Source organism: Streptomyces sp. NPDC014727 (assembly GCF_043083485.1).
In the GTDB taxonomy this organism is placed as follows: Bacteria; Actinomycetota; Actinomycetes; order Streptomycetales; family Streptomycetaceae; genus Streptomyces.
This window is the reverse complement of record NZ_JBIBYR010000013.1, coordinates 113,651-170,541: the sequence shown is the minus strand read 5'-3', so window position 1 is coordinate 170,541 and position 56,891 is coordinate 113,651. Positions and strand designations below refer to the sequence as shown.

General features: G+C 70.6%; 52 protein-coding genes, 1 tRNA gene, 1 pseudogene and 1 riboswitch (2 of these 55 running past the window's edge). Of the genes and pseudogenes, 17 read left to right on the top strand and 37 right to left on the bottom strand.

All coding sequences use genetic code 11. The features are described from left to right. The 5 genes from ACF1B9_RS21875 to ACF1B9_RS21855 form a co-directional block, all read right to left on the bottom strand. Positions 1-64, bottom strand: partial view of a hypothetical protein gene (locus ACF1B9_RS21875; RefSeq protein WP_391743007.1) — the 5' end (the start) only. The gene continues 1,058 nt to the left of window position 1, outside the view; the window shows 64 of its 1,122 coding nt (coding positions 1-64); its start codon is at positions 62-64; its stop codon lies beyond the left edge, outside the window. Then, the gene (locus ACF1B9_RS21870) at positions 61-1,062 is read right to left on the bottom strand and encodes a hypothetical protein (protein ID WP_391743008.1); all 1,002 of its coding nucleotides are present in this window, start codon (positions 1,060-1,062) and stop codon (positions 61-63) included. Before ACF1B9_RS21870 ends, ACF1B9_RS21875 begins: the two co-directional genes overlap by 4 nt. 90 nt (positions 1,063-1,152) lie before the next feature. After that, positions 1,153-1,824 carry a peptidase gene (locus tag ACF1B9_RS21865; protein WP_391743010.1) on the bottom strand — a complete coding sequence of 224 codons (672 nt, stop codon included), beginning with the start codon at positions 1,822-1,824 and terminating at the stop codon, positions 1,153-1,155. Positions 1,825-2,041: 217 nt separating this feature from the next. Further along, the gene (locus ACF1B9_RS21860) at positions 2,042-2,563 is read right to left on the bottom strand and encodes an ATP-binding protein (protein ID WP_391743011.1); all 522 of its coding nucleotides are present in this window, start codon (positions 2,561-2,563) and stop codon (positions 2,042-2,044) included. A 196-nt stretch (positions 2,564-2,759) separates the two neighbouring features. After that, positions 2,760-3,128, bottom strand: a complete 369-nt coding sequence (locus ACF1B9_RS21855; RefSeq protein WP_391743012.1) for an STAS domain-containing protein — start codon at positions 3,126-3,128, stop codon at positions 2,760-2,762. A gap of 283 nt (positions 3,129-3,411) precedes the next feature. On the opposite strand from ACF1B9_RS21855, the gene ACF1B9_RS21850 reads away from it, so the two are divergent. After that, a complete protein-coding gene (locus tag ACF1B9_RS21850; RefSeq protein ID WP_391743169.1) occupies positions 3,412-4,392 on the top strand; it encodes an RNA polymerase sigma factor SigF in 981 nt (326 codons plus the stop codon). 203 nt (positions 4,393-4,595) lie between these two features. Here the strand turns inward: ACF1B9_RS21850 and hutI are convergent, their stop codons facing one another. From hutI to hutU, 4 genes are all read right to left on the bottom strand, one after another. Next, the gene (hutI, locus tag ACF1B9_RS21845) at positions 4,596-5,768 is read right to left on the bottom strand and encodes an imidazolonepropionase (RefSeq protein ID WP_391743013.1); all 1,173 of its coding nucleotides are present in this window, start codon (positions 5,766-5,768) and stop codon (positions 4,596-4,598) included. A gap of 242 nt (positions 5,769-6,010) precedes the next feature. After that, entirely contained in the window at positions 6,011-7,396 is a 1,386-nt protein-coding gene (locus ACF1B9_RS21840) for a formimidoylglutamate deiminase (RefSeq protein WP_391743014.1), read from the bottom strand. Next, positions 7,387-8,595 carry an allantoate amidohydrolase gene (locus ACF1B9_RS21835; protein ID WP_391743171.1) on the bottom strand — a complete coding sequence of 403 codons (1,209 nt, stop codon included), beginning with the start codon at positions 8,593-8,595 and terminating at the stop codon, positions 7,387-7,389. Before ACF1B9_RS21835 ends, ACF1B9_RS21840 begins: the two co-directional genes overlap by 10 nt. An 89-nt stretch (positions 8,596-8,684) precedes the next feature. Continuing rightward, the gene (gene hutU / locus ACF1B9_RS21830; RefSeq protein WP_365692655.1) at positions 8,685-10,346 is read right to left on the bottom strand and encodes a urocanate hydratase; all 1,662 of its coding nucleotides are present in this window, start codon (positions 10,344-10,346) and stop codon (positions 8,685-8,687) included. A 282-nt stretch (positions 10,347-10,628) separates the two neighbouring features. Here hutU and ACF1B9_RS21825 point away from each other — a divergent pair, with 282 nt between their 5' ends. The 4 genes from ACF1B9_RS21825 (at position 10,629) to ACF1B9_RS21810 (ending at position 12,774) form a co-directional block, all read left to right on the top strand. Next, positions 10,629-11,051, top strand: coding sequence for a hypothetical protein (locus ACF1B9_RS21825; protein WP_391743015.1), 423 nt, complete (start codon positions 10,629-10,631; stop codon positions 11,049-11,051). 38 nt (positions 11,052-11,089) lie between these two features. After that, on the top strand, positions 11,090-11,827 hold the full coding sequence (locus ACF1B9_RS21820; RefSeq protein ID WP_391743172.1) for a transcriptional regulator: 738 nt from the start codon (positions 11,090-11,092) through the stop codon (positions 11,825-11,827). 38 nt (positions 11,828-11,865) lie between these two features. After that, entirely contained in the window at positions 11,866-12,330 is a 465-nt protein-coding gene (locus tag ACF1B9_RS21815; protein WP_391743017.1) for a roadblock/LC7 domain-containing protein, read from the top strand. Between the two features lie 69 nt (positions 12,331-12,399). Beyond that, on the top strand, positions 12,400-12,774 hold the full coding sequence (locus ACF1B9_RS21810) for a hypothetical protein (RefSeq protein ID WP_391743018.1): 375 nt from the start codon (positions 12,400-12,402) through the stop codon (positions 12,772-12,774). Positions 12,775-12,784: 10 nt separating this feature from the next. On the opposite strand, the gene ACF1B9_RS21805 is transcribed toward ACF1B9_RS21810, so the two are convergent. Together ACF1B9_RS21805 and ACF1B9_RS21800 are read right to left on the bottom strand one after the other, a co-directional pair. Next, the gene (locus ACF1B9_RS21805; protein WP_391795932.1) at positions 12,785-13,351 is read right to left on the bottom strand and encodes a hypothetical protein; all 567 of its coding nucleotides are present in this window, start codon (positions 13,349-13,351) and stop codon (positions 12,785-12,787) included. A 140-nt stretch (positions 13,352-13,491) separates the two neighbouring features. Beyond that, positions 13,492-14,343 (bottom strand): MurR/RpiR family transcriptional regulator, encoded by an 852-nt coding sequence (locus tag ACF1B9_RS21800; protein WP_391743021.1) that lies wholly within the window; start codon positions 14,341-14,343, stop codon positions 13,492-13,494. Positions 14,344-14,746: 403 nt separating this feature from the next. Here ACF1B9_RS21800 and ACF1B9_RS21795 point away from each other — a divergent pair, with 403 nt between their 5' ends. Beyond that, positions 14,747-16,192, top strand: a complete 1,446-nt coding sequence (locus ACF1B9_RS21795; RefSeq protein ID WP_391743022.1) for a purine-cytosine permease family protein — start codon at positions 14,747-14,749, stop codon at positions 16,190-16,192. 78 nt (positions 16,193-16,270) lie between these two features. Continuing rightward, positions 16,271-16,690, top strand: a complete 420-nt coding sequence (locus ACF1B9_RS21790; protein WP_391743023.1) for a hypothetical protein — start codon at positions 16,271-16,273, stop codon at positions 16,688-16,690. Here ACF1B9_RS21790 and ACF1B9_RS21785 read toward each other — a convergent pair. Next, positions 16,689-16,845, bottom strand: a pseudogene (locus tag ACF1B9_RS21785) (short-chain dehydrogenase); the annotation flags it as partial. The gene ACF1B9_RS21790 and the pseudogene ACF1B9_RS21785 overlap by 2 nt on opposite strands. 377 nt (positions 16,846-17,222) lie before the next feature. Further along, positions 17,223-18,629, bottom strand: coding sequence for a cystathionine beta-synthase (locus tag ACF1B9_RS21780; protein WP_391743024.1), 1,407 nt, complete (start codon positions 18,627-18,629; stop codon positions 17,223-17,225). 155 nt (positions 18,630-18,784) lie between these two features. On the opposite strand from ACF1B9_RS21780, the gene ACF1B9_RS21775 reads away from it, so the two are divergent. From ACF1B9_RS21775 to ACF1B9_RS21765, 3 genes are all read left to right on the top strand, one after another. Beyond that, on the top strand, positions 18,785-19,951 hold the full coding sequence (locus tag ACF1B9_RS21775) for an SGNH/GDSL hydrolase family protein (protein ID WP_391743173.1): 1,167 nt from the start codon (positions 18,785-18,787) through the stop codon (positions 19,949-19,951). 130 nt (positions 19,952-20,081) lie between these two features. Further along, on the top strand, positions 20,082-21,302 hold the full coding sequence (locus ACF1B9_RS21770; RefSeq protein ID WP_391743026.1) for an acetyl-CoA C-acetyltransferase: 1,221 nt from the start codon (positions 20,082-20,084) through the stop codon (positions 21,300-21,302). Positions 21,303-21,743: 441 nt separating this feature from the next. After that, the gene (locus ACF1B9_RS21765) at positions 21,744-22,574 is read left to right on the top strand and encodes a hypothetical protein (RefSeq protein WP_391743174.1); all 831 of its coding nucleotides are present in this window, start codon (positions 21,744-21,746) and stop codon (positions 22,572-22,574) included. A 67-nt stretch (positions 22,575-22,641) separates the two neighbouring features. Here the strand turns inward: ACF1B9_RS21765 and ACF1B9_RS21760 are convergent, their stop codons facing one another. The 3 genes from ACF1B9_RS21760 to ACF1B9_RS21750 form a co-directional block, all read right to left on the bottom strand. Further along, a complete protein-coding gene (locus ACF1B9_RS21760; protein ID WP_351076734.1) occupies positions 22,642-22,959 on the bottom strand; it encodes a hypothetical protein in 318 nt (105 codons plus the stop codon). Positions 22,960-23,140: 181 nt separating this feature from the next. Further along, a complete protein-coding gene (locus ACF1B9_RS21755; protein ID WP_391743027.1) occupies positions 23,141-24,028 on the bottom strand; it encodes a Bax inhibitor-1/YccA family protein in 888 nt (295 codons plus the stop codon). 235 nt (positions 24,029-24,263) lie between these two features. Next, positions 24,264-24,349 (bottom strand) — tRNA-Leu (locus ACF1B9_RS21750). A gap of 628 nt (positions 24,350-24,977) precedes the next feature. On the opposite strand from ACF1B9_RS21750, the gene ACF1B9_RS21745 reads away from it, so the two are divergent. Both ACF1B9_RS21745 and ACF1B9_RS21740 read left to right on the top strand, forming a co-directional pair. After that, positions 24,978-25,745 (top strand): ABC transporter ATP-binding protein, encoded by a 768-nt coding sequence (locus ACF1B9_RS21745; protein WP_351076728.1) that lies wholly within the window; start codon positions 24,978-24,980, stop codon positions 25,743-25,745. A 58-nt stretch (positions 25,746-25,803) separates the two neighbouring features. After that, on the top strand, positions 25,804-28,332 hold the full coding sequence (locus ACF1B9_RS21740; RefSeq protein WP_391743028.1) for an ABC transporter permease: 2,529 nt from the start codon (positions 25,804-25,806) through the stop codon (positions 28,330-28,332). Between the two features lie 98 nt (positions 28,333-28,430). Here ACF1B9_RS21740 and ACF1B9_RS21735 read toward each other — a convergent pair whose 3' ends face one another. From ACF1B9_RS21735 to ACF1B9_RS21675, 13 genes are all read right to left on the bottom strand, one after another. After that, on the bottom strand, positions 28,431-29,735 hold the full coding sequence (locus ACF1B9_RS21735; RefSeq protein WP_391743029.1) for a class I SAM-dependent methyltransferase: 1,305 nt from the start codon (positions 29,733-29,735) through the stop codon (positions 28,431-28,433). Between the two features lie 377 nt (positions 29,736-30,112). Then, complete coding sequence (locus tag ACF1B9_RS21730; protein ID WP_266361039.1) at positions 30,113-31,498, bottom strand: NAD(P)/FAD-dependent oxidoreductase; 1,386 nt, start codon at positions 31,496-31,498, stop codon at positions 30,113-30,115. 438 nt (positions 31,499-31,936) lie between these two features. Then, complete coding sequence (locus tag ACF1B9_RS21725) at positions 31,937-32,878, bottom strand: exopolyphosphatase (protein ID WP_391743030.1); 942 nt, start codon at positions 32,876-32,878, stop codon at positions 31,937-31,939. Positions 32,879-33,003: 125 nt separating this feature from the next. Further along, positions 33,004-33,537 (bottom strand): DUF501 domain-containing protein, encoded by a 534-nt coding sequence (locus ACF1B9_RS21720; RefSeq protein ID WP_351076718.1) that lies wholly within the window; start codon positions 33,535-33,537, stop codon positions 33,004-33,006. 60 nt (positions 33,538-33,597) lie between these two features. Further along, the gene (locus ACF1B9_RS21715; RefSeq protein WP_391743032.1) at positions 33,598-34,068 is read right to left on the bottom strand and encodes a septum formation initiator family protein; all 471 of its coding nucleotides are present in this window, start codon (positions 34,066-34,068) and stop codon (positions 33,598-33,600) included. Between the two features lie 192 nt (positions 34,069-34,260). Beyond that, positions 34,261-35,547, bottom strand: a complete 1,287-nt coding sequence (gene eno, locus ACF1B9_RS21710) for a phosphopyruvate hydratase (protein ID WP_351076713.1) — start codon at positions 35,545-35,547, stop codon at positions 34,261-34,263. Between the two features lie 406 nt (positions 35,548-35,953). Next, on the bottom strand, positions 35,954-36,715 hold the full coding sequence (locus ACF1B9_RS21705; RefSeq protein WP_391743033.1) for a transglycosylase family protein: 762 nt from the start codon (positions 36,713-36,715) through the stop codon (positions 35,954-35,956). A gap of 3 nt (positions 36,716-36,718) precedes the next feature. Beyond that, positions 36,719-36,889: riboswitch (cyclic di-AMP (ydaO/yuaA leader) on the bottom strand. Positions 36,890-37,187: 298 nt separating this feature from the next. Next, on the bottom strand, positions 37,188-38,147 hold the full coding sequence (locus ACF1B9_RS21700) for a transglycosylase family protein (RefSeq protein ID WP_391743034.1): 960 nt from the start codon (positions 38,145-38,147) through the stop codon (positions 37,188-37,190). A 105-nt stretch (positions 38,148-38,252) separates the two neighbouring features. Further along, positions 38,253-39,629: a cytochrome P450 gene (locus tag ACF1B9_RS21695; protein WP_391743175.1), complete on the bottom strand. Its 1,377-nt coding sequence runs from the start codon at positions 39,627-39,629 to the stop codon at positions 38,253-38,255. 54 nt (positions 39,630-39,683) lie between these two features. After that, positions 39,684-40,658: a nucleoside triphosphate pyrophosphohydrolase gene (locus ACF1B9_RS21690; protein ID WP_391743035.1), complete on the bottom strand. Its 975-nt coding sequence runs from the start codon at positions 40,656-40,658 to the stop codon at positions 39,684-39,686. 36 nt (positions 40,659-40,694) lie between these two features. Beyond that, the gene (locus ACF1B9_RS21685; RefSeq protein ID WP_391743036.1) at positions 40,695-41,351 is read right to left on the bottom strand and encodes a SurA N-terminal domain-containing protein; all 657 of its coding nucleotides are present in this window, start codon (positions 41,349-41,351) and stop codon (positions 40,695-40,697) included. A 161-nt stretch (positions 41,352-41,512) separates the two neighbouring features. Then, positions 41,513-41,914, bottom strand: a complete 402-nt coding sequence (locus ACF1B9_RS21680; protein WP_391743037.1) for a GtrA family protein — start codon at positions 41,912-41,914, stop codon at positions 41,513-41,515. Then, positions 41,911-42,876 carry a glycosyltransferase family 2 protein gene (locus ACF1B9_RS21675; RefSeq protein WP_391743038.1) on the bottom strand — a complete coding sequence of 322 codons (966 nt, stop codon included), beginning with the start codon at positions 42,874-42,876 and terminating at the stop codon, positions 41,911-41,913. Before ACF1B9_RS21675 ends, ACF1B9_RS21680 begins: the two co-directional genes overlap by 4 nt. Before the next feature lie 123 nt (positions 42,877-42,999). Here ACF1B9_RS21675 and ACF1B9_RS21670 point away from each other — a divergent pair, with 123 nt between their 5' ends. Further along, positions 43,000-45,600, top strand: a complete 2,601-nt coding sequence (locus tag ACF1B9_RS21670) for a YfhO family protein (RefSeq protein WP_391743040.1) — start codon at positions 43,000-43,002, stop codon at positions 45,598-45,600. Between the two features lie 6 nt (positions 45,601-45,606). Here ACF1B9_RS21670 and ACF1B9_RS21665 read toward each other — a convergent pair whose 3' ends face one another. Further along, on the bottom strand, positions 45,607-46,248 hold the full coding sequence (locus tag ACF1B9_RS21665; RefSeq protein ID WP_391743041.1) for a GNAT family N-acetyltransferase: 642 nt from the start codon (positions 46,246-46,248) through the stop codon (positions 45,607-45,609). Between the two features lie 211 nt (positions 46,249-46,459). On the opposite strand from ACF1B9_RS21665, the gene ACF1B9_RS21660 reads away from it, so the two are divergent. Further along, complete coding sequence (locus ACF1B9_RS21660) at positions 46,460-46,669, top strand: ATP-binding cassette domain-containing protein (RefSeq protein WP_391743043.1); 210 nt, start codon at positions 46,460-46,462, stop codon at positions 46,667-46,669. Between the two features lie 83 nt (positions 46,670-46,752). Here the strand turns inward: ACF1B9_RS21660 and ACF1B9_RS21655 are convergent, their stop codons facing one another. The 5 genes from ACF1B9_RS21655 to ACF1B9_RS21635 form a co-directional block, all read right to left on the bottom strand. Next, positions 46,753-46,947, bottom strand: a complete 195-nt coding sequence (locus ACF1B9_RS21655) for a hypothetical protein (protein WP_391743044.1) — start codon at positions 46,945-46,947, stop codon at positions 46,753-46,755. Positions 46,948-47,022: 75 nt separating this feature from the next. After that, entirely contained in the window at positions 47,023-47,841 is an 819-nt protein-coding gene (locus ACF1B9_RS21650; protein ID WP_391743046.1) for a glycoside hydrolase domain-containing protein, read from the bottom strand. Between the two features lie 217 nt (positions 47,842-48,058). Beyond that, positions 48,059-49,597 carry a protein kinase gene (locus tag ACF1B9_RS21645; protein WP_391743047.1) on the bottom strand — a complete coding sequence of 513 codons (1,539 nt, stop codon included), beginning with the start codon at positions 49,595-49,597 and terminating at the stop codon, positions 48,059-48,061. Further along, positions 49,594-50,208, bottom strand: coding sequence for a hypothetical protein (locus ACF1B9_RS21640; RefSeq protein ID WP_391743049.1), 615 nt, complete (start codon positions 50,206-50,208; stop codon positions 49,594-49,596). Before ACF1B9_RS21640 ends, ACF1B9_RS21645 begins: the two co-directional genes overlap by 4 nt. A gap of 98 nt (positions 50,209-50,306) precedes the next feature. After that, positions 50,307-52,487, bottom strand: coding sequence for an N-6 DNA methylase (locus ACF1B9_RS21635; RefSeq protein ID WP_391743050.1), 2,181 nt, complete (start codon positions 52,485-52,487; stop codon positions 50,307-50,309). Between the two features lie 208 nt (positions 52,488-52,695). Here ACF1B9_RS21635 and ACF1B9_RS21630 point away from each other — a divergent pair, with 208 nt between their 5' ends. Then, positions 52,696-53,088, top strand: a complete 393-nt coding sequence (locus ACF1B9_RS21630; protein WP_391743051.1) for a hypothetical protein — start codon at positions 52,696-52,698, stop codon at positions 53,086-53,088. 73 nt (positions 53,089-53,161) lie between these two features. Next, positions 53,162-53,905: a hypothetical protein gene (locus ACF1B9_RS21625; RefSeq protein WP_391743052.1), complete on the top strand. Its 744-nt coding sequence runs from the start codon at positions 53,162-53,164 to the stop codon at positions 53,903-53,905. An 89-nt stretch (positions 53,906-53,994) separates the two neighbouring features. Here the strand turns inward: ACF1B9_RS21625 and ACF1B9_RS21620 are convergent, their stop codons facing one another. Both ACF1B9_RS21620 and ACF1B9_RS21615 read right to left on the bottom strand, forming a co-directional pair. Next, complete coding sequence (locus ACF1B9_RS21620) at positions 53,995-54,741, bottom strand: N-acetyltransferase (RefSeq protein ID WP_391743053.1); 747 nt, start codon at positions 54,739-54,741, stop codon at positions 53,995-53,997. Positions 54,742-54,840: 99 nt separating this feature from the next. After that, positions 54,841-55,593 (bottom strand): HNH endonuclease family protein, encoded by a 753-nt coding sequence (locus ACF1B9_RS21615; protein ID WP_391743176.1) that lies wholly within the window; start codon positions 55,591-55,593, stop codon positions 54,841-54,843. 298 nt (positions 55,594-55,891) lie between these two features. Between ACF1B9_RS21615 and ACF1B9_RS21610 the strand changes: the two genes are divergently transcribed. Next, a protein-coding gene (locus ACF1B9_RS21610) for an ATP-binding protein (protein WP_391743054.1) crosses the window boundary here: on the top strand, positions 55,892-56,891 show its 5' portion. The gene runs 440 nt beyond the window's last position; only the first 1,000 of its 1,440 coding nucleotides appear in the window; the start codon lies at positions 55,892-55,894; the stop codon falls past the right edge of the window.

Sequence of the window (56,891 nt, the reverse complement as noted above, 5' to 3'; positions counted from 1 at the left end):
GCAGCACGGCGGCCCGCCGGTGGACGCCGCCGTGCAGTGGTGCCGGTCCGGCCTGTCCAGTCACGATTCCGCTCCCGCCTTCGCCAAGTGCCTGCTCTCCGAGTGCTGTCGTTCGCCCGAGGACGGTCCGGGGCGGCCGTCGTCGGCTCCGTCGGACGGCCGTCCGCGCGAGCGCCGGAGCCGGTACGCGTACGCTCCCGCCGCTACGGCGGCCAGGATCAGCAGCGCGCCGCCGGTCACCGGCAGCCAGGGGACGAAGACCGCACGGGCCGTCGCCTCGCCGTGCGCACCGCCCGCCGCCGTGACGCGCAGTCGTACGGTCGCGGAGTCCAGGGCCGGGGCGTCCCGCCACGGTTCGGCGAGCCTGACGCGCTGTCCGGGCAGCAGCTCCACCGGCAGCGTGCGGGCATCGCGCCGCAGCAGCGTTCCGAACACCCCTTCGGCGCCGACCGTGATCCGCGGGACCAGGACCGTGTTGCCGCGGTTGACCAGCGTGTAGTGGATCGCCCGCCCGGACACGCTGACGTCCTCGACGGTGAGCGCGGCCAGCGTCGGCCCGCCCACCCGCAGTTGGACCCGTACGCCCACCGAGCGGTCGCCGCCGCGTACGACGATCGCGCCGGGGTGGTCGCCCGGCGTCGCGCCCGTCGGCACCGTGACCGAGAACGGCACATCGGCGCGGGTACGGGCCGGCACGGTCACCTCGGCGGCGGCGGTCCGCAGCCAGGCACCGGTCCCGGTGGATCCCGTACCGCGGCGTACCGAGAAACCGCCGTCCTCGGCGTTGTACGCGTCGGCACCGCTCAGCCGCACGGTGACCGGGGCCGTACCGGGGTTGGTGACGGAGAGCCGGTCCTGGAGCACGGTGCCGGGCGGGCCCTCCAGATAGAAGTACGGCCTGCCGTCGTCCGCCCCGGAACCGCTCACCGCGGGCCGGGCCGTCCACGCGGCCTCCCCGGACGTCGGCGTCCGGTCCGCGGCACCCGCCACCGGTGTCGTGGCGAGGACGAACAGCATGACGGTGAGGGCGAGTCGGACGGCGTGACCGGGCGGCGACGGCATGGGCGGCTCCCTTGTGCGTGACGACGGCTGGCTCGTGGGCGGCCGGGGCCTGTTCGGATCCGTCCCGATCCGAAGAGATGCCCCGCTGTCCTATCGGCCCACGGCCCGCTGCCCGCGCCTGGTCAGCCAGAGCACTCCGGCCGCGCCGGTCAGCAGCACCGTGCCCCCGAGCGTGCCGAGCGCCACGGCCGAGTCGAGCGGGCCGGTCTTCGGCAACTGCCCACCGTCGTCCACCGGGGTGCTCTGCGCGTTGCCCGCGGCCGTCACATCGAGCTGGAGCGACGGACCCGGGTTGTTGGAGGGCGTACAGGTCGTGGTCGTACCGAGCGCTTTGATGGTGAGCACACCGGCGGTGAAGTCGACCTTGCCGCTCTTCTTCGGCGTGTACGTACCCGACAGGTCACTGATCTTGATGGGGGTGTTGGCGGGTATGGCCGCGGAGTTCGACGCCCCGGAGACCTGGACCTGGCCCGGGTCGGCGCCCCCGACCTTGATGACCGCGCTGGGGTTCATCGCACCCTTGCCCAGCTCGACGGGGCTGGACGACACGCCCTTCTGGAAGGACATCGTGAGCTTGTAGCCACCGCCGCTCTTGACACTCTTGATGTCGATGGGAGACACGGCGCTCTTGTCGCCGATCGGGGTCTTGCACTGGTAGTCGACGTCCACGACCGTGGCGTGCGCGGCGGGCGCGGCCATCAGCACCACCGTGCCCGCCAGCGCGGACGCCAGCGCGAGAGCTGTTCGCTTCTGGTAGGACACCTTGAGTTTCCCCTCATGCCGGAGGTCGCCGTGCGCCCGTCTCTCACCGACGCAAGTTACTGACGACACATCAGATCGGGCGCTCAAGGTACGCCTGGGGCCTTGTGGAGGGAAGACAAAGAGCGCGCCGATCCGGCGCGCTCCTCAAAGGCGCGAATGCGGGGCCGCACACCCCCGGGGCCCGGCGGGGAACCGGGACCGGTCCGGACGAAAGCGCCTAGGCCGGGGCGGCCAGCTCCGCCCAGACGGTCTTGCCGGCCCGGTCCGCCACCCGCAGGACGCCCCAGTCCAGGCAGAGCCGCTGCACGATGAACATGCCGTGCCCGCCGGGCCGCCCGGCCCGGTGCGGGGTGCGCGGCGCGGGCTGGCCCGCGCCCGAGTCGGCGACCTCCACCCGCAGCACCTTCGCCGTGCAGGCGATACGCAGTTCCTCGGGTCCGTCCGCGTGCAGACAGGCGTTGGTGACCAGTTCGGAGACGACCAGCAGGACGTCCTCGGCGGCGGCGCGTCCGTCGGCGCTCGACGCGGGGAGCCAGCCCCAGTCGTGGAGCGCCTGGCGGGCGAAGTCACGGGCCGTCGGCACGATGCCGGCGATCCCCCGCAGCGACAATGTGCGCCATTGCCGCTCGGCCGGCTCGGGGGCTACCGCGCCGGCGTCCGCGTCCTCGCGTGCGCCCGCTCCGGCGTCCTCCGGCTCACGGCCGAGGTCGCCCGGCGGATGCTGCCGGGTGGTGCTCATCAGCGCTTCACCTCACCGATTCACCATGTCGCCATCGAACAGATACAAGTACAGATACAGATGCAGAGTGCGCGGTCACCCAGAGCCCTGCCGGATGTCTTCTGCCCGGCTGAATCGTGACAACACCCACTTCATCCACGTGGACCGCGTGACACGGGCAACACAGGAGGCACCCGGGCCGCGGAACGCGCCACGATCAGGCGTCCAGGGCCTCTTCGAGGGAGTCGTGGACGGTGAAGACCGCCTCGGCCCCCGTGATCTCGAAGACCCGCGCCACCACCGGCAGCATTCCGGCCAAATGGACCCTTCCCCCGGCCGCTTCCGCCTTGAGGCGGGCACCGAGCAGCACATTGAGCCCGGTGGAATCACAGAATTCGAGTCGCGAGCAGTCGACCACCAGGCGTACTCGCCCTTGTTCGACCGCGCTCTCCAGGGGCTCCCGCAGCAGATCCGCCGTGTGGTGATCCAGCTCACCCACCGGCGTCACGACCTCGCTGCGCCCCTCGGTGCGGGCCTCGACCTGAAGCCGACCCCGATGCGCACTGCCGACCGTCCCGCGGTCCATGCCCGTCCCTCTTCGCCGTTCGTCACTGCCTGCGTCTTTACGTATGCAGATTCGTTGTAGCTGTCGCTGACGTCACTGAAACAGTACGCGTTCCGTTCGCCACGCGGTACCCGAAGACCTCAACAAACCGGACATATAGCTTCAATTGGAGCTTGTAACTGTCCATCCGAACCGGGTAAGGGTATGAGGACACCCAAAACACGGCCGGCTTCGGAGGCGCCGCTTCACCGCAGGAACACGTATGGGCATCGGCAGCCATATGCCGAGAACGATGGAGGAGACCATGTCACCCCGGCTCGACGCACCGCGCACGCACGACGCGACGTCAGCATGTCCTCAGGGACCGACCCCCTCGGACTCCCCTACCGCGAACGTCTCGGACGGCACGCGCAACAGCGACATCAGCACCATCGGCGCGGACACCGCCGCCGACACCGACGACCACGTCGTCACGGACGGTCTCGAAGGACTTCCCGAGATCCCGCCCTACGACGAGGTGGGGCCGCTGGACGCCAGGGCCCTGTCGAAGACGCTCTTCGAACGGCTCGAATCCCTCGAAGAGGGCACCCACGAGTACTCGTACGTCCGCAACACGCTCGTCGAGCTGAACCTGGCCCTGGTCAAGTTCGCCGCCTCCCGGTTCCGCTCCCGCAGCGAACCGATGGAGGACATCGTCCAGGTCGGCACCATCGGCCTGATCAAGGCGATCGACCGCTTCGAGCTCAGTCGGGGCGTGGAGTTCCCGACGTTCGCGATGCCGACCATCGTCGGTGAGATCAAGCGCTTCTTCCGCGACACCAGTTGGTCCGTGCGCGTCCCGCGCCGACTGCAGGAGCTGCGGCTCGACCTGGCCAAGGCGGGCGACGAGCTCGCCCAGCAGCTGGATCGCTCGCCCACCGTGGGCGAGCTCGCCGACCGTCTCGACATCACCCACGACGAGGTCGTCGAGGGTATGGCCGCGAGCAACGCGTACACCGCGAGCTCGCTGGACGCCAAGCCCGAGGAGAACGACCACGAAGGCGCGCTGGCGGACCGCATCGGCTACGAGGACCACGGACTCGAAGGCATCGAGTACGTCGAGTCCCTGAAGCCGCTGATCGCCTCGCTGCCAGGCCGTGACCGCACGATCCTCTCGCTCCGGTTCGTCGCCAACATGACGCAGTCGGAGATCGGTGAGGAGCTGGGCATCTCCCAGATGCATGTGTCGCGGCTGCTGTCCCGCACACTGGTCAAGCTCCGCAAGGGGCTGACGCTGGAGGAGTGACGGGCAGCTCGCGTGCCCGCGGAACACCCGCGCGCGGCATACCGCGAGCCCCCTTGCGGAAGGACCTGCACCGGCAACGGGCGGGTCCTTCCGCATGTGTGACGCCGTGTCACGGGTGCCGGATCCACGGGCTCCCGGCCGCACGGACTCCCGGCCGCGGCGGCGCCGGTCCTCGGCGGGCTCCCGGCCGCGGCGGCAAGGACTCAGACGACGCGTTCGCCGTGCTGCCAGACCGCGTGGACCAGGGGGACGCCCGGCCGGTAGGCGAGGTGGACATGGCTGGGTGCGTCGAGCAGGACCAGATCTGCGCGGGCGCCGGGGGCGATGCGGCCGATGTCCGTACGGCGCAGGGCCGCGGCGCCGCCGGCGGTGGCGGACCAGAGGGCCTCGTCCGGGGTCATGCCCATGTCGCGTACGGCGAGAGCGATGCAGAAGGGCATGGAGGACGTGAACGACGAGCCCGGGTTGCAGTCGGTGGAGAGTGCGACGGTGGCGCCCGCGTCGAGGATGCGGCGGGCGTCCGGCCAGGTGGCGCGGGTGGAGAACTCGGCGCCGGGGAGCAGGGTGGCCACGGTGTTGCCGTGGGCCAGTGCGTCGATGTCCGCGTCGGTGAGATGGGTGCAGTGATCGGCGGACGCGGCGTCGAGCTCGACGGCGAGCTGGACGCCGGGGCCGTGGCCGAGCTGGTTGGCGTGGACGCGGGGGTGCAGGCCCTTGGCGCGGCCGGCGGTGAGGACGGCGCGGGCCTGGTCCCCGTCGAACGCGCCCTTCTCGCAGAAGACGTCGACCCAACGGGCGTACGGGGCACAGGCGTCGAGCATCGCTCCGGTGACCAGGTCGACGTAGCCGGCCGGGTCGTCGGCGTAGTCCGGGGAGACGATGTGGGCGCCGAGGTAGGTGACCTCTTCGGTGTGCCGGGCGGCGATGCGCAGGGCGCGTGCCTCGTCCTCGACGGTGAGGCCGTAGCCCGACTTGGTCTCGATGGTGGTGGTGCCCTGGCGCAGCGCCTCGGCGAGGTAGCGGGCGACGTTGGCGGAGAGTTCTTCGTCGGTGGCGGCGCGGGTGGCGGCGACCGTGGTCCTGATGCCGCCCGCGCTGTAGGCGCGGCCGGACATCCGGGCGTTGAACTCCTCGGTGCGGTCGCCGGCGAACAGGAGGTGGGAGTGGGAGTCCACGAAGCCGGGGATCGCCGCCCGGCCGCCCGCGTCGACGGCGTTGTCAGTGGCGGGTGCTTTGCTCGACTCACCGGTCCAGACGACCCGGTCGTCCTCGATGACGACGGCGGCGTCCCGGATCAGACCCAGGGGGGAATCCGCGCGGAGGGAGGGGTCGTTGGTGACCAGACTGGCGATGTGGGTGATGGCGGTCGTCGTCATGGGGAGACTGCTCTCCTTGGGTATCGGCTTGCGGGGCGGCCCGTGGCGGGGCCTGTGGGGAGCGGGTCGGGGCGCCGCCCCTCGGCGCGGTCCCGGGGTCGGGTCCCCTGGAGCCGGGGGCTCGGGGGCGGCGACCGACGGGCCGGGAGCCTCGGAATCGAGGGCCTGGGAATCGGGGGCTTCGGAGTCGGTGATCCGCGGGTCGGGGGGCTCGGGGATCACCGGTCTCCGGGCCGGCTCGCTCAGCGGTGGAGTGCGGCGATCGCCGAAGCGAGCGCCGCGGGGACGTCCTCGACCAGCGTGTGCCGCCCGTCGCGGACGATGTGCCGGCCCGCCACGACCGTGTGCCGCACATCGGCTGCGGAGGCGGCGAATACGACTGTCTCGGCGGCCAGCCTCGGCACCGGCCCCGCTGTTCTGACCGAGTCCAGGGCGACGGTCGTCAGATCGGCGGGGGCCCCCGGTTCGAGGATGCCCGCCTCGGGCCGGCCGAGCGCGGCATGCCCGTCGACGGTCGCGGCGCGCAGCAGGGCGGCCGCCGTCCAGTGACCGCGCGCCCGGGTGCGCAGGCGTTCGTCGAGCTCCATCGCCCGAGCTTCCTCGAAGAGGTCGATCACGGCGTGGCTGTCGCTGCCGAGCGAGAGCGGCGAGCCGGCGCGCTGGAGGGCCGCGGCGGGACCGATCCCGTCGGCGAGGTCGCGTTCCGTGGTGGGGCACATGCAGGTGCCCGTGGCCGAGGAGCCGAGGAGTGTGATGTCCTCGCCGGTCAGGTGGGTGTTGTGGATGCCGGTGGTGCGCGGGCCGAGGACACCGTGGTCGGCGAGGAGCCGGGTGGGGGTGCAGCCGTGGGCGACGAGGCAGGCGTCGTTCTCCGCGGTCTGTTCGGAGAGGTGGACATGGAGCGGGGCCTGCCGCTCCTCGGCCCACGCGGCCACGGTGGCGAGCTGCGTGGCCGGGACGGCGCGCACGGAGTGGACGGCCGCACCGATCAGGGCGTGGTCGTCGCCCTTGAGAAGGGAAGCGCGTTCCGCCCAGGCGTCGGCGGTGATGTCGGAGAAGCGCAGCTGGTGGTGATCGGGCTGCTGGTACTGGGTGGGGCGCCGGCCGAATCCGGCGGAGAGGTAGGCGGTGTCCAGCAGCGTGATCCGGATACCGGCCTCACCCGCGGCCGCGATCAGCGCCTCGCCCATGGCGTTCGGGTTGTTGTACGGGGTGCCGCCCGGCGCGTGGTGCAGATAGTGGAATTCGCCGACCGCGGTGATACCGGCCAGGGCCATCTCGGCGTACACGGCACGGGCGAGGTCGTAGTAGGAGTCGGGGGTGAGCCGGGCGGCGATCTGGTACATGGTCTCGCGCCAGGTCCAGAAGGTGCCGGAGCCGACCTGGACGGTGGAACGCAGCGCACGGTGGAAGGCGTGCGAGTGGGTGTTGGCGAGCCCGGGGAGGGTGAGTCCGCGCAGCACGGTGGCGCCCGGTGGCGGGGCAAAGACGCCGGTGCGGACGCCGGCGACGATCCCGCCGGACACGTCCAGGGCGACGTCCGGCTCGACATGCGTGCCGAGCCAGGCGTGGGACAACCAGTACGTCACGGTGACGGGCCTGCTCGTCGGCTCCGTTGTCAGCTGCACGCGAGACCTTCCAGTACGTCGGCGAGTGCGATCACCCCGGCCACGCAGTCGTCCTCGGCGGCGTGCTCGGCCGGCGAGTGCGAGATCCCGGTGGGGTTCCGTACGAACAGCATGGCGGTCGGGACCGAAGCGGACAAAATACCCGCGTCGTGTCCGGCTCCGGTACCGAGGACGGGTACGGCCCGGTCCGCATCGCCCCGGCCCCTGAGGATCTTGCCGAGTTCGTCGCGCAGGGCGTGCTCGAACTCCACGACGGGCGTGAAGGACTCCTGTACGACGTCGAGGTCGATCCCGGCCCGCTCGGCGTGTTCCCGGGCGGCCCGCTCGATGCCGCCGACCACGGCGTCGAGGCGGTCCTGATCGGCGGCGCGGGAGTCGAGCCAGCCACGGACGAGGGAGGGGATGGCGTTGACACCGTTCGGCTCGACGGCGACCTTGCCGAAGGTGGCGAGGGCTCCGGCGAGCTCCGCCTCGCGGCGGGCCGCCAGCACCGTCTCGGCGTACGTGAGCATCGGGTCGCGGCGGTCCGTCAGCCGGGTGGTGCCCGCGTGGTTGGCCTCGCCCCGGAAGTCGAACCTCCAGCGCCCGTGCGGCCAGATCGCGGAGGCGATGCCGACCGGGTCGCCGGTGAGGTCGAGGGCGCGCCCCTGCTCGACGTGGAGCTCGACGAACGCGCCGATGCGGGCGAGCCGTTCGGGGTCGGGGCCGATGGCGTCGGCGTCGTATCCGGCCGCCTCCATGGCCTGTGGCAGCGTGATGCCGTCGCCGTCGCGCAGCCGGTGGGCCGCCTCGACGGTCAGTTGCCCCGCGGCGAGCCGGGAACCCACACAGGCCAGCCCGAAGCGGGCCCCCTCCTCGTCACCGAAGTTGCTGATGGCCAGCGGCCGGGTGAACTCCGCTCCTCTGCGGCGGAGTTCGTCGAGCGCGGCGAACGAGGAGACCACACCGAGCGGCCCGTCGAAGGCGCCGCCGTCCGGTACGGAGTCGAGGTGCGATCCGGTGACGACGGCGTCCCCGGCCAGGGGGTCACCGAGCCAGGCCCACTGATTGCCGTTCCGGTCGACCTCGTGGGTGAGTCCGCGTGCCTCGGCCTGGGCGCGGAACCAGGCGCGACAGTCGGCGTCGGCCCCGGTCCAGGCGTAGCGGCGGTAGCCGCCGCTGTCCCGATGCCGGCCGATGGGCGCCAGCTCCCGCCACATGGCCTGGAACGACGCTCCGGCCCCGGACGGTCGGGTTCCGGCCTGGGACGGGGGGACGCCGCCGCGGCTTTTGCCCCCGGACGGCTCGCTCATCGTTCGTCCTCCGTCATCGGTACGCGCACACCCTTGTCCGCGGCGACCGACTCCGCGATGTCGTACCCGGCGTCCACGTGCCGGATGACGCCCATGCCCGGGTCGTTGGTGAGCACGCGGCGGATCTTCTCGCCCGCCAGCTTCGTACCATCGGCGACGGTCACCTGCCCGGCGTGGATGGAACGCCCCATGCCGACGCCGCCGCCGTGGTGGATGGAGACCCAGGAGGCCCCCGACGCCACATTGACCATGGCGTTCAGCAGCGGCCAGTCGGCGATCGCGTCGGACCCGTCGAGCATGGCCTCGGTCTCCCGGTACGGGGAGGCCACGGAGCCGCAGTCCAGGTGGTCGCGCCCGATGGCCAGCGGAGCGGCCAGTTCACCGCTCGCCACCATGTCGTTGAACCGCTCACCGGCCCGGTCGCGCTCGCCGTAACCGAGCCAGCAGATCCGGGCGGGCAGTCCCTGGAAGTGGACGCGTTCACCGGCCATCTTGATCCAGCGGTGCAGCGACTCGTTCTCCGGAAAGAGTTCGAGCATCGCCTTGTCGGTCTTGTGGATGTCCGACGCCTCGCCGGACAGGGCGGCCCAGCGGAACGGTCCCTTGCCCTCGCAGAAGAGCGGCCTGATGTAGGCGGGCACGAATCCGGGGAAGTCGAACGCCCGGTCGTACCCCGCGAGCCGGGCCTCGCCACGGATCGAGTTTCCGTAGTCGAAGACCTCGGCCCCGGCGTCCATGAAGCCGACCATCGCCTCGACGTGCTTGGCCATCGACTCCCGTGCGCGCTGTGTGAAGTCGGCGGGCTTCTCGGCGGCGTACGAGGCCATGTCGTCGAAGTCGACACCGAGCGGGAGGTACGAGAGCGGGTCGTGCGCGCTGGTCTGGTCGGTGACGATGTCGATCGGTGCGCCCTCGGCGAGCATCCGCGGCAGCAGCTCCGCCGCGTTGCCCAGCAGGCCGATGGAGAGCGGCTTGCGGGCATCCCGGGCCTCGGTGGCCAGCTGGAGCGCGTGCTCCAGGGAGTCGGCGCGCACATCCAGATAGCGGTGCTCGATCCGGCGCTCGATGGCGCGCGGGTCGCAGTCGATGCAGATAGCGACGCCGTCGTTCATGGTCACGGCGAGCGGCTGGGCACCGCCCATGCCGCCGAGTCCGGCGGTGAGGGTGATCGTACCGGCCAGCGTCCCGTCGAACTTCTTCGCGGCGACGGCGGCGAACGTCTCGTACGTGCCCTGCAGGATGCCCTGCGTACCGATGTAGATCCATGATCCGGCGGTCATCTGGCCGTACATGGTGAGTCCGAGCGCCTCCAGGCGGCGGAACTCCTCCCAGTTCGCCCAGTCGCCCACCAGGTTGGAGTTGGCGATCAGGACCCGCGGCGCCCACTCGTGGGTCTGCATGACGCCGACCGGACGCCCGGACTGGACGAGCATCGTCTCGTCCTGCTTGAGCGTCCGCAGGGTGCGCACCATCGCGTCGAACGAGCGCCAGTCGCGGGCCGCCTTGCCGGTGCCGCCGTAGACGACGAGCTTGTCGGGGTGCTCGGCGACCTCGGGGTCGAGGTTGTTCTGCAGCATGCGCAGAGCGGCCTCCTGCTGCCATCCCAGGGTGCTCAGTTCCGTACCGCGCGGTGCCCGTACGGGGCGGGGTCCTGACATGGCGGTGCCTCCTCGCGTCTGTAAATCTTCTATTCACATCTTGATGAACTGAATACTCATAGTCAACAGCCTCGCGCCGACACCGTGGAGCGACGACACCCGCACGCTGTGTGCTGGGGCGTTCCGGCACGCCTCCCGCGCCCCCTGCGAAGATCCGCCGCGCGCGCATCCGAAGATCCCTTGCGCATGTACCTATGGAAAATGCCAGAACTCCCGCCCGGAGCGGGCACGTTGCGTAGCCTCTGGGTCACAGCCGTACGCCACGTCGGGAGGGGAGTGCGCGTGCCCGGAATCGACGAGTGCCTGCTCGAAGTCATGAGGCTGCCCGGTGCCCGCGGCGCCGCGGTGGTCGACTGGACGAGCGGCCTCGCCCTCGGCACCATCGGCGAATCGCCCAACGGCGACCACGAGGCCACCGCTGCGGAGACCGCCGAGGTCGCGCGGATGGCGGCCGAGCAGCCCGCCTTCGCCCACGAGGCGACCGGGCCGTCGACCGCGTTGCCGGAAGAGGCGGCCGGCGGATCGCCACCCCCTGTCGAGGACGTCATCGTCACCACCCGCACCGGGTACCACATCCTCCGTTTCGTCGAGACCGCCTTCGACAGCAGCGTCTTCGTCCATCTCTGGCTCGATCGCGCGGAGGGCAATCTGGCTCTCGCCCGGATACGGCTGGGCGAGATGGCCGAGCGGCTGGTCCTGGCGTGAGGACGGCCATCCCCGCCGGGGGCACGTCCCTCTCCCCCATGCTGCGGCGCCTCGCCGCCGAGCGCGCCACCGGCGCCCTGATCCGGGACCGCGGCACCCTCTACCTCGCCGAGGGCCAGGTGGTGCACGCCGAGAGCCCGGCGACCCCCGGCATCGACGTCCTGCTCACCACGGGCGGCGCCCTGCATCGCGACGGCTGGTGGGAGGCGGTCGCGAGAGCGGGCGCCGGACAACGGGTCGGCCGCCACCTGGTGGACAGCGGGAGGGTGCCGGCCGGGGCGCTGGAGCTGTGTCATCTGGGCGCGCTGTACGACGCCGCGTTCTTCGCGCTGGCACCCACCCGGACACCGGCACGCTTCCGCCACGGGGTCTCGCACTGGATCGGCACCGTCCGCCCCGTCCCCGTCGACGCCGTGCAGCGCGAGACCTTCCGGCGCCGCGAGCTGCTGGAGCGGATCTGGCCCGACGCGATGACCGACAGCGCACCGCTGGTACGGACGGACCGTTCCGTCGACGCACCCGTTCCGCCGGGCCGTCGCCGCGTGCTCGATCTCGTGGACGGGGCGCGTACCGCGTCGGACATCGCCCAGCAACTGGGCAGGCCGGCGTTCCACGTCCTGGTCGGTCTGCGGCGCCTGGCCGCGTCCGGACTGGTCGAGGCGGTACGGGAACCGACGGCCGCGACCGGCTCCGGCCGGATCCCGCTTCCCGACGTCACGGCCGACCCCGACATCGCCCTGCTGCGCCGGCTCCGAGACGCATTGGAGGCCCTGTGATACGCGCGCTCAGACAGCGTGCCGGAAGGAGACAGCTGATGGTGCCCGAATCCGAACTGCGGGACGTCCTGGCCGAGCTCCAGCGGTTACGGGCCCGGGTTCCTCTCCTCTCCGGCGCCCTGGCGGCCGGCGTCGACGGCCTCGTCCTGGCCCACGACACCCCGGGCGTGGAGGCGGAGGGCGTCGCCGCACTGACCGCCGCCGCTCTCGGGGTCGCGATCCGGATGGCGGAGGCGACCGGCCGGGGCGGCTTCCGGGAACTTCTCGTACGCGGCGAGACCGGCTACATCGCGACCTACGCCGCGGGCTCCTCGGCCGTCCTCACACTGCTGGCGGAGGACCGGATCAACGTCGGCAGGCTCCATCTGGAGGGCCGCCGGGCGGGCGCCCGGATCGGCGAACTGATCGACCCCGCGATGCGGCGCACCGAACACCCGGTGCCCCCGGTCCACGCCCCCGAGCAGCACGACCCGCGTCCCGGGCCGCTGCCCCACCGCACCTGAGACCCCATGCCCCGGAGACAACCCACGGATCCGGTCGACCCGGCCGGCCAGGAAAGGAAACCACTGCACATGGCGAACACCGAAGCGTCACTCAAGGAAGCGATGTCGTCCATCGAGGGCACCGTGGCTGTCGCCCTCGTCGACTACACCAGCGGAATGGCGCTGGGCACCCTCGGCGGCGGCAAGGACTTCAACCTGGAGGTCGCGGCGGCGGGCAACACCGATGTCGTACGCTCCAAGCTCCGCACCATGGAACACCTCGGACTCAAGGACGAGATCGAGGACATCCTGATCACGCTCGGCACCCAGTACCACCTGATCAGGCTGCTCAAGGCCCGTGGCAGCAACGGTCTTTTCCTGTACCTGGTGCTGGACTCGCAACGTGCCAACCTGGCGATGGCCCGCCATCAGCTGAAGCGGATCGAGGCCGACCTGGAGGTCTGACCCGACGGCCTCAACGGTGACGCCGCGCCCCGCCGGGCGCGGCGTCACCCGCCATCGGACCGGTCGTCCGATACCCCTTCACCTGCTTGCCCGCGGGCCGCCCGCGCTCCACCCAGTCGGTCCGCACCCAGTACAGGACGTCGTCCCGGCGCTCGCGCTGCCCGATCCTGACGGCCTTGAGCCACAGTCCGGCCCCCGCCCCCGCGAGAACCAGGCCGCCGGCCCCGGGCAGCAGAAAGGCGCTCGCCACCGCCGTCAGGAAGGCCCCGAGCAGCCACCACCGGTGCCCGCGCCGCCAGTTGCGTACGGTCACGGCCCGGTCCTGGAGGAAGTCGGATCGTCCGGCGCGGGTGGCACCCTTGGCCAGTTCCGCGTACCGGCGGTCGCGCACGAGCGCCACCACGGCCGCGGTGATCAGGAACAGCGCGGCTCCGGCCAGCAGCCCGATCCGGCGTCCGGTGAGCCCCGGCACCAGTGCGCCGATCGCCGCGGCGAGCAGCCCCGGCCACCACAGCAGCGCGGAACCGGCCCGTACGATCACGGCCACTCTCGCCAACGACTGTGCTCCGCGCCCCACGCCCGTACCCCTCTCCGCAGCTCCTTCTGGTCCTTCCGGGGCCGGAGATTAGTAGCCGTAGATGAGCGGTGTCTGAGAATCGTCGAGGTTGTCGGGGTCGCCCTCAGCACCTGATCCCGATCGGGCCGTCGCCACCGCCGTCACTCGACGAACAGCCCTCGCGCCGCGGCCCTCGCGTCGAACTCCTCCAGCCGCGCCTGCGCGTCGGGCAGGTCGTCGCACATCGCCTCCAGCAGCACCCGCCCCAGCAGCATCGGCGCACACGCGGTGTCGAAGGCGAGCCCGGTACCGACTGCGGCCGGGATCAGCAGGTCGCTGTGCGCGGCCACCGGAGCGAAGGCCGAATCAGCGACCGCCACCACGGTCAGGCCCTGTTCCCGGGCGTACGCGAGAGCGTCCACGACCTCCTTCGGGTGCCGGGGCAGCGCGAAACAGATCAGCGCCGAGGCGCCCGCCCGCCGGGCGGCGTCGATCCGGTCGTGCAGCATGCTGCCGCCCTCGTCGAGCACCCGCACGTCGGGATGCACCTTGGCCGCGAAGTACCCGAACCCGCGTGCCTGCGAGGAGGCGGCCCGCAGTCCGAGCACCGGCAGCGGACGCGACGCCGCCAGCAGTCTGCCCGCACGCTCGACCGGACCGGGGTCGGCGAGCAGCTCGGCCAGATGCCGCAGATTCTCGATCTCGCCGAGGACGGCCTGCTGGTACTCGTTGTACGCGTCTTCTTCGCCGCCGCCCCCCGGTACGGACTCGGCGGGGGCGACCTCCCGCAGGTGTTTGCGGAGCGCCGGATAGCCGTCGAACCCGAGTGCCACGGCGAACCGGGTGACGGACGGCTGGCTGACCCCGGCGAGTTCGGCGAGCTCCACGCTCGACAGAAACGGCGCGTCCCCGGCCCTGCGCACCATCGAGTGCGCGATGCGCCGTTGCGTCGGTGTCAGCCGGCGCCCCTCGAAGAGCTGCTGCAGTCGTGCGGCAGGGCTGCTCTCACTCATACCGTCCCCCTCCAAAATCCCGTGTACTGGTCGAGCAGCTCCCCGGCCGCGACGTCTCCATCATCGGTGAGCGGCCGGTCCCGGCCCACGAGGCCGACGGAGCCGGAAGCCCGGAAAGGGCCTGCGATCCCGGACACGGGGTCCCCGAAGTCCCCGGAGTCCGTCACATGAGACGACATCATGCGCAAACCCCCCTTTCAGGGCTCTTCATCTCGCCCTTCGGGCCTCTACAACCAGAGTTTTACCCCAAAGCATTGACAATCTATTCAAGAAAGAAGAACTCTGCATGACTATATGCAGCCGGGGCAGCGGACGCCCCTGATCGGTTCGGCGCGGTGGACGAGCGCTTCCGAACGGCACCACGGCAGTTCACGACCGCAGCCTCAAGAAGGGAGCCCGACCCATGGCAGGTCTACTCGAACAGCGCTCCATCGATGTCGTGCCGGACGACGAACGTCACGGCACCGCGTTCAGCCAGTTCACACTCTGGCTCGGCGCCAATCTCCAGATCACCGCCGTCGTCACCGGCGCGCTCGCGGTCGTCTTCGGCGGCGGCGCGTTCTGGTCCGTCATCGGCCTGGCGCTGGGCAATCTGCTCGGCGGGGCCGTGATGGCCCTGCACTCCGCGCAGGGCCCGCGCCTGGGGCTGCCGCAGATGATCCAGTCCCGCGCGCAGTTCGGGGTCAAGGGCGCGGTGATCCCGCTGGCCCTGGTGATCGTGATGTACGTCGGCTTCTTCGCCAGCGGCAGCGTGCTGGCCGGTCAGGCCGTCGGGGAGCTCACCCACCTCGGCGACACACCCGGCATCATCATCTTCGCGCTGGTCACCGCCCTGATGGCAGCGATCGGCTACCGCGTCATCCACATGCTCGGCCGGGTCGCCGGGATGATCTGCGCGGTCGCCTTCGTCTACCTCGGCGTCCGGCTGCTCGACCGCATCGATCTCGGAGCCGTCCTCGCCGACCGCGCCTTCGATCTGCCGATGTTCCTGCTCGCGGTCTCGCTCGCCGCCTCCTGGCAGTTGGCGTTCGGCCCGTACGTCGCCGACTACTCCCGCTATCTGCCGCGTACGACCAGCGCCCGCGCCACCTTCTGGTGGACGCTCTCCGGCTCGGCGCTCGGCTCCCAGTGGTCCATGGTCTTCGGCGTGCTCGTCGCGGCCACCGCCGGGGACGCCTTCCTGGCGGGCCAGGTCAGCTATGTCGTCGCCCTGGGCGGAACCGGTCTGATCGCCTCGTTCCTGTACTTCGTGATCGCGCTCGGCAAGCTGACCATCAATGTCCTCAACACCTACGGCGGCTTCATGTCGCTGGTGACCAGCATCAGCGGCTTCCGCGGTCAAAGGACCCTCTCCCCGCGCGGCCGGGCCCTCTACATCACGGGCATCATGCTCGTCGGCACCGTCGTGGCCCTGCTCGGCAAGGACAGCTTCCTCGCCTCCTTCAAGGACTTCCTCCTCTTCCTGCTGACCTTCTTCACCCCGTGGTCGGCGATCAATCTGGTCGACTACTACCTGATCTCACGGGAGCGGTACGACATCCCCGCCCTCGCCGATCCGCACGGACGGTACGGCGCATGGCGCCGGGACGCGCTGGTGGTGTACGGGATCGGGCTCCTCGCCCAGCTGCCGTTCCTGGCGACGGACTTCTACACCGGCCCGCTGGTCGCTCCGCTGGGCGGCGCCGACATCTCGTGGGTGGTCGGCCTGGTCGTACCCGCGCTGCTGTACTGGCTGCTCGCCCGCCGCGACACCACGCACATTCCCGAGCACACGATCCTCCCCGCCCAGGCGACTTCGGGCCAGGACAGCGGGGCCGGGACCACCGGTACGGCGGCCGCCCGTACATAGCCGGAAGAGACACGCAGCCGGAAAAGAGGGGGGTTAGCCCCACTGCTCCGGGCCCTCCCGATTCGTACCGTGAGGGACATGGATACCCGTGACCCTGAGCTCAAGAGCGAGCTCGATGCCACCTTGCACGCCCGTAGTGAGCTGGGTTCGGATTACGAGTCCGCGCTCGTCGAGTCCTTCCTGGAGAAGGTCGAGCAGCGCCTCGACACCACGCTCGACCGCCGCGTACGGCGTCATCTCGCCGAGCAGCAGGTGAGCGTCGCCAGGGGGGCGCGCCCTCCGCAGCCCATGGGGAACTTCGGCGAGCGCTACGGCTTCGGGATCATCTCGCTGATCCTGGCCATCCCACTGTCGGCGATCGGCGCCGCGGCCGCCCATACGGCGGGCCTGGTCGTCGTCTGGCTCGGGATCGTCGCTGTCAACGCCGTGCACGCGGCCCGGAACTGGCCCTGGTTCCAGCGCCGTCCCCGGCATACGGACTCCGACTGGGAGGACTGAGGGCCGCGGTGCGGCCCTCGGCCGCCGTCACCAGATCGGCCGTGAAGGCCCGGATGATGCGCAACGCGCCCGCCACATCGGTGTCGAGCATCCGCTGCCACTCGTCCGGCCGGCCCGCGTACCGGGTTCGGCCGCATCACCCCGGCCGCGTATACCGCGCGTCGCGCGCGGGCGTACGGATGTGTCGCGGGGACCGCCGCACCCCCGGTTTCCCGGGGGGCGGGACGACGGCGGTCCCCGCGAAGGGACACGGTCCGGGGTCAGCGCCGGTCACCGCGTCCGGGCGACGGTGGAGGTCCGGGAGCCGCTCCGTAGTCCGTGTCGCCGTATCGGGTGCCGACGGGTTCCCCCGCCGACACCCATCAATGTGCCCGACCCGTGTTAAGCCGGTGCTGCGCGTACGTGTCGCGCTCGTACCGTTTTCGCGAAGCCCGGCCCCGCGGACCGCCACACCTCACGGACCGCGGTGCCTCGCGGACTGCCACACCTCGCGGGCCGTTACGCCTCGCCGGCCACCACGGCTCCCCGGCCGTTACGGCTTTCCGGTCCCCGCGTCCTTGGCGAGGAACGCCAGCAGGTCCTGCCGGCTGACCACGCCCTTCGGCTTGCCCTCCACCAGAACGATCGCCGCGTCCGCCGCGTTCGCGCCGCCGAGCACCGCCATCAGGTCCTCGACGGGTTCGCCGGAGCCGACCTGCGGCAGCGGCGGCGACATGTGCTTCTCCAGCGGGTCGGAGAGCGAGGCGCGCTGCGCGAACAGCGCGTTCAGCAGCTCGCGTTCCACGACCGATCCGATGACCTCGGCGGCCATCACGTCCGGGTGGCCCGCGCCCGGCTTCACGATCGGCATCTGCGAGACGCCGTACTCGCGCAGGACGTCGATCGCCTCGCCGACGGTCTCCTCGGGGTGCATGTGGACGAGCGTCGGGATCGGGCCCTCCTTGTGGTCGAGCACGTCCCCGACCCGCGCGGACGGGCCGGTGTCCTCCAGGAAGCCGTAGTCGGCCATCCACTCGTCATTGAAGATCTTGCTCAGGTAGCCGCGGCCGCTGTCGGGCAGCAGCACGACGACCACGTCGTCCGGGCCCAGCCGCTTCGCGACCTCCAGGGCGGCGACGACCGCCATACCGCAGGAGCCGCCGACCAGCAGCCCCTCCTCCTTGGCGAGGCGGCGGGTCATCTGGAAGGAGTCCTTGTCGGACACGGCGACGATCTCGTCCGTGACCGTCCGGTCGTACGCGCTCGGCCAGAAGTCCTCGCCGACGCCCTCGACGAGGTACGGCCGCCCGGAGCCGCCGGAGTAGACCGAGCCCTCCGGGTCCGCGCCGACGACCTTGACCGAGCCGCCGCTGATCTCCTTCAGATAGCGGCCGGTGCCGCTGATGGTGCCGCCGGTGCCGACGCCCGCGACGAAGTGGGTGATCTTCCCCTCCGTCTGCTCCCACAGTTCGGGACCGGTGGTCTCGTAGTGGGAACGCGGGTTGTTGGGATTGGAGTACTGGTCGGGCTTCCAGGCGCCGGGAGTCTCACGGACGAGCCGGTCGGAGACGTTGTAGTACGAGTCGGGGTGCTCGGGGTCAACGGCCGTCGGGCAGACGACGACCTCGGCACCGTAGGCCCGCAGCACATTGATCTTGTCCGTGGACACCTTGTCCGGGCAGACGAAGATGCACTTGTACCCCTTCTGCTGGGCGACGATCGCCAGGCCGACGCCCGTGTTGCCACTCGTCGGCTCGACGATCGTGCCGCCGGGCTGCAGTTCGCCGCTCTGCTCGGCGGCCTCGATCATCCGCAGAGCGATGCGGTCCTTGACCGAACCGCCGGGGTTGAAGTACTCGACCTTGGCCAGGACCGTCGCCTGGATGCCGGCCGTCACACTGCGCAGCCTCACCAGCGGGGTATTGCCTACGAGACTGATCATCGAATCGTGGAATTGCACCGTGTACTCCGGGGTCTCCGAGATGGTCCGGCAAGGGTATGCGTACGGGCGCGAGATTGGGCGAAGCGATTGAGCAACGGTCCCCGCGGGGCAGTTAGCTGTATGTACGGCGGTACGGCAACGAGGAGGTGGACCGGACTGTGTCAAGAGCAAGGGTGGCACGGCGGATCGCGGCGGGCGCGGCCTACGGCGGCGGCAGCATCGGGCTGCTCGGCGCGGCGGCGGTGGGCGTACTGCTGGCGGAGGTCCAGCTGGCGAAACGGCATGTGGGCGGCGGTGTCGCACCGGTTCCGCCGAGCGCGGACGGACGGTACGGGGTGGCGTTCACCGGCCCCGCGGACCCGTTGCGACTGGGGTTGCTGGGCGACTCGACGGCGGCCGGACAGGGGGTGCGCCGGGCCGGGCAGACGCCGGGGGCGTTGCTGGCGTCGGGGCTCGCGGCGGTGTCGGAACGGCCGGTGGATCTGCGCAATGTGGCACAGCCGGGCGCCCGGTCGGACGATCTGGAGCGGCAGGTCTCACTGCTGCTCGCCGATCCCTCCCTCACGCCCGACGTCTGCGTGATCATGATCGGGGCCAACGATGTGACGCACCGGATGCCCGCCACCCAGTCGGTGCGCTGTCTGACCACCGCGGTACGCAGGCTGCGTACGACGGGTGCGGAGGTGGTGGTCGGCACGTGCCCGGATCTCGGCACGATCGAGCCGGTCTATCAGCCGCTGCGCTGGCTGGCCCGGCGGGTGAGCCGACAGCTGGCGGCGGCGCAGACGATCGGTTCGGTCGAGCAGGGTGGGCGCACGGTGTCGCTGGGCGATCTGCTGGGGCCGGAGTTCGAGGCGAATCCGCGGGAACTGTTCGGCCCGGACAACTACCACCCGTCGGCGGAGGGGTACGCCACGGCGGCGATGGCGGTCCTGCCCACGCTCTGCGCGGTCCTGGGGCTGTGGCCGGAGTCCGACCGGCTGGACGGTGCCCGGCGCGAGGACATGCTGCCGGTGGCCAAGGCGGCCTCCCAGGCGGCCAGGGAGGCCGGTACGGAGGTCACGGGGGCCCGAGCGCCCTGGGCGCTCCTCAAGCACCGCAGGCGGCGGCGTCTGCCCGCGGCCACGGAGCCCCATCCGAACCCGGAGACACAGGGGGAACCCGAGCCGGACGCACGCGAGGACGCGCACGCGGACCCGCGCGTGGGCCCGCGCGCGGAGGCGCCCACGGAGACACACGGGGAACCGTACGGGGAACCGTACGGAGAGCCGGACGGGCAGTCGCGCGGCGGGACGAGCGGGGAGGCGAGCGGCGAGGCGCACAACCTCCCGGCCAATTGATCGACTGAGCGGTCGCTTAGAAAAGAGGTCCGCGTCACATGCGCTGCCCGGTGACCCAGCATCTACGTACAGGTAACTTCCAAGTCAGCACCTGCCAGAACCCGCCTTCCAGCCCTCATGGAGCCGCGTGATGCCCGAAGCCGTGATCGTCTCTGCTGCCCGTTCCCCCATCGGCCGGGCCTTCAAGGGGTCGCTGAAGGACCTGCGCGCGGACGACCTGACCGCCACGATCATCCAGACCGCGCTGGCCAGGGTTCCCGAGCTGGACCCGAAGGACATCGACGACCTGATGCTCGGCTGCGGCCTTCCCGGTGGCGAGCAGGGCAACAACCTGGGCCGCATCATCGCCGTGCAGATGGGCATGGACCACCTTCCCGGCTGTACGGTCACCCGCTACTGCTCGTCCTCCCTGCAGACCAGCCGGATGGCACTGCACGCCATCAAGGCCGGCGAGGGCGACGTCTTCATCTCGGCCGGTGTCGAGATGGTGTCCCGCTTCGTGAAGGGCAACTCCGACAGCCTGCCGGACACGCACAACCCGCTGTTCGCCGACGCCGAGGCCCGCACCGCGACCCGCGCCGAGCAGGGCGGTGACGACTGGCACGACCCGCGCGAGGACGGGCTGGTTCCGGACGCGTACATCGCGATGGGGCAGACAGCGGAGAACCTGGCCCGGCTCAAGGGCGTCACCCGTCAGGACATGGACGAGTTCGGCGTGCGCTCGCAGAACCTCGCCGAGGAAGCCATCAAGAACGGCTTCTGGGAGCGTGAGATCACCCCGGTCACCACCCCGGACGGCACGGTCGTCTCGAAGGACGACGGGCCGCGCGCGGGCGTCACCCTGGAGGGCGTGCAGGGCCTGAAGCCGGTCTTCCGCCCCGACGGCCGGGTCACCGCGGGCAACTGCTGCCCGCTCAACGACGGCGCGGCCGCGCTCGTGATCATGTCCGACACCAAGGCGCGCGAGCTGGGCCTGACCCCCCTGGCCAGGATCGTCTCGACCGGCGTCTCGGGCCTCTCCCCCGAGATCATGGGGTACGGACCGGTGGAGGCCAGCAGGCAGGCGCTGAAGCGGGCCGGGCTGACCATCGACGACATCGACCTGGCCGAGATCAACGAGGCGTTCGCCGCCCAGGTGATCCCTTCCTACCGCGACCTCGGTCTGCCGCTGGAGAAGGTCAACGTCAACGGTGGCGCCATCGCCGTCGGCCACCCCTTCGGCATGACCGGCGCCCGGATCACCGGCACACTGATCAACAGCCTGCAGTTCCACGACAAGCAGTTCGGCCTGGAAACCATGTGCGTGGGCGGCGGCCAGGGCATGGCGATGGTCATCGAGCGGCTGAGCTGAGCTGCAGCGGAGGGTAGGGGGCGCCTGAGGAACGAAGGCGGCACCTGCCCGCAGCGGAAGCGAAGCGAACGCGACCACAAGACCGAGCGGCTGAGCTGAGCTGCAGCGGAGGGTAGGGGGCGCCTGAGGAACGAAGGCGGCACCTACCCTCCGCAGAAGCGAACGCACTCCAGCGCAACCACAAGATCGAGTGGCTGAGCAGTGGCCGGTTCCGAGCCCCGACCGTGACCGAATCTCCCCCAGGATGTGACCTATCTCCTGGGGGAGACCCATTCCCGCAGGTCACACCCATAACAGGGTTAAACCTCAGGCCCAAAGACCTGTCCAATTCGTGACGTAATGCACTGACACCGGGCGCAGGTAGAGGACAAGCTGAGGTAGGAAGTCGGGGGATCGATTGAAACCGGGAGTATGTCAGTGAGCGCCATGTCTCTTGCCCTGTTGCTGACCACCGCCGCAGCCACGGCCGTGGGCGCCGCTGCTCTGCACGCTGCTCACGGGCTGCGCAAGCAGATCACGGCCCTGCGGACGGAGCTGACCGTGGCCCGCGCCCACGAGGTCGCCGTGCCCACGCAGAGTCGCAACGACGTCACCCCGGCCGCCGAGATACGCGCGGCCGTCGCCGAGGCGCTCGCCGAGGAGCGGGAACGCGAGCTCGCCGAGGCCCGCGCCTTCTGGGCCTCCCAGGAAGCGCGCGATGCCGCCGACGCCCCGTCCCTGCTGGGCGGTCTGACCGGGATCGGTGAGGACGCGCCGTTCTTCCTGCCGCGCCAGGCCGACTTCGCGGGCCTGGAGGCCATGGACTTCGACACCACCGAGGCGCTCGAAGAGCTGACGGAACTGACCGAGCTGGCGGACGTGACCGAACTGCCCGAGACGGCCGAGTTCGCCGAGGACTCCCCCGAGCTGGCCGCGGCCCGTCGCCGCCACCCCTCGCACCCCGACTTCGTACCGGTGCAGACCCCGGTCGTCACCGACCACGAGCGCACCGTGAACCGTCTGGAGGAGCTCGCGGACAGCCGTACGGAGCTCGCGGATGTGCGCCCCGGCCCGCTCGGCACTCTTGATGTCTATGTCTTCGCCGACGGCACCACGCTCTGTATGACCCCCGGCCACCGCGAGACGGCCGAGCGGCTGGCCGAGGCGCTGCTCGCGGGCGAACACCCCGTTCTGCTGGGCGGCTCCGGTGTCTCCGGCGCGTACGCCCTGACGTTCTCCTGCGGCGAGGACAACGTCTACATTCTCGCCGACCGCGTCATCGCGTCGTTCTAGAACCCGGATCCTCCGGGCGGAGCGGCTCTCACCGGCCCGCCGCCTCCGGGCCACCGCCTGCCCGCCGCTACGCGAACGCCCGCGCAGCCGCCTCCACCACGAATTGCACGGCCTCGTCCAGCTCAGCCGACGGGGCCGTTTCCAGTGCCACCGCCAAGTCACGACCCGCTACGGCGAGTTGGTCGCCGATCGCGAAGATCCCGGCGTCCGGCATGATCCGCGGCTCCCGGTCCGGCGCCTCGATGCGCTGGGCCCGCACAGCCAACTCTCTGGCCGTGGCCAGCCCCTCGGCAGCCGCTCCACGCTGCAGCCGGCTCTGCGGGGCGGCGCGCAGCCGGTCGGCGAATCGGTCCACGGCGGTGATCAGCGGGGTCGTATCGAGCACTCCGCGACCCTACGCGCCCTTGCGGGACGGTTGCCAACGGGCCGACGCTCGGGCACGGCGTCGGGAAGGACCGGCCAGGCGCAATGCGCCGGGGGACGCCGATGTTCCGCCGCAAAGACGCGGAACGGCCCGCAGGCGGTGAGCCTGCGGGCCGTTCCGTATCGCGTCGCGGGTCCGTACGTCAGTCGTCGCCGCTGAGGATGGAGAGCAGGCGCAGCATCTCCAGGTAGATCCACACCAGGGTCATGGTGAGGCCGAAGGCCGCCAGCCAGGACTCCTCGCGCGGAGCGCCGTACGCGATGCCGTCCTCGACCTGCTTGAAGTCCAGGGCCAGGAAGCACGCACCGAGCACGATCCCGATGACGCCGAAGAGGATGCCGAGGCCACCGCTGCGGAAGCCCAGGCCGTCACCGCCGCCGAAGACGGCGAACAGCAGGTTGACCACCATCAGGAGCATGAAGCCCATGGCGGCGGCCATCACGAAGCCGTAGAAGCGGCGGGTGACGCGGATCCAGCGCATCTTGTACGCGAGCAGCACACCGGCGAAGACACACATGGTGCCCATCACCGCCTGCATCACGACGCCCGGTCCGATGTACGTGCTGACCGCGCTGGAGATCACTCCGAGGAAGACACCCTCGAAGGCCGCGTACGAGACGATCAGCGCCGGGGACGGCCTGCGCTTGAAGGACTGCACGAGCGACAGGACGAACGCCACCAGGGCGGCGCCGATCGCGATGCCGTAGGACTTGCCGAGATTGGCCTCGTCGACCGGCAGCAGGGCCCAGGCGAGCGCGGCACCGAGCACCACGGTGCCCAGCGTGATCGCCGTGCGCGTGACGACGTCGTCGATCGTCATGGCACCGGAACGCGCCGGTGCCTGCGGAACGCCGTACTGGGTGTCCTGCTGGGCGTAGGGGTTGGTGGCGTACGGGTTGGCGGCGGTGCCCTGCGCGTACGGGTTGGCACCCGCGACGGGGGCCCCGGCCTGCGGCGCCGCGTTGAAGCCCGCGTATCCGTTGTCGCGGCTGAAGCCCCGTCGCGAGAAGACCGGGTTGCTGCTCCTCATCTCACTCCTCCATGGCCACCCTGCGTGGCCTTCCCACAAGAGTAATAGGTAGGCAAAGGAATCAGACTAGTGCTTGGGGAGGATCTTTGCGGAAGCCGAACGGCACGCGGACGGGCGCGAGCCGAGGGCCGACGCCCGCCGGAGCCGGCCGGGCGGGTGACCACGATGCGGCCGGGACGGGAAGGGACCACGCGCGTCCCGGGTCATCCCCACTGGTCGGACCTTGCGCGCTGGGTGGTGCCCGGAACCGGACTCGAACCGGTACGCCCCCGAGGGGCAGCGAGGTTTAAGCTCGCCGTGTCTGCATTCCACCATCCGGGCCTGGCGCGCGGCTCCGCGTTGGCACATGACCCTATCCGGGCGCTTCCTCCGATCAGCCGATCGGTGGCGCGATGTTGTCTTATTTTATTGACCGTTTGAGGGGTCGTCAGCACTCGCGGGAGCCCATCGTCACATGCCTGGGCGGGGTAACGAGCACCAAGACCGGTATTCCGGATTGACGTAAAGTCGCCGCACTCGGACGGCGCATTCGCCAGGCACGCCCCGGTGTTCGCCATGGGTGCGCCACCCGGTCGGACGACGGTGCCTCAGACGCACTGCGAACGCGGGCCGGCGACGACCCCTCCCAGGGTCCGGGAACCCCTCGTCCGTGACGCGGAACACGACGCTGTCCCGGCAGCGGGTTGACGGGTATGCGGCACCGGGCGGGGCGGCCGGAGGGAATCACGGGCCCTCGGCCGGACGGATGGACCTCTCAGGGTCGGTGTCATACCGAAGGAGGACACCGGAGCCCTTCGGTGCGACTCAAGACGGCCCCGGGAACGGGCACGGGGACTGACGATCCGCGGCGATAAGCCGGTGACGATGGAGGGGTTCCGAACTCAAGCGGACGCAACCGAACGCACCCCCGGACGAAGCCCTCGGCCGGAGCCCGAATCAGGAGATTCCCGTGACCACTTCCACCGCACACCGCGTCACCACGGTGGCTGCCCGCGCCACGGATCTGTCGAAGGTCTACGGCGAGGGCGAGACCAGGGTGACGGCTCTGGACCGGGTCTCCGTGGACTTCCCGCGCGGCGAGTTCACCGCGATCATGGGCCCGTCCGGCTCCGGCAAGTCCACGCTGATGCACTGCGTGGCGGGCCTCGACAGCTTCAGCAGCGGTTCGGTGCGGATCGGCGAGACGGAGCTGGGCTCTCTCAAGGACAAGCAGCTCACCCAGCTCCGCCGGGACAAGATCGGCTTCATCTTCCAGGCGTTCAACCTGCTGCCGACGCTGACGGCCGAGGAGAACATCACGCTCCCCATGGACATCGCGGGCCGCAAGCCCGACGCGGAGTGGGTGCGCAAGGTCATCGACATGGTGGGCCTCTCCGACCGGCTGACCCACCGTCCGACCGAGCTCTCCGGCGGCCAGCAGCAGCGCGTCGCGGTGGCCCGTGCCCTGGCTTCGCAGCCGGAGATCATCTTCGGTGACGAGCCGACCGGGAACCTGGACTCCCGCTCCGGCGCCGAAGTCCTCGGCTTCCTGCGCAACTCGGTGCGCGAGCTGGGACAGACCGTGGTGATGGTGACCCACGACCCGGCGGCCGCCTCCTACGCGGACCGGGTGATCTTCCTCGCGGACGGCCGGATCGTCGACCAGATGATGCACCCCACCGCGGACGGGGTCCTCGACCGGATGAAGGCGTTCGACGCCAAGGGCCGCACCAGCTGACGCCCGCCCTTCTCCGCACCATCCGCCGGAACCCCTCCCCATCCCAGGACTGACAGACATGTTCCGTACCGCCCTGCGCAATGTGCTCGCGCACAAGGCCAGGCTGCTGATGACCGTGCTCGCCGTGATGCTCGGCGTGGCCTTCGTATCCGGCACCCTGGTCTTCACCGACACCCTCGGCAACGCCCTGCGCAACCAGTCGGCCAAGAGCTACGACGACGTCGCCGTGGCCGTCACCACCTACGCCGACCAGCGCGACGAGAAGGCGCCCGGCATCACCGCCGCCACCCTGAAGAAGATCCAGGGCCTGGACGGCGTCGACACCGCCACCGGCCGGGTCTCCGGCTTCGCCGGGGTCGCCGACCCCGACGGCAAGCTGATCGGCAACGGCTGGTCGAACACCGGCGGGAACTACTCCCCCGGCAAGAACGGCAAGGACCCCGCGTACACCTTCGTCGACGGCAAGGGCCCGGACGCGGCCGACCGGATCGCGCTCGACGAACAGACCGCGAAGAGGGGCGAGTACCACGTCGGTGACCGGGTCCGGGTCGCCACGAACGGGCCGGTGAAGGAGTACACCCTCTCCGGTGTCTTCACCACCGAGGACGGCGCGGTCAACGCGGGCGGCAGCCTGGTCCTCTTCGACACCGAGGTCGCCCAGAAGCTCTACCTCAGGCCCGGTCTGTTCAGGGAAGCCAACGTGTCCGCCGCACCCGGCGCCTCCGCCGAGAAGCTGCTGGCCGAAGTCAAGCCGCTGCTGCCCAAGGACGCCGAGGCCAAGACCGGCCAGGCGCTCGCGGACGAGCAGGCCAAGCGGATCGAGACCGGTCTGAGCGGTCTCAACACGATGCTGCTCGCCTTCGCCGGCATCGCCCTGTTCGTCGGTGTCTTCCTGATCGCCAACACCTTCACCATGCTGGTGGCCCAGCGCACCAAGGAACTGGCACTGATGCGCGCCGTCGGCGCCTCCCGCCGCCAGGTCAAGCGCTCCGTGCTCCTCGAAGCGGCCGTCGTCGGTGTGATCGCCTCGGTCGTCGGCTTCGCCCTCGGCCTCGGCCTCGCCACCGGACTGCGCTCCGCGATGAGCCTGATCGGCGGAAGGATCCCGGCCGGACCGCTGGTCGTCTCGCCCACCGCGGTCCTCGCCGCGTTCGCCGTCGGTGTCCTGATCACCGTGCTGGCCGCCTGGCTGCCCGCCCGCCGGGCCGCCAAGATCCCGCCGGTCGCGGCGATGAGCAGCGTGCACGCGACGGCCACCGTCAAGTCCCTGGTGCTGCGCAACTCGATCGGCGCGGTGCTCACCCTGCTGGGCGCGGCGGCGATCGTGGCGGGCGCGGCCAAGAGCGGATCGGGCGGCCGGACCGTCATCGCCGTGGGTGCCTTCCTCGCGCTGATCGGTGTCATCGTGCTGATCCCGCTGCTGTCGCGACCGGTGATCGCGCTGGTCCGCCCGCTGCTGAAGCGGCTGTTCGGGGTCTCCGGCAAGCTCGCCGCGCAGAACGCGGTCCGCAACCCGCGCCGTACCGGTGCCACCGCCTCCGCGCTGGCGATCGGCCTCACCCTGGTCACCGGTATCTCGGTCCTCGGTGTCACCCTCGGCCAGGCGGTCGACCGGATGACCACGGACAACATCAAGGCCGACTACATGGTGACGATGGCGAGCGGCAGGCCGCTCGACACGTCGGCCCTCGCCGCCCTGCAGAAGGCCGACGGAGTCTCGGCGATCTCGCCGCAGCAGGCCACCTCGCTCCAGGTCAAGGACGAGTACCACTCCGCGTCCGCCGTCACCCCCGGCGACGTCCAGAAGCTCTTCGCGCTGACGACCGTCTCCGGTTCACTCGACGCGCTGGACAAGGGCGAGATCGCCGTCGATGAGAAGACGGCCAAGTCCAACGGCTGGAAGACCGGCGACACTCTCCGGGTGAAGTTCGACGACGACAAGAAGGGCGAGCTGAAGGTCGGCGCGGTCTTCGAGGGGAACGAACTCCTCTCCCCGGTCCTGGTCCCGAAGAACGTCGCCGATGCGCACGGCAGCCAGGCGGACATCCGCGAGATCTGGCTGAAGATGGACGGCGGCGCGACCAAGGCCAACGAGCAGGCCCTGGTGAACGCGCTGGGCGACAACCCGGCGATGAGCATCATGGACCGTCAGGACATCCGTGACATGTTCGGCGGCTCGGTCAACCTCGCCATGAACATCATGTACGGGCTGCTGGCGATGGCCCTGATCATCGCGGTGCTCGGGGTCGTCAACACCCTGGCGATGTCGGTCTTCGAGCGCCAGCAGGAGATCGGCATGCTGCGGGCGATCGGCCTGGACCGGCGCAGGGTGAAGCGCATGATCCGGCTGGAGGCCGTGGTCATCTCGCTCTTCGGCGCGGTGGTCGGTGTCGGGCTCGGCGTGTTCCTCGGCTGGGCGATCGGACAGACCCTGTCGTCGGACATCCCGAACTACGCACTGGTCCTGCCGTGGGACCGGATCGCGGTCTTCCTGGTGCTGGCAGGCATCGTGGGTGTGCTGGCCTCGCTCTGGCCGGCCCGCAGCGCCGCGAAGCTGAACATGCTGACGGCGATCAAGACCGAGTAACGGGCCGGGCGGTACGTCACGGACCCGCCCAAGGGCCGGTACACGCAGCACGGAGCTGCGCGTACCGGCCCTCGGTGTGTCCGGTCCCGGTCCCGGTGTCAGCCGGTCGCCGGAGCCGTCCACTCACGGGCCCGCAGCGGCATGCGGGAGGCCCCGCCCGCCGCCGGGCGCACCACGAGGATCTGGTTGACACCGATCTTGTTGTGCTCGAAGGAGAGGGCGGAGGCGGCCATGTAGAGCCGCCAGACCCTGGCCCGTCCGGGCGAGGTCGTCCGGACCGCGCGGTCCCAGTGCTTCTCCAGATTGGCGACCCAGCGCCGCAGGGTCAGTGCGTAGTGTTCGCGGATCGACTCGACGTCACGGGTTTCGAAGCCGGCTTCTTCGAGGGTGGTCACGGTCCGTCCCACCGGGGCCAGTTCGCCGTCCGGGAAGACATAGGCGTCGATGAACTCGTCCACGTGGTACGCGGACTCGTCCTTCTCGGGGCGGCGGGCGATCTGGTGGTTGAGCAGCCGGCCGCCGGGCTTGAGCAGTGCGTAGAGGTCGTCGGCGTATTCGCGGAAACGGACGGAGCCGACGTGCTCCGCCATGCCGATGGACGAGATGGCGTCGTACGGGCCGTCCCTGACGTCCCGGTAGTCCTGGACCCGGATCTCGATCCGGTCGGTGAGGCCCTCTTCCGCGATGCGCTTGCGGGCAAAGGCGGCCTGCTCGACGGAGAGGGTCACTCCGGTGACCCGGGCACCGTAGGCGCGGGCCGCGTGCATGGCCATGGAGCCCCAGCCGCAGCCGACGTCGAGGAGCCGGTCGCCCTCCTTCAGCCCGAGCTTGCGGCAGACGAGGTCGAGCTTGTCGCGCTGGGCGTCCTCAAGGTTTCCGTCGTCCTCCCAGTAGGCGCAGGAGTAGACCATGGACGGACCGAGGACCAGTTCGTAGAAGTCATTGCCCACGTCGTAGTGGTGGCTGATGGCCTCCTTGTCGCGGCGCTTGGTGTGGAGGGTGCCGGTGCGGCGGCGCACCTCCTCGGGCGGCGGCGCGGGCGGGAGCCAGGGACCCGCGAGCTGCAGCAGCCCCGTGGCGAAGGCCCGCACCTTCGGGTCACGGACCGGGTGGACGCCGGGCGTGGCCTTTGCGCCGCGGTCCCAGATCAGCGAGGCCAGCAGATCCAGAGCCTCGTACAGGTCGCCTTCGATGTCCAGATCACCCGCCACCCAGGCGCGTGCCAGGCCCAGTTCGCCCGGCTTCCAGAGCAGCCTGCGCAGCGCGCGGCGGTTCCGGATCACAAGAACGGGGGCTCCGGGCGGTCCGGTTTCGCTGCCGTCCCAGGCCCGGATACGGACCGGCAGCTTTTCTCCCAGCAACTCCTCGGCGAGAGCGGTCAGCCGCAATGCGGCGTCTGCCATGGCGCACACCTCCGTGATGGTGTTTCCCAATGTGCCCAAACATGCCCAAACATGCCTGCAACCACGCCGGGCACCCACGACGCCACGGCGAGGTACTCCCTCCTCAACAGTCCACGGGACGCGGGCCATCCCGCTATGGCGCAACGGAACGGCAAAATACCTGTAGATCACACGTATTTGATGGTGCGCCACCTCGCGCTCCGCACGGCGCCCAGCCGCGCGTCGGCCGAGTACGCCGAAGGGGCCGTCCGCACCACGGATGGCGGACGGCCCCTTCGGGCGTTGTGCACGTACTGCGCGGGCGAGTCGGACCCGCGGGCGGACCGAGGTCCTTCGTCCGGATCGGCCGGGCTCCGGTCCGATCCGAGCGAGGGGCCCTAGGAGGCCTTGGCCTTCTCGCCCTCGGCCTTGGCGGCGGCCGGTGCCGGGGCCGGCTTGGCGGCCTCGTAGAACTCCTCACGCGGCGTCTCCATGGCGCCGAGCGAGACGACCTCGCGCTTGAGGAACATCGCAAGGGTCCAGTCCGCGAAGATCCGGATCTTACGGTTCCAGGTCGGCATCGCCATGCCGTGGTAGCCCCGGTGCATGTACCAGGCGAGACGGCCCTTGAGCTTGATCTTCATCTTGCCCATGACGATCATCGCGACGCCCTTGTGCAGCCCCAGACCGGCGACCGCACCCTTGTTGGCGTGGCTGTATTCCTTCTGCGGGAAGCCGCGCATCCCGGAGATGACGTTGTCGCCGAGGACCTTGGCCTGACGCAGCGCGTGCTGGGCGTTCGGCGGGCACCAGGCGTTCGGGTTGCCGGCCCTGCGGCCGACCATGTCCGGGACCTGGGCGTTGTCGCCCGCGGCCCAGATGTAGTCGGTGCCCTGCACCTGGAGCTTCTCGGAGGTGTCCACGTGGCCGCGCGGACCGAGCGGCAGACCGAAACGGGCCAGCGCCGGGTTCGGCTTCACACCGGCCGTCCACACGATCGTGTTGGAGTCGACCTCCAGGCCGTTCTTCAGCACGACGTGACCGTCGACGCAGGAGTCCATGGAGGTCGAGAGGAAGACCTCGACGCCACGGGACTCCAGGTGCTCCCGGCCCCAGGTGCCCAGCTTCGGGCCGACCTCGGGAAGGATCTTGTCTGCGGCGTCGACAAGGATGAAGCGCATGTCCTCGCGCTTCACGTTCGTGTAGTACTTCGCCGCGTCGCGGGCCATGTCCTCGACCTCGCCGATGGTCTCCGCACCGGCGAATCCGCCGCCCACGAAGACGAACGTCAACGCCCTGCGGCGGACGTCCTCGTCGGTCGTCGAGTCGGCCTTGTCCAGCTGCTCAAGGACGTGGTTGCGCAGGCCGATGGCCTCCTCGATGCCCTTCATGCCGATGCCCTGCTCGGCGAGGCCGGGGATCGGGAAGGTGCGGGAGACCGCGCCCATCGCGATGACCAGGTAGTCGAAAGGCAGCTCGTAGGCCTCGCCGACGAGCGGCGCGACCGTGGCGACCTTGCGGTCCTGATCGATGGTCGTGACGCGGCCTGTGAGCACCTCGGCCTTCGGCAGTACGCGTCGCAGCGGGACGACGACATGCCGAGGAGAGATGCTGCCGGCAGCAGCTTCGGGGAGGAAGGGCTGGTACGTCATGTACGAGCGCGGGTCGACGACCGTGACGGTCGCCTCTCCGTAGCGCATCTTCTTCAGAATGCGTCGAGCTGCGTACAGGCCTACGTACCCACCGCCTACTACGAGGATCCTGGGACGCTCCGTGGTGCTCATGGCATCGAGTATCCACCCCCCTCGGAGGGCGGGCTCGTGAGCCCCTTCACAAGATATGACCGACCCTCTGCTACACTGCGCCACCCACGTGACCGAGGTCATGACGCCGGCAGGGAACCGCGGCACCGGGGCGAACGTTGTTCACCGCTTGTGAGCTGGCCCTTGAGCCCCGGAGCGCGGTGAACCACCGCCCCGATCCACACTCCGGCAACGCGCCCGGAACAGCCCCGTACCGACACGGAACGACCCCGCAGGCGACCCTGAGTGCCCATACGGGCCAGAACTGCCCTCCATGGGGCCGAATTCCTTGTGAAGAAGTTCACGAACTTTGTCGCGACGGGTCTCACAATGCGCCCCTCGGCCGGCCCATGAAGGCTCAAAAGTGCAGGCCGGAGTGCGCATGAGCACCTCACGGGGGCGCCCCTCGCCAGAGCTGACCTACGCGATCGACCAGCCGATCCCGTCGAGGATGTCGTGCTCGCTGACGACGATCTCCCGGGCCCCGGTCCGCTCCATCACGGCCAGCAGGATCAGCGCCCCGGAGGTGATCACATCGACCCGCCCCGGATGCATCGCACCGATCGCGGCGCGCTCGGCGTGGGTGGAGGCGAGGAGCCGTGCGGTGATCCCCTGGACCTGTTCGAGGGTCATCCGGGAGTGGTGGATCGCCTCGGAGTCGTACTTCTCCAGCCCCTGGGCGATCGCGGCGACCGTGGTGACCGTCCCTGCGAGACCGACGAGAGTGGCGGCCCCGCTCAACGGAACGCTCTCCTCCGCGAGATCGAGGGCCGCGTCGATGTCGGCGCGGATCGCGGCGATCCGGTCGGGGGCCGGCGGGTCGCTCACGACACCGTCGTGCACGAGGTGCCGCTCGGTCATGCGGACGCAGCCGATGTCCACGGAGCGCGCGGCCCGCACGTGATCGTCGCCGAGGACGAACTCGGTGGAGCCGCCGCCGATGTCCACGACGAGATACGGCTTCGCGAGGTGATCGCGGCCCGCGAGCTCCTTGGTGGCGCCGGTGAAGGAGAACTCCGCCTCCTGGTCGCCGCTGATCACCTCGGGCTCGACGCCCAGGATGTCCAGCACACCACGGACGAAGTCCTCCCTGTTCTCCGCGTCGCGGGAAGCGGAGGTGGCGACGAAACGGATCTTCTGCGCCCCGTGCTCCTTGATCACCGCCGCGTACCGGCGACAGGCGGCGAATGTACGTTCCAGGGCCTCGGGCGCGAGCCTGCCGGTGCGGTCGACGCCCTGGCCGAGGCGGACGATCTCCATCCGCCGGTCGAGCTCGACGAGCTCGCCGGTGGCCGGGTCGGCGTCGGCGACGAGCAGTCGGACGGAGTTGGTACCGCAGTCGATGGCGGCCACGCGGGTCATGAAGTACTCCCAGATCAAGCCCCTACGACGATCGAGGAGCGGGGTCAGGGGCAGAGCCCCCGTTCAAGCCCCTCCGGCGATCGAGGAGCGGAGGTCCGGGGGCGGAGCCCCCGGAGGGGGAACGGTCAGTCCTCGTCCGGCACGCCGCACGGCGAAACGCACGGCCCCTTGCGCCACCACTCGGGCAGCATCGCGATCGCCTCGTCGCCCAGCGGGTTCACTCCGGGCCCGGCGGCCAGCGAGTGCCCGACCAGCACGTGCAGGCACTTCACCCGGTCCGGCATGCCACCGGCGCTCGGGAAGCCCTCAAGGACCTCGATGGCGTCGCGCCGGGCGATGTAGTCCTCGTGCGCGGCCCGGTACGCGGCGGCCAGCTCCGGGTCCGTGGCGAGGCGCTCGGTCATCTCCTTCATGACGCCGTTCGCCTCCAGCGTGCCGATCGCGGACGCGGCACGCGGGCACGTCAGGTAGTACGTCGTCGGGAACGGCGTACCGTCCTCCAGCCGGGGCTGGGTCTCGACCACGTCCGGATTGCCGCAGGGGCAGCGGTGCGCGATCGCGCGCAGCCCGCGCGGCGGGCGGCCCAGCTGCTGCTGGAACGCGGCGATGTCCGCCTCGGTGGGCGCGGTGGACTCGGTCTGCGGAGGGGGGGTTTCCATGCCTGCCTAGGTTCTGATCGGGCTGCTCGAACTGCGGTTCTGCAGAGGGGATGAAGGAAGTCAGTCGCGGTCGGCGCTGTCCACGCCGTCCCAGAGGTTGGAGTGCCACGGCCGGCCGGAATCGTCCGTCTCGCCGTTGCGCTCCTTGACCGCGTCGGGGTCGATCACCGTATAACCGGTCTCTCCGGGGAGAAGGTAGTGCAGGTGCTTGCGGGCCAGCTGCCTGATGTACGCGTCGTCCTGGAGGCGCGCCTTCTCGTCACGCAGCTCCTCGGTGCGGGCTCGGGCCTCCTGCGCCCGGCGTTCCTGGTCGGCGATCTCGTCGCGCTGCGACACGTACTGCCGCATCGGGTAGGCGAGCGCGACCACCAGGGAGCAGACGACGAGGGCGAGGAAGGCCGCCCGGCCGGTGAGCCGGGAGCGACGGGCCTGACGGCGGTTCTGGGACCGGTAGACGCGGGCGGCGGTCTGCTCACCGAGCAGCCGCAGCCGGGTCGAGGTGGAGAACCGGTCCCGGTCCTTCGCGGCCATGTCTCCGCCTCCCCATTACGCACGTCCGTCCCCGCACACGGTACGGGACCGAGTGCGGGGACGAACGGAGGCCGGTGCCTTTGGCCCGTGAGGGCCTGCGGTCAGCCCTTGCCGCGCCTGACGATTCGCGGAGCGCCGCGCTCATCGGTTCGCGGAGCGCTGTGCCGATCAGTTCTCGGAGTGCTGCGCCGGTCAGCTCTCGGAGCGGAACCGCGGGAACGCCGAGCGGCCCGCGTACACCGCGGCGTCGTCGAGGATCTCCTCGATGCGCAGCAGCTGGTTGTACTTGGCGACGCGGTCCGAGCGGGCCGGGGCGCCGGTCTTGATCTGGCCGCAGTTCACCGCGACGGCGAGGTCGGCGATGGTGACGTCCTCGGTCTCGCCGGAGCGGTGGGACATCATGCACTTGAAGCCGTTGCGCTGGGCCAGCTCGACGGCGTCCAGCGTCTCGGTCAGCGAACCGATCTGGTTGACCTTGACGAGCAGGGCGTTGGCGGAGCCCTCCTCGATGCCGCGGGCCAGACGCTCCGGGTTGGTGACGAACAGGTCGTCGCCGACGATCTGCACCTTGGCGCCGAGCTTGTCGGTGATGACCTTCCAGCCGGCCCAGTCGTCCTCGTACAGCGGGTCCTCGATGGAGACCAGCGGGTACGCGGAGACGAGCTCCTCGTAGTACTCGGTCATCTCGGCGGCGGAGCGGGACTTGCCCTCGAACTCGTACTTGCCGTCCTTGTAGAACTCCGAGGCGGCGACGTCGAGCGCGAGCGCGATGTCCTTGCCCGGGACGTAGCCGGCTTCCTTGATGGCCTCGACGATGAGGTCCAGGGCGGCACGGTTCGACTCCAGGTTCGGCGCGAAGCCGCCCTCGTCGCCGAGACCGGTCGAAAGACCCTTGGTCTTCAGGACCTTCTTCAGCGTGTGGTAGACCTCGGCGCCCCAGCGCAGGGCCTCGGAGAAGGACTCCGCGCCGATCGGGGCGATCATGAACTCCTGGATGTCCACGTTGGAGTCGGCGTGCGACCCACCGTTGAGGATGTTCATCATCGGAACGGGCAGCAGGTGCGCGTTCGGGCCGCCGAGGTAGCGGAACAGCGGTAGGTCCGAGGCCTCGGAGGCGGCGTGGGCGACGGCCAGGGAGACACCGAGGATGGCGTTCGCGCCGAGCGAGCCCTTGTTCTCCGTGGCGTCCAGGTCGAACATCGCCTGGTCGATCAGCCGCTGCTCGGTCGCGTCGTAACCCACGAGCTCCGGGCCGATCTGCTCGATCACGGCGAGGACGGCCTTCTCCACGCCCTTGCCCTGGTAGCGGTTGGGGTCACCGTCGCGAAGCTCAATGGCCTCGAACGCACCGGTGGAGGCGCCGGACGGCACGGCAGCACGGCCCGTGCTGCCGTCGTCGAGGCCAACCTCGACCTCGACCGTGGGGTTCCCCCGGGAGTCGAGGATTTCCCGGGCTACGACGACGTCGATGGACGGCACGAGGCATCTCCTTCTGGGATATGACACTGGTTGTGCAGGGTCACTTTGGCCTTGCGACAAGAGCCTAACCGGCCCGGCCCGCTCAGTCGGACGACCGCCCGTCCCCTGGGACGAAAAAGGACCCAAGAGCGAGCATTACGGGGCGAACAGCCAGAATTTTACTGCCCAGTAACTACAGAAGTTGAACGATCACGCACTGCCGTGGCCACCTCCGGAACCCGCCCCGCGGGGGCCGGCCCCCGCCCGTACGGACGCGATACGAGGACGACGCGCCCCGCCGGGACGGAGCCGCCGCACATACAGGTGACGCGCCCCGCGGAAGCAAGGGGTCACACGGAAACCCCGGCCCGGCGCGTACGGGGGAACGCGCGCCGGGCCGGGGTGCTCAGGGAGGAGAGGTCCCGGACTACTTCGTCAGGTGCAGCTGCTGACCCGGGTAGATCAGGTCGGCGTCCTTGACGATGTCCTTGTTCAGCTCGAACAGGTGCTGCCAGCCGCCCTTGACCTTGTGGTCGGCGGCGATCTTGCTCAGGGAGTCGCCGGAGACGACCTTGTACTCGCCGTCGCCCTTCTTGACCTTCTCGCCGGTCGGGGTGGTGACGGTCTTCTTCGACTCGGCCTGCGGGGCGGCGGAGCGGTCCGAGCGGTTGGTGGCGGGGACCTCGGTGCGCTCGGCCTTCTTCGGCTGAACCGGCTGCGACTGCTGCTTGGGCGCGGCCGGGGCGCTCTGCTGCTGCGTGGCGCCGGAGTCGGTCTTCGAGGAGGAGCCGGTGTCGACGCCCGGGTCCACACCGTCGTTGCGCAGGTTGCCGGCGCCGGCACAGCCCCAGGCACCCGGGCCCTGCATGGCGAGGAGCTTCTCGGCGGTGGCGATCTGCTGAGCCTTGGTGGCCAGGTCGGCACGGGGGGCGTACTGCGTACCGCCGGCGGCGGCCCAGCTGGACTGCGAGAACTGCAGACCGCCGTAGTAGCCGTTGCCGGTGTTGATGGACCAGTTGCCACCGGACTCGCACTGCGCGACGGCGTCCCAGGTCGCGACGGAGGCCGCGGAGGCACCGGTCGCACCCATCAGCGGGACGGCGACTGCGGTACCGGCGACACCGGCGAGCGTGGCGACACGGACGGCCTTGGACGGGCGACGGTGCTTGCCCTTGCTGGAAAACAGCATGGAACTTCTCCTCACCGACGCCTACGAGGTGAGCTGTCGGGTTCGGGCCAAGTGAGTTGCCCGGTCGCACGTCCTAGCACGCGACTTCACCCCAAGCCGCCCCTGATCCGCCTTTCGACGATCGGGCCGGCGCCTACCTGGGTCCCCCGCTCCTGCCTACGGCGCTTTACGCGTCTGTTCCCTTCGACCGACGGCAGGATTCGGCGTGACGGTCAACGGGGCCCGCGGTGCGAGCGGTTCCGACCGTAAACACAGGCAACCCCACATTCAAAGATGGACACATCAGACAATCAGCCCTTACTTGCATCTGAGGAACCGTCGTTTTCGCAGGTCGGAGGCGATACGGAAGGACTCCCCGGGCGCGACACGCCGTTGACGCAAAGAGACCCATGTCTCACTTACACATAAGTGGACATAGGTCCCTGAACTACCCCGGTTTTTGAGGCCCTATTAGCCGATTTTCAGACTGCCCTCAGTCGGCCTTCACATCGAGACGGAGGCTCTGGCCAGGGAGGATGAGGTCCGGGTCGGAGCCGACCGCCCCCTTGTTGGCCTCATAGAGCGCGGGCCAGCCGCCGGGAACCTTCTGTGCATCAGCAATCGCCCAGAGGTTGTCGCCGGAACGGACGGTGTACGCGCCGTCGGCAGCCGACGCGCCCGCGTCGTCCGCGTCGCGGGCGTCGCGGGCGTCGCCGCCACCGCGGGAGGCATGGCGACCCGAGTCGCGGTCGACGCCGCCGTTCGCGTCCGGGCTCCCTTCGGGCGCCGGGGCGCCGCGATGCTTGCCGCTCACACCATTGGACGAGTCCGACGTACGGGGTGAATCGGACGCGTCGGGGGACGGATGCGAGGACGGGGCGGCCGACTCGGCGGCCGAAGGCTTCGCGGAGTGGCCCTTCTTGCCCGCCGGCTTGCCGTGGGCACCCGAGGTGCTGCCGGCCCTGTCCGCCGGCGTGGCGGCATCCGAGGGAGTGGCCGACGCGTCGTCAGCCGGCTCCGCACCGTTCGTCGGCTCGCCGGAGGGCGCGATCCCGGGGTCGACACCCGGCAGCGCCCCGTCCGCCGCGAGACCGGAGATGACCGCACAGCTGGGCCAGGCCCGCGGACCCTTGTCGGCCAGGACCTTCTGGGCCACGGCTATCTGCTGCGCGCGGCTGGCGAGGTCGGCACGCGGGGCGTACGACTCGCCGCCGTACGCCTTCCAGGTCTCCGGCGAGAACTGCAGGCCGCCGTAGAAGCCATTGCCGAGGTCGGCGCTCCACATGCCGCCGCTCTCGCACTCGGCCACCCGGTCCCAGGTCGTGGCATCGGCCGCGTGCGCACCGGCCGCGCCGAGCAGCGGGATGGCGATGGCCGAGCCGGTCACGCCCGCGGCGACGACGATGGCGGGTGCCTGACGAGGGCGACGGTGTCTGCCGTTCGCGGAGCCCATGGGATTGCCTTCCGTGTGACTGACGAGTGACGGGTGAGTCGAACGGTGAACCTAGCGGGACTCGAACGCGTGTCACAAGTCGATGCAGCGCAGATCACGTGAAAGTCACAGAGTTGACAGAGTGTCACCTTGCCCCGTGGAGACCCCCGGCTCGAACTCCACCGGCAACGTGCGCAGTCCACGCATGATGAGTCCGCCACGCCACCGCAAATCGGCAGGTTCCACCGCAAGCCGCAGGTCCGGAAGGCGCCGCAGGAGCGTGGCGAGCGCGGTCTGTCCCTCCAGCCGGGCGAGTGGTGCTCCCAGGCAGTAGTGGATGCCGTGCCCGTATCCGAGGTGCTGATTGTCACGCCGTGCGAGATCGAGCGTGTCGGGGTTCTCGAAGCGTTCCGGGTCGCGGTCGGCGGCGGCGAGCACGACGAGCACGGGGTCACCGGCCGCGATGTCCTGCCCGCCGAGTGTCAGCGGCTCGGTGGCGAACCGCCAGGTCGCCAGCTCCACCGGGCCGTCGTACCGCAGCAGTTCCTCGATGCCGGTCTCCAGCAGATCGCTCTCCCCCGCATCGAGGGAGAGATGCAGCCGCTCGCGCTGCACGGGGTTGCGCAGCAGGGCGTACACCCCGTTGCCGATGAGATTGACCGTCGTCTCGAAGCCGGCGAAGAGGAGGATGAAGGCCATGGCCGCGGCCTCGTTCTCGGTGAGGTGCTCGCCGTGGTCGCTGGCCCTGATCAGCCCCGAGATCAGATCGTCCCCCGGGTTCTCCCGCTTGCGGTGGATCAGCTCGGCGAGATAGCCGCGCATCTTCTTCACCGACCTGGCCACCCCGCCGCGCGGGCCGCCGCCGTGGCGGATCATCATGCCCGCCCAGTCCCGGAAGTCGTCCTGGTCCTCGCGCGGCACGCCGAGCAGATCGCAGATCGCGTAGATGGGGAGCGGGAACGCGAAGTCGTGGATGAGGTCCGCCTTTCCCTCCGCGATGAAGCGGTCGATGAGGCGGTCCGTCAGTTCCTGCACGCGCGGCGCGAACTCGGCGACCCGGCGCGGGGTGAACGCCTTGGAGACGAGACGGCGCAGCCGGGTGTGGTCGGGCGGGTCGATGTTCAGCAGATGCGTCATCAGCTCCGCCTTGCGCTCGCCCGGGATGCCCGTCTTCCCCTTGGCGTGCGCCGGCTCGGCGTGGTGCGCCGGGTTCTTGGAGAGCCGGCCGTCGGCGAGCGCCTGCCGGGCGTCCGCGTACCGGGTCACGAGCCACGCCTCGACGCCGCTGGGCAGCGCGGTGCGGTGCACCGGGCTGTGCTCGCGCAGCCAGGCGTATGCCGGATACGGATCGGTGGCGAACTCCCAGGTGAAGAGTTCGGGCGCACCGACGGGGCAGGCGGCGGGGTGATCGCCGGGGTCACCGGCGGGGCGGGAGCCGGGGTGGTCCGCCGGGCCATCGGCAGGGCGGTCACCGAAATCACCGGCGGGGCCGTCGGCGGGCAGATCGGCGGGGCTGTCGGCGGGGCGGTCGGCGGGGCTGTGGTTCACCCCCCGACGTTATCCGTTGCCCTCCGCCGCGCGGATGGCGTCCCGGTAGGCGCGGCCCGCGGCCCTCAGCGCGGCCTCGGGGTCGATGCCGTCCTGTTCGGCGCGCACGGCGAGCGCGAGGAGCTCGTACCCGATGCCGTCGCCCGTGGGAAGCGCCACGTCGAGCCCCGCGGTACGGACCCGGCCGGCCAGTTTCGCGGCCAGCGCCAGGCCGGGCTGGCCGAGCGGCACTCCGTCGGTGACCGAGTCGCGCCGCTTCTCGATGGCCTTGGTCCGCAGCCAGTGCGCGTGCACGTCCTGGGGGGTCTCGGCGTTCTCGTCGCCGAAGACGTGCGGGTGGCGGTGGATCAGCTTCTCGACGAGGGTCGCGGCCACGTCGTCGACGGAGAACGGCTCCTCCCCGTCCTCAGCGCGGCCGTCCTCGGCGATCCGGGCGTGGAGGACGACCTGGAGCAGCACGTCCCCGAGCTCCTCGCGCAGCTCGTCGCGGTCGCCGTCCTCGATCGCCTCGACGAGTTCGTACGCCTCCTCGATGGCGTACTTGGCGAGGCCCTTGTGGGTCTTCTGCGAGGTCCAGGGGCACTCGATCCGGATCCGGTCCATGATCTGGACCAGATCGAGGAACCTGGCCCCCGGCAGATCGTACGAACCGGGCAGCAGCTCCAGGTCCGGCATCCGCACCCGGCCCGATCCCGCGAGCCTCGCGAGCCCGTCGGTCAGCGACGGGCTGCCTTCGCCGCTCGTGAGGACGACGACGCTCCGGCCGCCCGCGCAGGCGTCGACGAGCTCCTGCGCGGTGGGCGCGGAGTGCTCGACGGTGACGCCCGCCTCGCGCAGATACGGCAGCTGCGGATTGTCCCGCTCGGCGCAGAGCACCCGGTCGGCGGCGTGCAGCGTCTGCCAGGCGGGCCAGGACAGAAGACCGGGCGCGACGCGGTGGCTGGCGGTGAGCAGGACGATACGGCCGGGGGCTTCAGCGTTCACCGTTCGAATCTACCCCGGTCGCTCCGGTCGCCGTCCTCAGACGCCGGACTCGGCACCCGCCTCGGCGGCCTTGGTGACCTGGGTGATCCAGGGGGCCTTGTAGTCGGCGAGCTGGGTCTGCTTGTCGTCCCAGGCGCCGTACCGCGGATTCACGTCGACCTTCAGCGCCTTCGACGCCTTGCTCAGCGCGTCACCGACGGCCTTCTGCCCCGCGGGCTGTTGCAGGTCGGCGCCGAGCGCCTGGGCCAGCTTCGTCAGCTGGACCTGCTCGCGCAGGACGGCGTCGATCTGCTCGGGGGCGACCCAGCTCTGCTGGAGCATCGCCGTCCGCAGCTGCGCCTCTCCCCCGGACTGGGCGGCGGCCGCGCTGCGCATCTGCTGGATCTCGTTGCGGCTGACGGTCACGCCGGCGTCCCGCGCGGCCCGGTCCAGGACCCGGTCGAAGATCATGCCGTGCAGTTTGGCCCGGCTGAGCTGCCCCGACTTGTCGATGAGCTGGGAGGCGTCCTTCGAATCACGCTGGGCCTCGCGTACCGCCGCCACCTGGCCCTGCAGCGTGGACACCTCGATCCGGTCCCCTCCGACGAGGGCCGCGGCTCCCGGGTGGGCCTGGCTGCCGCAGGCGGTCAGGAGTGGGGCGCCGGCGAGCAGGGCGGCGGAGACGATGAGCGCGGTGCGACGGCGGCGGTGCAAAGGAAACCTCCCGGGGAGAGTTTGTGCATCAGTGCACAAGACCTTGCGTTGATCGATGTTAGGCAGTGGATGTGGTTGGGGCCACTGGTTCGACCAACGATTCGGAAGGAGTTGGGGATGTGGTCCCTCTCCGGGGCCCTCCCCGGGGCGCTCGGCGGCGCTCAGGAGACGCGTTCGGCCGCCGGGATCCCGCGGTCCGGGCGCAGCATGATCGTGCGCGAGACGACGAAGGTGATCGGGATGGCCGCCGCGGCCGCGACCAGCGGCGCGTACCGGCTGCTGAACCCGGCGAGATCGACCAGCAGATAGACGCCGCCGGTCGTGATGACGAAGTTGGCGGCGTTGGTGAGCGGGAAGAGCAGGAACTTCCGCCAGGTGGGCCGGGTCCGGTAGGTGAAGTACGAGTTCAGGAAGAAGGAGCCGGTCATGCTCAGCGCGAACGCGGCCACATGAGCGGCGATGTACGGCAGCCGGCTCAGCAGGACGAGGTAACAGCCGTAGTACGTACCGGTGTTCACGACTCCCACCAGGGCGAATCGGGCCATCTGTGCCTTGACCGTCATCGGCGTGCGAACTCCTGGCGTTCCCGTATCGGCTTCGTCGTCGCCGCGGCGTTCGTGGCCTTCACCAGGAAGTGCGGGCGGCGCTTCACCTCGTAGTAGATACGGCCGACGTACTCGCCGACCACGGCGACCATCACCATCTGGACCCCGGCGAGGGCGGTGACCACGACGAGGAGGGTGACATAGCCGGGGGTGTCGACCCCTCTCACCAGCGCGACGCCGACGATCCAGGCGGCATAGGCGAGGGCGACGGACAGCAGCAGCATGCCCAGGTAGAGCGCGGCGCGCAGCGGTTTGTTGTTGAAGGAGAGAAGCCCGTCGAGGCCGTAATTGAGGAGCTTGCCGAAGGTCCAGGCGGAACGGCCCTGTTCGCGGACGGCATTCTCGTAACTGAAGGTCGTGGTGCGAAATCCCACCCAGGCGAAAAGGCCCTTGGAGAACCGGTTGTACTCGGTGAGTTCCAGTACGGCGTCGACCGTACGGCGGGACAGCAGTCTGAAGTCGCCGACGCCGTCGACCAGTTCCACGTCGACCAGCCGGTTGATCAGCCAGTAGTAGGCGCGGGCGCTGATCGTGCGGGTGACGCGGTCGCCCGTGCGGGTGCGACGGGCGATCACCTGGTCGTAGCCGTCCGCGTGCTCCTGGAGCATCCGGCCCACGAGCTCCGGCGGGTGCTGGAGGTCGGCGTCCATGATGACGACCGCGTCGCCCTCGGCGTGCTGGAGACCGGCCAGCATGGCGGCCTCCTTGCCGAAGTTGCGGCTGAAGGAGACGTAGTGGGCCCGGCGATCGGCGGCGGCCAGCTCCTGAAGGATCACCAGGGTCCGGTCCTTGCTGCCGTCGTCGACGTAGACCAGTTGGAATTCATGTCCCAGCCGCGTCATTTCTTCCGTGACACGTTCATGGAAGCGTTCGAGGATCTCTTCCTCGTTGAAACAAGGCACCACCAGCGAGATCAGCACGGATGTACATCAACTCGCGCACATGTCGGAATCTGACGCTCCATATGGCTGAGGGGCATCCATCACGTGAACTGCCCTGTTCCGGCCCCGGTTTACGCGTTCGACGCTGGCATATTCCTGCGTATGCCGACTTTCCGTTCCCGTTCGCACGCGGGTTCACTCGCCGCGCTGCTCACCGTCGCCGCCGTCTGCGCGGGTGACGCCTGGGCGCGGAGCTTCCCGTTCGGACCGCGCACCCGGAGCGTCAACGACCTCGGCAATCAGTTCGTGCCGTTCCACTCCCGGCTGTGGGACCTCCTGCACGGGAACGCGGACGGCGGCATCCTGCTCAACTGGTCCTCCGGGTACGGAACCAGCTTCCTGCCGGATCTCGGCACCTATCTGACCAGTCCGTTCGCCCTGCTCGTCGGAGTTTTTCCGCGCGACCGGATCGATCTCGCGGTCTATGTCGTGACGGTCCTGAAGATGGCGTCGGCCGCGGCGCTCATGGCCCTGTTGCTGCTGGTGCTGCGCGGTGGGCGCTGGTGGGCGGCGGGGGTGCTGGGCGGTTCGTACGCGCTGTGCGGCTGGTCGGTCGTCGAGGCCTCGTACAACCCGATGTGGCTGGACGGACTGGTCGCGCTGCCGCTGCTCTGTCTGGCCGCCGAGTGGGCCAGGACGGGACGGCACCGCATCGCCGCGCCGTTGCTCGTCGCGGTGGTGTGGGCGGCCAACTTCTACACGGCCTACATGGCGACGCTCGGTGCCGCGCTGGTGCTGGCGGTGCGGCTCTTCACGGAGCGGGACGACCGGCGGACGGTGGTACGGGGACTGGTGCGGGCGGTCTGCACGGTCGGGGTCGGGATCGGACTGGCGGCGCCCGTCCTGATCCCCGTCTACCTGGGGACGAAGCACGCCTACCCGGGCTGGGACCGCGCGTTCGCGCCCGCCGCCTGGCCCGATGTGCTCGCCCGGCTGCTGCCCGGCACGTACAGCTTCTTCACCCCGGCCCTCTTCCTCGGCACGGGCACCCTGCTCCTGGCCTGTGCGCCGGCCTTCCAGCGGTCCGTGCCCCGGCGCGAGCGGTGGGCGTGGACGGGGCTGGTGGCGGGGGTGGCGCTGTCGTTGCAGTGGGGGCCGACGCATCTGCTCTGGCACGCCTTCGCCACCCCCAACGGCAGTCCGTACCGGCAGACGTTCGTGCTGGCCGGGCTGGTGGTGATCGCCGCGTGGGTCTCGGTCTCGTACGACTGGCCGGGGTGGCGGGCGCTGCTGGGCGGGGGCACGGTGCTGGTGCTGATCGCGGCCGGGGCCGGCTTCAGCGGCCTGGTCACCCGGTGGACGTATCCGCTGTTCGCGGCCGGTCTGGTGGCGGCGGCGGTCGCGCTGGTGCTGGTCGGGCGGGGCCGGAGGTTCGCGGTGCTCGCCGCCGTGCTGCTGATCGGCGCGCAGGCCGGGCAGGCCGCGGCGACCACCGCCTTCGCCGACCGGCAGAAGCTGAACCGGCTCGACCACTACGCGCCCTGGGGCGAGCGGCAGCGCGTACAGGCGGCGGCGGTCGCGGGCGCCGACGGCTGGCCGCGCCATCGCACCGACCCCGGCCGGGAACAGACCACGGCGAACGATCCGCTGCTGGTGGGCGGCCAGGGCGCGGCGTACTACAGCAGTCACACGCCCGCCGTGCTGACCCGCACGCTCCGTGCGCTGGGCGGCGGGTGGACGTCGGGCGGCCGGGCCGTGCAGAGCCTCGACAACCCCGTCACGGACGCGATCTTCTCGGTCGGTGCGCGGGTGCGCGGGCCGCGCGATCCCCATCAGGTGTGGAACGCCCCGGACGACCGGCCGGTGACGGTGAGCCGTGAACAGGCGCCGCAGCTGGTGACGGTACGGCCGCCGGGCGGCCCGGTGCCGTACGGCCGGTCGCCGTACCGCAACCAGGAGGCGCTGCTGGGCTCGACGGTGTACACGGTGCCGAAGACGGTGCTGCGCGCGGCGGGGGGCGGCGCGGTGGCGGACCGGGGCGCGTACGACTACCGGGTGGGGCGCGGTACGTACACGCTGACCGCCCGTTGCCCGGCGGGCTCGCAGGCGTATCTGTGGGCTCCCGACCTCTTCGGCTCGGCGCGGCTCGGCAAGGGCCAGGAGGTCGAGTTCAAGGGGCAGTTGCCGGCCCGGCGCGCCGCGATGGAGCGGCTGGGTACGGCGGGCGGGAGCGCGCCGGTGGTGGTCACGCTCACCTCCGTGCGCCGAGGGACCGTGCCGCACGGGGCGATCGGCTGCCTGGACCGGGCGCGGTTGGCCTCGGCGGTCGCCGGGCTGGAGCGGACGGGAGCGACCGCCGTCCATGTCGCCGCCGACGGCATACGGGCCGAACTGCCGCCCGGCAGCACCGGAACGGTCGTGATCGCCGCGCCCCGGATCGCCGGCTGGAGCTGCCAGGGGCGGCCCGCCGACAGCTACCTGGGTCTGGTCGCCACCCCGGTCCCCGCCCGCGGCGCCTCCGTCGAGTGCACGTTCCGGCCCCCCGGCCTGCGGGCGGGCGCGGTGATCGGCGCGGGCGCGGCGCTCGCCCTGACGGTGGCCGGGGTGTGGGGGGCGTGGCGGCGAAGGCGGGGGGCGGCCTCCGGGAGCTGGGAGCCCCCCGTTCGGGTCGAAGATTCGCCCTGCGGGTCCCGGACCGTGGAGTCAAAGGACAGAGCAGCGAAGGTCATTCCGCCCAGGAGTGAACCACCGAGGAATCCCTGACCCGGGTCACCGGCCGTTGACCGGCACGTCCCAGGACCGAGGTCGGGCGAGCGCCTGCCATTCGTCCCGGAGCAGGGCCAGCACCGCGACGTCGTACCGGCGGCCCCGGTGCAGGCAGGCGGAGCGGCGCACCCCCTCCTGGACGAACCCGGCCCCGGCCAGGACGCCGAGGGCCGCGGTGTTGGTGGTATGGGTGACGGCCTGGACGCGGTGCATGGGCAGTTCACCGAAGGCGAGGTCGACCAGTGCGTCCACGGCGTCCACGCCATGGCCCTGGCCCCGGTGGCCGGGCTCCAGTACCAGCGTGATCTCGGCCGTGCCGTCGACCATGTCCTGGTCCGTCAGGGCGATGTGACCGATCGGCGTGCCGTCGGGGAGCAGAACGAGGAAGTCGTCGCGGTCGTGCTCGTCGCGGTAGCGCTCGATGCGCTCGCGCACGGCAGAGAGAGAACGCGGCCACATGCCGACCTCATGGGCGGCCACGGGGTCGGCGCGCCAGGCGTGGACCAGCTCCGCGTCGTCGACGTCGAGCGGCGCGAAGGCGACGTCCCTGCCCCGCCAGCAAACCTCCCGGGGCGATCCTGCCTCCCCGCCCCCCGGTTCCTCCCCGGCACGCCCGGCCACAGCCTCTGCCACATCCTCGATCACGAGCGGAGGCTATCGGCCGCCGGGACCGGCGGACCAGTCAATTCTGTCCCCGGACGGCCCGCCACGGGCGTGACTGCCAAGGAATCTCCTACTCGGGTCACTGGTGCTGCGACCGGAAAGGTTCACCGGCTCACGACGCCCTGCAGGCCCCCCTTGCCCACCTGGTGCGCGAGGAGTTGGCCTCGGCCGAGGTGACGACGGGAGGAGCGGCATGACGCCAGCGATCTCGGTGGCCGGACTCGATCGCCGCTACCGCGACCACCAGGCGCTGAACGATGTCACCTTCGAGAGCGGCACGCCGTGCATCGCCGGCCTGCTGGGCCGCAACGGCGCCGGGAAGACCACGCTGCTGCGCATCCTGGTCGGCCAGGAGTTCGCCACCTCCGGGCGCGTGCACGTTTTCGCACCATCCGTCGCCTGACCATGTGACACCGCGTCGCACCCGAAAAGGATCAGGTGCGACGCGTGTGGACCCAAGGGCCCGGCCGGAACCGGTGCCGCTCGTCAGGCCGACGCCCCGGCGCGGAGCCGTCGCACGTCCCGCACGAGCGTGTACAGGGTGCCGAGGAGGATCGCAGCTCCGGCCCCGATCCAGAGGGCCGATGCCCCGGAGCGGTACTCACGCACGGCAAGGACGAGCAACGACATGCCGACGAGGACCCCGAAGGCCGAAAGCAGAGCGCTGATGCGGTCAGTCACCCGGACATCATCAACGACCGCCTCGGCCCGCGGAAGCGCTCCGGACGAATCGTCCCCTGGTCCGAACGAGAGGCCTCAGCCCACGATCGCGACCGGGGCGTCCCAGGCGTTCCGGTCGATCGTGAGCGTGCCTCCGGTGTGCGTCACCTTCTTGTTGACGGCGTACTGGTGGCCACGGCGGTGCCCGGTGTACAGCGTCGAGGCGTACGGGAAGCCCTTGGTCGTGGAGTACACGTCGTCGTAGCGGGCGTACCAGAGGATCTCCGGCAGGTCCGTGCGGTTCGTGGCGTCGGCGACGACGGCGGCGCTGGAGTTGCTGAAGCCGTAGAAGCCGGACCAGTACCCCTTGGCCTTGACCGTCTTGTCGAACGACCGGATGTAGGCGAGCACCGTGTTCACGCAGGAGGTGTTCTTCGGGTCGAAGTACTCCATGTCGAGGTAGACCGGGCTGCCCGGCTTCATGCCGAGCGCGGCCTCCTTCGCCACCGCGTCGTTGGCGTCGGTGACGCCGAGCGAGGTGGCGTTGGCGGCGGTCATCTTCTCCGGGTTGGCGCTCGTCTGGCACGGCGGCTGCGCGCCGACGTACAGCGGGACCAGCTTCCATCCGGTGGCGCTGACGGACTTCACCCAGGAGGCGGTGAGGTTGGGCTGTGCGCAGCCGCGGTTCTTCCCGCCGACGTACACGGCGGCTCCGTGGTAGACGGAGGAGCTGTACCAGCCCTTCATGGTGGTCAGCGACGGTGCGGTGCAGGTGTCGAAGACATGGCCGGTGTAGATCTTCGGCGCGGGCCTGGAGACCGTGGTGGCGGTGGCGGCCTGGGCGACGAACGCGCCACCGGCGAGAACGGCGACGCCTGCCACGGCCAGGGAGATACGGCGGCGCTTCCTGGACATGCGGTGAGAAGGCACAGAGACCTCGGCAGTGCTCGAAAGAAGTGTGAGGCCGACGGGGCAGGCGAGGTTGTCAGCCGCCCCGGCGGCAGCTCACGGTCTCATGCCGCGGTCGGCCTTCGGCCCCGGCAGCGATCTCCGTGACGATCCATTGCGGAAACTTGGCGTGTCCATTACCCAGTTGACCACCTGATCGTGACCGTCGGGGCTCCGCCGCCGGTCAGCCGCCCCGCATCTCGGCCTGCCGGTCGAGCCGGCGGCGCAGCTCCACCGGCAGCGGATGGTGCGGTCCGTAGGCCCGCTCCGTGTCGTACAGCAGCCCCTGCAACTGCACGCGCGCCGCCACCTGGTCGCCGACCGCGAGCAGCAGGTGTGCGACGCGGTTGCGGATCTCGAAGGAGCGGGCCGGGTCGCCGCCCGTGGCGTGATGGTTCTCGTAGTACGGGAGGACCGCGCGGTACTCCGCGAGCGCGGCGGCCGGTTCGCCGAGCTGTTCCAGGCACTGGGCCGCGTCGTAGCGGAACTGGAGTGTCTGGGCGTCGGCCGGGCCCGCCTGGGCCGCACGGTCCTCGGCGAGGCGGCGCAGCTCGGGCAGGGCGCGGCGGTACTGGCCGTCGTCCATCAGCGTCGCCGCGTACTGCTTGCGCAGGATGCGGACGACGGCGGAGTCCGCACCGTGCTGTTCGGCCGCGACCGGGAGGATGGAGCCGAGGATGTCCACGGCCTGGGTGATCCGGCCCTCGCCGAGCAGCTCCTTGACGTCGTCCACGGCGGCGGCGACATCGCGCCGGCCCGCCGCCGGGGCGGGCGGGGCCGAGGGCCGGTCCGGGGCGGTGGCGCGGTCGGGCCACGGGGCGTGCGGGCGCAGGAAGGGACGCGTCGGGTCGAGCGGGCCCGTGGGGATCCCGGCGCCCGGTGAGGGGAGCAGCGGGGCGAGGTGTTCGTACACCTCCTGGGCGTCGGCCGGGCGGTGCTGCGGGTCCTTGGCCAACAGCCGCAGCACCAGGGCTTCGAGAGGTTCGGGGATGTCGGGCCGGACCCGGCGGACCGGGAGCGGTGGCTCGTGGAGGTGGCGGTGCAGCACACCGAGAGCGGTCGATCCCGCGAACGGCACGTCCCCGCTGAGGAGTTCATGGAGGAGCACACCGAGGGCGTACAGATCGGTGTACGGACCGACGGCGCCGCCCATCGCCTGTTCGGGCGCCATGTAGGCCGGGGAGCCGATCGGTGAACCCGTGTGAGTGAGACGCGTGGTGTCGGTGTCCAGGACCGAGGCGACGCCCAGGTCCAGAACGGTGACGGTGCCGTCGGGACGGACCATCACATTGCGGGGCTTGAGGTCGCGGTGGACGATCGGCACCGCGTGCACCGCGCAGAGGACGGCACAGAGCTGGGCCGCGACCGCGACGGACCACTGCCAGGGGTACGGGTCGTGCTCGGCGAGATGGTCGGCGAGGTCGGCACCCTCGACGTACTGCATGACGAGGAACAGCTCGTCGCCCTCGCTGCCCGCGTCATGGACCGTGACCAGGCCCGGGTGGTCGACCTGGGCGGTGACCCGGCACTCGCGGACGAAGCGGCGGCGCAGCTCGCCCGCGGCCTCGCTGCCGATGGGGCCCGTGACGCGGTCGGGGCGGAGCAGCTTCACCGCGACCCGGCGGTCCAGACGCTGGTCGTAAGCCGTCCAGACCTGGCCCATGCCGCCCTGGCCGAGAACGGTCGCCAGCTGGTACCGCCCGCCGATGAGGCGTCCGCTCACCGGTCCTCGCCTTCCTTGCGGAGGTAGTCGCTCAACTCGTCGAGCTCGGCGCGGACCTGGTCGATGCGCTGGGGCGCGGCGGGCGGGTAGCCGTAACCGGGGGTGGCGGAGGGCGCGGCCTGGGTCAGCGGCGGGGTCCGGGGCGGCGGCGGGGCCTGGGTCAGCGGCGGGGCCTGCTGCGGGACGTATCCGCCGTACTGTCCCTGCGCCTGGGGATGAGGCCGGGGCACAGGCGGACGGAGGGTGCCGTACGGTCCGTCGGGCCCGTAGTGGCGTATCTCCGCGTACAGGTAATAGGCGACCACGCCGACCATGACACCGAATATCCAGGAGACCCCGATGAACGCCTCCGCGTCGCTCGTCTTCTCGGGGTCCTCCGGCATGACGAGCATGAACGCGAAAAGCCCGGTGTTGAGCGCGAACACGAGCGCGAGCAGGGCCCAGTCCCGCCCCTTGCGGGTGACGATCGCGAGCCGCAGCATCGCGGCCCAGCCCAGGAGACCGCAGCTCAGCACGGTCAGTGCCACGAAAACCACGCGCAACGCCGTCAGCACCGCCGAGGACGGACGACGCTTCGGTCGCTGCTCCGGCGGATAGCCGTAGCCGTGCATGTGCTGCTCCTGGAAAGCGTATGTCGGACGTGTGCAGTGAGCGTATACACCGACACCGACACCCGGTCCCGGGTTGCGCGCAACCGTTGTGGTGCACGTCACTTCGGCGCGACCGTGCCGTCCGTCAGCCCGTCATACATCCCCTGCACCAGCAGTCCGCCGAGTCGCCCGGCCGTCCGTAGTGCCTCCTCGAACGCGGCAAGCGTACGGAACTGCTCCCCGAACCGCCGCTGTTCGGCCAGTGGCAGCCGGGGCAGCTGGAGACGGCGGGCGTCCAGCCGGGTGGCGGTGGAGGCGTAGCTGCTGGCCTGACGATTGTTGGCGGTGCCGCGCAGGAAGCCGGCGAGGAACCAGGGGTCGAGGGCGGCCGGATCGGGGCGCAGCAGTTGGAGGTTGCGGCCCAGCGCGGCCCCCGCGGTGGCGTCGTCGATGACGCGGGCGACGGCGCCGCCACCCAGCACGGGGACGACGACGTCGCCCGTCTCGACGAGGACCGGCTCCTCGGGGGGCCCGTCGGCGGGCAGGCTTCCCGAAGGGGCGGTGGAGCCGAGGACGTCGTGTTCGGTGAGGACGGGCACCGGGCCGGTGCCGGAGCCGCCGGTGCGGAGCCGGAGTGCGCCGGCGCGGGCGAGTTCACCGACGGTGGTGAGCGGCCAGTGGGCCGGCTCCGAGAGGGTCACGGCCGGCGGGGTGAGGGTGCCGGTGAGGCCGAGCGTCTCGGTCAGCCGTTCCCGTACCCGGATCAGTTCGGCCGGTCCGCCCGCGGCGGCCGGGGGTGGCAGATGGCGGGCGGGTGCCAGGTCCACTTCGTCGTCGAGGAGTTCGATGACGGGGACGGCGCGGCTGACGCCCGGACGGGTCCCGACCGGGCGGACGGAGCCCGTCCCGTCCGCCCGGCCGATCCTTTCCTGGTCCGTTCCCGTGCCTGCGCCCGTGCCCTCGCCCTCACCTTCGGCCTCACCCTCGAACGACTGCCAGGCGGCGAGCACCGCGCTGTGCACCGCCTGCCAGTCGAGCCGGTCGCGCCCGCCGGAGGGGACGGTGGCGCCGGGGCCCGCGGCCGGGGATTCGGCGGATTCAGCCGTGTCGACGAGCAGCAGTTCCGGCGAGGGACGCAGGCCGCCGACCGGCTTGCGCAGCACCCAGAGGTGGAGCGGGATGCCGTACGGGGGTGCGGCGCCGGCCGGGAGCGCGATGACGGCGCGCAGGGCCCCGCGGCGCAGCAGATCGGCGCGGATCCGGCGGCCGGAGCGGCGCGAGGCGGCGGCCGGGGGCATCAGCAGCACAGCGGTGCCGCCCTCGCGCAGACGGGCCAGCGCGTGCTGGACCCAGGCCAGTTCGGACTCCGTACGGGCCGGGAAGCCGTACTCCCAGCGGGGGTCGTAGGCGAGTTCGTCGTGGCCCCAGTTGCGTTCGTTGAACGGCGGGTGGCAGAGCACGGCGTCGGCGGCGAGCCGCGGGAAGGCGTCGGCGCGCAGGGTGTCACCGGTCCGTACCACGAGGGCGCAGCCGTTGGCGGAGCCGGTGTGCAGGGCGAGCCGCAGCGCGGTGAGCGCGGCGAGGTCGGGGTCGCTCTCCTGCGCGTACAGGGCGGCCGGGCGGCCGACGGCGCACAGCAGGGCGCCGGTGCCCGCCGCGGGGTCGAGGACCGTGCGGGCCGGCTGTTTCCCGGTCTGCGCCAGGGCGGCCATGAGAGCGGCGAGTCCGGGCGGGGTGAGGGTGTACTGGCGCGGGTTGGCGTCCAGTTGGCGGCCGAGCAGGAACTCGAAGGTCTCCCGGACGCCCTGCTCCGCGGCGAGCTCCGCGACCCCCCGGAGCAGCGGCACGGACGGGAGCAGCTCCGCGCGGCCGGGAGTGTGAACAGCCCGTCCGGGTTCCGCGGCCGGTCCGAAGCGGGCGGCGAGCAGATCATCGAGCGCGAGGGACAGCACACCGGCCATCGCCTCGTCCGACACGGCGGCGATCTCCCGCCAGGCGGTGGGGCTGTCCCGCAGGAGCAGCAGGGCGCAGCCCGTGTGGACCAGGGCGGGGACCGGGCCGGCCGGGTGCCCCGCGAGCTGCTGCCAGACCCGTTCACGGAGCGGGATCTCCGCGAGTTTGCCCTGGTCGCGCAGCCACTGCTCGACCTCGCGCAGCGCGAAGGACGGGCTCGTCTCGGTGCCGCCGACGGGCTTGGGGAAGTCGGCGTGCCGACGGCGCCAGTTGCTGACGGCGGCGCGTCCCACGCCCGCGAGCCGGGCGATGCCGGCCGCGGTCACCTCGGTCGAGTTCTCCGGCACTGACTGTCTCCCTGATCCGTCGGCGCTGTGTGGGTGAGCATAGCGACCTCCGGCCGATCACATCGGTTCACAGCACGACAAAGAACGTCACGCGTGAATTGCGTTGACTCGGTTCACAAGCTCTGCTGTTATTGACCCGTCACCGCATCCCCAGGGATTCGGTCGACCGTTCACGCCCTCTTGCCGAAATTCACCGAAGGGCCCAGCCATGTCCGGGTACCCCGAACCGCCGCCGCGACAGCGGGCGTACACGCCCGCTCGCGCACCGGGCGAGCGTCCGGCGCGCAACGGGCTGGGCACCACGGCGCTCGTCCTCGGCATCACCGGCAGTGTCATGGGCCTCGTCTGGGCGCTCTTCTGGCTCGCGGCGGCGCTGGGGCTGCTCGCTCTCGCGCTCGGCCTGACCGGGCTGGGCCGCACCGGCCGGGGCGAGGCCACCAATCGTGGGACGACCACCTTCGGAGCCGTGCTCGGCGTGATCACGCTGACGCTCTCGGGCGTCGGTGCGGTGCTCGTGACCAAGACTGCCGCCGCCGGCACCACGCCGGCGCCTGCCACCGCCCCGTACCTCTCCGCCGATCCGCGCCCGGCCCTGCGCTGACACGCCCGCGAAGCCCGCCCACCACGTTCCCCGCCCCCCTCCCCACCCTCCTCACCTCACGGAGACCTCCGCCATGCGCCTTCTCGCCCGTACCACCGTCAACACCCTCTGCGCCCTCACCCTCCTCGGCCTGGCAGCCTGCGGCACCGATGCCTCGCCCACCAAGGCGACCGGCCCCTTCGCGGACATGTCGGGCTCCGAAGTCGCCAACAAGGCGCTCAAGACCACGAAGAAGGCGAAGTCCATGAAGATCGCCGTCGACATGAAGACGAGTGACGGACCGATCTCCGCCCACTTCGCCATGAGCACCTCCGGAGCCTGCACCGGAACGATGTCCATAGGCCCGGCGGGAACCATGGAGGTCCGCAAGACCGGCGACACGCTCTACACGAAGTTCGACGAGGCGATGCTGCGCGAGCAGTCCAAGGGCGAGCCCGCCGCGGACGTCGACGCCGCGGTCGACCTGCTCGCCGGCCACTGGATGAAGTCGAAGGCCTCGGACGCCGACAACAAGGACATGCTCGAATTCTGCGACCTGGGCGCCCTGCTGAAGGACTTCGAGACGAACGACAACGCGGCCCGCAAGAGCGGTGAGACCACCATCGACGGCCGACGGGCACTGCGCCTCACCGAGAAGGACAGCGAAGGCACCTACACGATGCTGGTGGCCGCCGAAGGCGCCCCGTACGTGCTCAAGGTCGACTCGAAGGGCGGCAAGGAGCCGATGACGATGACGCTCTCCGAGTTCGACAAGCCCGTCGTGGTGAAGGAGCCGGCCGCCAAGGACATCGTCGACCCGGACAAGATGGCCGGCTGACACCCACACGCACGCCCGGACGCCCGGGGGGCTGCGCCCTCACGGGCGGCCGCCCTTCCGGCGCCTGTGCCCGGGGCCACGACGGGCGTCTACACGCGGTGCCGCACCCATACGTTGGGCTCCACGTACACCGCGTATCCGTGAGCCACCGAACACTGCACCGGTACCAGTGCGCCCGGCACCTCCACCGGGCCGTCCTCGTCGAACGGCAGGCCGGTCCAGGACCGCCACCGCGCGAGGGAGCCGGACACCGTCATCGACACCGGCGCCACCGCCTCGATCACCCCACCGGCCCGCACATGGACGCGCAGCCACGGATCGTACGGAAGTCCGTCTTCCGCCCGGGTCCGGCGGGCGTACTCCTCCATCGGGGCCGTGGCGTCCAGGTGTTTGGCGCTCGGCCGCACCGGGGCGACCAGGTCGGCGAACCCGAGCCTTCCGGCGTTCTCCCGCATCGCGGCGACCATCCGGGCCGAGATCCCCTCGCCCTGGCGCCCGTTGGCGACCGCGATCTCGATCGCGCTGACGGTGTCCGGCGTACGTCCGTGCCGCAGGTCCGAGAACGCCCACAGCAGCACTTGGTCCCAGCCACCCTCGGGCAGCCCCTCCCGTCCCGGGGCATGCAGCGCGAACGGCACGCTGTACGCCCGTGCGACGACGGCGCCGTCCTCGTCCGTCGCGACGAGCACGTACTCCGGGAAATCGACGGCGATCCTGGGGTAGTTCGCCCAGCCCACCAAGTCCTCCAGGACGAATCCCGGCCAACTGTCCGGCATCCGCCCTGCCGCTCCGGCGAGTTCGGGACGGGCGGCGACGGTGGTGATGGTCAGGTCCATACGCCCCACGCTAGGCAACGGCGTTTCCCGGTGCCAAACCGTTTTCCGCACGTCACAGCCTTTTTGGGCACGGACCTTTCGGAGCGGGGCACCTGCCTGTCATCCCCCGCACTGCTCCAGCATCGCCTGCTTGTCCGCAGCGGTGACCGGAAGCGTGTACTTCAGCGAAACCTGCGCGAACCGGACCGCGTACGAGCAGCGGACCGGCTTGTAGGGCGGCAGCCAGGAGGCCGGACCCGAGTCCCGCTTGGCGTTGTTGGCCGGCCCGTCGACCGGGAGGAGGTTGAGCGGGTCGTTGGCGATCTGCTGCCGCTTGGTGTCGTTCCAGTGCGCGGCGCCCATCTGCCAGTCGTACGAGAGCGGCATGACGTGGTCGATCTGGACCTTGGTGGCCTGCTGCTTGCGCCACTCGATGGTCGAGCCGGTGTACGGGTCCTTGAGGGTCATCGACACGACCACACAGTCCGAACCGGACCGGAACTTCACGTCCTTGCCGTCCCTGGCGAGGAGGTCGTTACGAGTGTCGCAGCCGTTCCTGGCCAGCGGTATCCCGTCGATCGAGTCCTTCCAGGCGTAACCGAACTTGTCGCGCGCGTACCCGGTCTTCGGACCCCGGCCCTTCGTCGCCACCTTCTCGATGATCTTCCGGCCGGCCGCCCTGTCCGCCTCGGACGCGAGCGGCGCGAGACCGGGCTTCGTACCGTCGGCGTTGTCGAGCGGGCTGGCCCCGAATCCGGTGGCGGCCTGCCCCCCACCCCGGGACCCACCCCCCTCCTGCCCGGTCCCGGAGGCCGACTCGGGGTCGCAGCCGGACAGGGTCAGCACCGCCGCCACACTGAGGGCGGGCAGCATCACTCGGTACGCGCGGGGAGGTATCACTCGAAGCCGTCCTGACGGGGAGAAAGCTGATCCCGGGAATCCTACGGACGCCTTCCCCGAGAGGCATGCACATGGCTACCGTTCGGGCCGGATGCGGCCCGAATCACACTGCCCGCCGGGGCCGCCGGGGCCGCCGCGGGTTCGCTGCCGGGGGCCGCCTGGTCCGCCGACGCCTCGATCGCCGCGACCGGCGAACATACACCCATGTATGTTTCCCAGACGTATGATTCATCCATGTATGTTTTGCAGTCGAGCTCCGGAAGGTAAGCGCATGGGTTTCTACGGCCGTCAGCACACGCTCGCCGATCTGGAGCGCCGCATGCTGCGCATCCGGGAGTCGGGAACCGGGCAGCTGCTCGCCGTGCGCGGGCGCCGCCAGGTGGGGAAATCCCGGCTCTTCACGCGCTTCGTCGAGCAGTCGGGGCTGCCCTACCTCTACTTCTCCGCCGTGAAGAACGCATCGCCGGCCATCCAGCTCCGGACCCTCACAGCCGAGCTGCACACGTCGACGACCCCGCTCGCCGATGCCGATTCGCTCTTCTCCGCTCCACCCACCGACTGGCGGGACGCACTGGGCAGGATCGCCGTCGCATGCCGCAGCAACCCCTCCGTCGTCGTCATCGACGAGTTTCCGTGGGCCGCCGCGGCGGATCCGACCCTGGAGGGGCAGCTCCAGAATTCCTGGGACCGGCAGCTGGAGAACACGCCTGTTCTCTTTGTGCTGATCGGCTCCGACGTCGGGATGATGGAGCGCCTGACCGAACACGACAGGCCGCTCTACGGCCGGGCCAGAAGCACCACCATCACCCCCTTCGACCCCGCCGAGTGCGCCGAAGCCCTGGGCAGCGGTGGGAACCCGCTGGCCGCTTTCGACACCGCGCTCGTCACCGGGGGCTACCCACGCCTCGTGCTGGACCGCGCCCGCGCGCGCAGCACGCAGGCCTTCGTGCACGAGCAGCTCGGTGATGAGAACAGCGATCTGGCAGTCATGGGGCAGCGGTCCCTCGACGCGGAGTTCCCCGACGCCCAGCAGGCGCGGCGTGTCCTGTCCGCGATCGGAGGTACCGAGGTCGAGGTCAGCACCTTCACCCAGGTCGTCGGAAGGCTTCCCGAAGAGGGAGTCACCGCGCACACGGCGGTCACCAGGGCCATAAGAGTGCTCGCCGACAAGGGGGTGGTCAGCGTGGACGTACCGGTGGGGGCGCCCGCGAACAGTAAGCTGCGGCGCTACCGCATCGACGACCCGTACCTGCGCTTCTGGTTCCGTTTCA

Bases quoted from the DNA above. Each gene is read 5' to 3' on its own strand.
- ACF1B9_RS21870 (WP_391743008.1), bottom strand. From the start codon at position 1,062: ATGCCGTCGCCGCCCGGTCACGCCGTCCGACTCGCCCTCACCGTCATG.
- ACF1B9_RS21860 (WP_391743011.1), bottom strand. From the start codon at position 2,563: ATGAGCACCACCCGGCAGCATCCGCCGGGCGACCTCGGCCGTGAGCCG.
- ACF1B9_RS21855 (WP_391743012.1), bottom strand. From the start codon at position 3,128: ATGGACCGCGGGACGGTCGGCAGTGCGCATCGGGGTCGGCTTCAGGTC.
- ACF1B9_RS21850 (WP_391743169.1), top strand. From the start codon at position 3,412: ATGTCACCCCGGCTCGACGCACCGCGCACGCACGACGCGACGTCAGCA.
- hutI (WP_391743013.1), bottom strand. From the start codon at position 5,768: ATGACGACGACCGCCATCACCCACATCGCCAGTCTGGTCACCAACGAC.
- ACF1B9_RS21835 (WP_391743171.1), bottom strand. From the start codon at position 8,595: ATGTGGCGGGAGCTGGCGCCCATCGGCCGGCATCGGGACAGCGGCGGC.
- hutU (WP_365692655.1), bottom strand. From the start codon at position 10,346: ATGTCAGGACCCCGCCCCGTACGGGCACCGCGCGGTACGGAACTGAGC.
- ACF1B9_RS21820 (WP_391743172.1), top strand. From the start codon at position 11,090: ATGCTGCGGCGCCTCGCCGCCGAGCGCGCCACCGGCGCCCTGATCCGG.
- ACF1B9_RS21815 (WP_391743017.1), top strand. From the start codon at position 11,866: ATGGTGCCCGAATCCGAACTGCGGGACGTCCTGGCCGAGCTCCAGCGG.
- ACF1B9_RS21810 (WP_391743018.1), top strand. From the start codon at position 12,400: ATGGCGAACACCGAAGCGTCACTCAAGGAAGCGATGTCGTCCATCGAG.
- ACF1B9_RS21800 (WP_391743021.1), bottom strand. From the start codon at position 14,343: ATGAGTGAGAGCAGCCCTGCCGCACGACTGCAGCAGCTCTTCGAGGGG.
- ACF1B9_RS21795 (WP_391743022.1), top strand. From the start codon at position 14,747: ATGGCAGGTCTACTCGAACAGCGCTCCATCGATGTCGTGCCGGACGAC.
- ACF1B9_RS21790 (WP_391743023.1), top strand. From the start codon at position 16,271: ATGGATACCCGTGACCCTGAGCTCAAGAGCGAGCTCGATGCCACCTTG.
- ACF1B9_RS21770 (WP_391743026.1), top strand. From the start codon at position 20,082: ATGCCCGAAGCCGTGATCGTCTCTGCTGCCCGTTCCCCCATCGGCCGG.
- ACF1B9_RS21755 (WP_391743027.1), bottom strand. From the start codon at position 24,028: ATGAGGAGCAGCAACCCGGTCTTCTCGCGACGGGGCTTCAGCCGCGAC.
- ACF1B9_RS21740 (WP_391743028.1), top strand. From the start codon at position 25,804: ATGTTCCGTACCGCCCTGCGCAATGTGCTCGCGCACAAGGCCAGGCTG.
- ACF1B9_RS21735 (WP_391743029.1), bottom strand. From the start codon at position 29,735: ATGGCAGACGCCGCATTGCGGCTGACCGCTCTCGCCGAGGAGTTGCTG.
- ACF1B9_RS21730 (WP_266361039.1), bottom strand. From the start codon at position 31,498: ATGAGCACCACGGAGCGTCCCAGGATCCTCGTAGTAGGCGGTGGGTAC.
- ACF1B9_RS21725 (WP_391743030.1), bottom strand. From the start codon at position 32,878: ATGACCCGCGTGGCCGCCATCGACTGCGGTACCAACTCCGTCCGACTG.
- ACF1B9_RS21720 (WP_351076718.1), bottom strand. From the start codon at position 33,537: ATGGAAACCCCCCCTCCGCAGACCGAGTCCACCGCGCCCACCGAGGCG.
- ACF1B9_RS21715 (WP_391743032.1), bottom strand. From the start codon at position 34,068: ATGGCCGCGAAGGACCGGGACCGGTTCTCCACCTCGACCCGGCTGCGG.
- ACF1B9_RS21705 (WP_391743033.1), bottom strand. From the start codon at position 36,715: ATGCTGTTTTCCAGCAAGGGCAAGCACCGTCGCCCGTCCAAGGCCGTC.
- ACF1B9_RS21700 (WP_391743034.1), bottom strand. From the start codon at position 38,147: ATGGGCTCCGCGAACGGCAGACACCGTCGCCCTCGTCAGGCACCCGCC.
- ACF1B9_RS21680 (WP_391743037.1), bottom strand. From the start codon at position 41,914: ATGACGGTCAAGGCACAGATGGCCCGATTCGCCCTGGTGGGAGTCGTG.
- ACF1B9_RS21670 (WP_391743040.1), top strand. From the start codon at position 43,000: ATGCCGACTTTCCGTTCCCGTTCGCACGCGGGTTCACTCGCCGCGCTG.
- ACF1B9_RS21660 (WP_391743043.1), top strand. From the start codon at position 46,460: ATGACGCCAGCGATCTCGGTGGCCGGACTCGATCGCCGCTACCGCGAC.
- ACF1B9_RS21650 (WP_391743046.1), bottom strand. From the start codon at position 47,841: ATGTCCAGGAAGCGCCGCCGTATCTCCCTGGCCGTGGCAGGCGTCGCC.
- ACF1B9_RS21640 (WP_391743049.1), bottom strand. From the start codon at position 50,208: ATGCACGGCTACGGCTATCCGCCGGAGCAGCGACCGAAGCGTCGTCCG.
- ACF1B9_RS21630 (WP_391743051.1), top strand. From the start codon at position 52,696: ATGTCCGGGTACCCCGAACCGCCGCCGCGACAGCGGGCGTACACGCCC.
- ACF1B9_RS21625 (WP_391743052.1), top strand. From the start codon at position 53,162: ATGCGCCTTCTCGCCCGTACCACCGTCAACACCCTCTGCGCCCTCACC.
- ACF1B9_RS21620 (WP_391743053.1), bottom strand. From the start codon at position 54,741: ATGGACCTGACCATCACCACCGTCGCCGCCCGTCCCGAACTCGCCGGA.
- ACF1B9_RS21615 (WP_391743176.1), bottom strand. From the start codon at position 55,593: ATGCTGCCCGCCCTCAGTGTGGCGGCGGTGCTGACCCTGTCCGGCTGC.